This window comes from Flavobacterium sp. N2038 (genome assembly GCF_025947185.1).
In the GTDB taxonomy this organism is placed as follows: domain Bacteria; phylum Bacteroidota; class Bacteroidia; order Flavobacteriales; family Flavobacteriaceae; genus Flavobacterium.
The window spans coordinates 4,325,352-4,383,022 of the sequence record NZ_CP110001.1; the positions used below are offsets into that span (position 1 = coordinate 4,325,352).

A 57,671-nucleotide genomic window follows, 5' to 3' on the forward strand; every position below is an offset into this window, starting at 1 on the left:
TTATTATATTTAATTTACTTATAAATTACTTTTTCTTTTTTCCACCAGTTACCTGAGTTCCCATGTAATCTTGTACAGTTCTGAAACCGATATAACTTCTGGCAGAATCAGCATATTCGTGATCACGAGTACTTACTTGTAGGAAGTAAGCAACGTCTTTCCAAGATCCGCCACGAACAACTTTTCTTTGATTGTTTCCGTCAATAACGTTAGGGTTCATTGTAGAAACATACTCATATGCATTTGGATTATAAGCTGAATCTGTCCATTCTGAAACGTTTCCTGCCATATTGTATAATCCGTATCCATTCACTTCGTATGATTTAGCTTCAACAGTGTACAAAGCTTCATCAGCTGCATAATCTCCTCTACTTGGTTTAAAGTTTGCCATAAAACAACCTCTGTCACTCTTAGTATAAGGACCTCCCCAAGGATAAGTTGCAGATTCCAGACCACCTCTTGCAGCATACTCCCATTCTGCCTCTGTTGGCAATCTGAAAGCATTTACTAAGTCACGTCCTTTTTTCTTAGATTTAATAAAACTGTTTTTGTATAAAGTTCTCCAAGCACAAAATGCTTTAGCTTGTTTCCAAGTAACACCAACTACAGGATAATCCCCATAAGCTTTATGCCAGAAATAATCATTGTGCATTGGCTCATTATATGAATAAGCAAAATCTTTAATCCAAACTGTAGTATCAGGATAAACACTTACTTGCTCTGTCTTAACAAAATCTTTTCTTTTTCCAACTTTTGCCTTAGCAGCAGCCTGAATGTCCATCCAAGAATAACGGAATTTCAATTTATTTACATCAATCGTTCTTAAACCGTTGTATGATTCTTCGATTGGTAAATACATAGAGTCCATTACCTCAGTATAATATTCATCCGGATAAGCTTTAGTATCTTTTACAAGCTTAACTTTTTTATTTAATTTTCTACCAGCATATGGATCATCTTTAGTCCCTACACTATAATAGTTATCATACATATACTTATCATATGCCGTCATTTTATCCGGCTCTGAATCATTAAATGCATAATCAGCAATACTACCGCCTTTTTTTCCTTTAGAATCTGCAGTCGCTTTTTGCCCTGTCTCATCAGCCAAAATTGCTAAACGAACTCTCATTGTAGAATCTTTTACCCACTCTACAAACTGACGATACTCACTATTCGTGATTTCAGTTTCATCCATGTAAAAGGAACGAACTGTTACGGTTTTTGTAGGAGCGTCCTCTACATTAGCTAAATCAGCATCCGATTTACCCATAATAAAAGATCCTCCTGGAACCAAGGTCATTCCATATGGCTTTTCAGGATGCCATTTCCCTCCTGTAACACCAACTAACTCACCTTTGTCACCTGATTTACCACAGCCAATTACCAGTGTTAACATTGCTGTAAATGCAATAAACTTCTTCATATAAATTTGGGATTATCTATTCATTGTTTAAGTCCGTAAACGTATTTATTATTTATCTAAAAAACAATACTACTTGCGAATTTTATTTTACCGTTCAAAAATAATGTTAAATAAAATAAAAAAAAAATATTTCATCGATAAACTAACTAAAAAAATCGACGTAAAGCGTTAATTTTTTTCATATATAGCTTATTTCTTACTAAAATTGTTAACTTAAATTTATTAAACTTTAAAAAATTAAGATTTTAATTAAAAAAATGCCTTATAAAGCATTTTTTCGCTGTGCTTTCCACCATCTTTCTGGCAATTCCTGATTGCATGCGCTCAAATATTCATCGTAAGAACACGGTAATAACGTATTTCTTTTCAATTTATTGTGACCACTTGATTCAAACGGAATTTCAATCCACCAACGATCTGTTTTATCACTTTTATAAAAAATAAGCTCCTCATCTTCTATCAAAACAATATACTTTAAGTAATTAATTCTACTGCCAAAAGGGTATTCTTTTGAACGATAATGATATCCTTCTATAAAATACCATATAATCTGAGCCATAATTACCGCCTCCGGCATAGTACTATTGTGATTAAAAACCCCAAAAGATGATACCTTATCACTGATACCGGCATATCTTGCCAAAGAACAAATCTCTTTTCCATTAAACCCATTCGGCTCAAAAGAAATCATATTCCCTGAAGCCGAAGACTTTACAGAATTTAAATCAATAGAGACTAAATCAGCATCTCTAAAAACCGGCTCTGCCAAAGCTATTTTATTTGAAATTTCTCCTAAACGATAAGCATCGAAGAATAATTTTTCAATCAAGTCAATCTCTTCCTGTGAGTTATAATAGGTTTGATACCCAATATTACAATAGTTAAACAGATTGTTTGGCTCATCTATGATAATATTTGTCAGATAAGAATTTGCAGAAATAGTTTCGTTTTCTTTACCAAAATCAAAGCGATTATCAACAGAAACCATGTTTACCATTTGCTCTAAATCATCATAAGCACGATATAAAGCATAGGTCAAATCCTGGGAACCTCCCACGACTATAGGAATGACTTTATTCTTAATTAAAGAAGAAACCACTTTCTTTACCGCAAAATATGTATCTTCTACAGAGTCACCCGCTAAAATGTCTCCCAAATCTGCAATTGAGGCATCCCAATTACCAGGAAACATTCCATAAAGCTTCTTACGAACAGCCGTAAGATTAACTTCATTTACCATATTGATGTTTCGTCTATCTTCTAAAACACCAATAATGGCAATATTTATTTTACTTATATCCGGAAATTGATCCTGAGTGTGTAAAACTATTTTACTACCCAATTCTTGTGAAGACAATGAACTGATAAATTTTACAATCCCTTCGTTAACTGGTTCTAGAAAATCAAATTCCATTTATAGTGCTTAAATTATTTCTTTTTAGCTGCTGGTTTTTTAGCCGGAGCTTTTTTTGCTGTTGTTGCTTTCTTTGCAGGCGCCTTTTTCGCAGGTGTTTTTTTCGCAATCATTTCCTGAACTTCTGCCAATGTTAGCTTTGTCGCATCAACATCTTTACTCAATTCAATCTTGATTTTGCCTTTGGTGATCACTGAGCGTCCCCAACGGGCTTTTTCTACCAAAATACCCTCGTCTTCCCAATTATGAAGAACTTTATCAATGTTTTTTTGCAATTTATCTTCAATTAACTCCTCAACATCAGCTTGCGATAAATTATCAAAATTGTATTTTTTGCTCACATTCACAAAAAGACCATTCCATTTAATAAAAGGACCAAAACGTCCTACACCTTTTTGAACAGGTTCTCCTTTATAAACAGCTATTGGCGCATCAGCAAGTGCTTTTTCGTCAATCAATTCCTGAGCTCTTTCTTTTGAAACTCCCAAAGGATCTTCTCCTCGGGGTAAAGAGATAAATACACTTCCGTGGCGCACATAAGGTCCATAACGACCGTTACTCACTTCCACTTCTTCCCCTTTATATTCCCCTAAATTTTTAGGCAACAAAAATAAGTTCAAAGCTTCTTCCAGTGTAATATTTCCAATATTCTGATCTGCCATTAAACTGGCAAACTTTTTATCTTCATCATCTGCTTCTCCAATTTGAGCCATTGGTCCAAATTTTCCTAAACGAACAGAAACTTGTCTTCCATCAGCATCTTTTCCTAAAATTCTTTCACCACTTTCGCGTTCAGCGTTTGCCTCAACTTCTTTTACATTTGGGTGAAATTTATCATAGAATTCCTGCATCATTTTTGCCCAGTCGATATTTCCTTCGGCAATTTCATCGAAATCCTGTTCTACCTTTGCAGTAAAATTGTAATCTAAAATGTTTCCAAAATTCTTAACTAAGAAATCCGTAACAATTGTTCCGATATCTGTTGGAACTAATTTTCCTTTATCAGAACCTGTGTTTTCTTTCAATACTTTCTCTCCTACTTTACTATTTTGCAAAGTAAGCTGAGTATAATTACGTTCCTGACCTTCCAGAGTTCCTTTCTCAACATAATTTCTATTGATGATTGTTGAAATAGTCGGAGCATAAGTTGACGGACGTCCAATTCCAAGCTCCTCTAGTTTTTTAACTAAAGACGCCTCAGTGTAACGTGCCGGTGGTCTTGAATATCGTTCTGTGGCTGTAATATAGTTATTTGCCAGTTTTTCATTTACTTTTAATGCCGGAAGCATTCCTTCTTGTTCCTCCTCGTCATCATCATGCCCTTCTAAGTAAACTTTCAAGAAACCTTCAAAAAGTAAAACTTCTCCGGAAGCTGTAAAAATTTCACTGTGATTATCTGCTTCAATCTTTACGTTTGTTCTTTCTAACTGCGCATCACTCATTTGCGAAGCCAAAGTTCTTTTCCAGATCAAATCGTACAAACGAGCCTGATCACGATCGATATTTACAGTATGACGTGACATATCTGTCGGACGAATTGCCTCGTGTGCTTCTTGCGCTCCTTTACTTTTAGTTGCAAAAGTTCTCGGTTTAGAAAATTCTTTTCCGTAAGATTTTATAATTTCAGCTTCGGCAGCGTCCATTGCATCTTTTGAAAGATTTACCGAGTCAGTTCTCATATAAGTAATAAGTCCCGCCTCGTACAAACGCTGTGCTAATTGCATTGTGATTCCAACTGGCAAGTATAATTTTCTTGCAGCCTCTTGTTGAAGTGTCGAAGTTGTAAAAGGTGCTGTTGGAGATTTTTTGGTAGGTTTGGTTTCTAAATCGGCTACCTTATATTTAGAACCGATGTTTTTATTTAAAAAATCTTCGGCTTCTTTTTTAGTGTTGAAGTTTTTCGGCAGTTTTGCTTTGAATACTTTTCCGGCTTCGTTTACAAATTCAGCAACAATTGAATACGTTGCTACTGCATTAAAGTTTTGAATCTCACGTTCTCTTTCAACAATCAAACGTACAGATACAGATTGGACACGACCAGCAGAAAGTCCGCCTTTGATTTTTCTCCATAACACCGGAGATAATTCGTACCCCACTAAACGGTCTAAAACTCTACGTGCCTGTTGTGCATTTACTAAATTATAATCTATTTCTCTTGGATTATCAATTGCTTTAAGAATCGCAGATTTAGTAATTTCATGAAAAACAATACGTTTAGTCTTTTTTGTATCCAGCTTTAATTCTTCCGCCAAGTGCCAGGAAATAGCCTCTCCCTCGCGGTCCTCATCGCTTGCTAACCAAACCATTTCGGCATTCTTAGATAGTGTTTTCAGTTTACTTACCAAAGCTTTTTTATCCGGAGAAACTTCATATTTAGGTTTAAAACCATTCTCTACATCTACTCCTATTTCCTTTGATGGTAAGTCGGCTATGTGACCATAACTTGACTCCACCTGAAAATCGTTTCCAAGAAATTTCTCGATCGTTTTCGCCTTTGCAGGTGACTCCACTATTACTAAATTCTTTGCCATTGCTCTATTTTTCTGCAACAAAAGTATTTATTTTTTTTAAATATTAACCTTATGAATGAATTTTTGAGTTATTTTAATATTATGTTTCTCAAAATTGCAGATTTATCTGTATTCTCACCTATTATATATATAGGTGTAATTTTTAAACTATTAAGACCGAGAAATTGCTTTTTACTTCCAATTTTAGATTTCAGATTTTAAAATCCAAATTAGGAGTTTAAATCCTACACCTTCTATATTTTTAAGAGAAACCTTCCTTGTTTTGCAATGCAAAATCCATAATTTAGAAATCAAAAATTCTTTTCTGCCATCTTGTCATATTAAGCGCAATTACCCTATCTTTGCACTTTGAAATTTTACAATGGAAAAGATTATTGAAGAAAGCAAACAGGGCGAAAGTCTTGTTTTAGAAAATAAACCAGAGAATACTAAAAAACTTTTTATAGAAAGTTACGGCTGTGCGATGAATTTTTCGGACAGCGAAGTCGTGGCTTCCATTTTGTCTGATGGTGGGTATAATACCACTTCAATTTTAGAAGAAGCTGATTTGGTTTTGGTGAACACCTGTTCTATTCGAGACAAAGCAGAACAAACAATTCGCAAACGTCTTGAAAAATACAACGCAGTAAAACGAACTAATCCGAAAATGAAAGTGGGCGTTTTGGGCTGTATGGCAGAACGTTTGAAAAGCCAGTTTTTGGAAGAAGAAAAAATAGTCGACCTTGTTGTTGGCCCTGATGCTTATAAAGATCTTCCGAATTTATTAGCAGAAGTTGAAGAAGGACGTGACGCAATCAATGTAATTTTATCAAAAGAAGAAACGTACGGAGATATTTCACCGGTTCGTTTGATGAGTAACGGAATCACAGCTTTGGTTTCGATTACTCGTGGCTGTGATAATATGTGCACCTTCTGCGTTGTTCCTTTTACACGCGGACGTGAACGCAGTCGTGAGCCACAAAGTATTATGACTGAAATTCAGGATCTTTGGAATAAAGGTTTTAAAGAAATTACACTTTTAGGTCAAAACGTTGATAGTTACCTTTGGTACGGAGGCGGATTGAAAAAGGATTTTGTAAATGCTTCTGAAATGCAAAAAGCAACTGCAGTTGATTTTGATCAATTACTTGAAATGGTTGCGGTTGGTTTTCCTAAAATGCGTATTCGATTTTCGACTTCTAACCCGCAGGATATGCACGAAAGTATTTTGCATGTTATTGCGAAATATCCAAATATCTGTAAACACATTCACTTGCCGGTTCAGTCTGGAAGCAATAGAATTTTAAAAGAAATGAATCGTCTGCACAGCCGCGAAGAATATATGGCTTTGATTGACAAAATCAGAGCGATTGTTCCAGATGCTTCAATTTCGCAAGATATGATTGCTGGTTTCCCAACTGAAACCGAAGAAGATCACCAAGATACAATGAGTTTAATGGAATATGTAAAATATAATTTCGGTTATATGTATTCGTATTCTGAACGCCCTGGAACTTTGGCTGGAAGAAAAATGGAAGATGATGTTGAAGAAGAAACTAAAGCACGAAGATTACAGGAAATTGTTGATTTACAGCAAAAACACGCTTGGTTTAGAAGTGAGGAATTTGTTGGAAAAACAGTTGAAGTCTTAGTAGAAAAAGTTTCTAAAAAATCCAAAGACGAATTCTCTGGAAGAAACTCTCAAAGTATTACGGTTGTTTTCCCGAAAGAAAATTATAAAATTGGAGATTTCGTAAACGTAAAAATCACAAGCTGTACAAGTGGAACATTAAAAGGTGAAGCTTTAGGGCTTAGTAGCATGAATTAATTTTTTTTGCCACAGATTAAAAGGATTGAAATGATTTTTTGCATTATTTTTCTTACTTTTAGGATTGTGATAAAAACAAATATTTATGCAACATTATAGAGAAGACGAAACATATAAGATTATTGGAATTTGTATGGAAGTACACCGAAATCTTGGGCCAGGTTTATTAGAAGTAGTCTATAAAGACGCTTTAGAATTAGAATTTAAAAACAATAATATTCCTTTCAAAAGAGAAAAAGAGTATTCAATTGAGTATAAAGGAACTATTTTACCTCATAAATTTTATGCCGATTTCATTATTAATGAAGATATTGTTTTAGAGGTAAAAGCAATAAAAGAATTTTCAAGTGAACATATTGCTCAGATTTTAAATTATATTAAATTATCGAATTCAGAGGTAGGATTACTTATTAATTTTCAAACAAAATCTCTACAATACAAAAGATATATTTTATAATTTAGGGAATCTGTGTTAATCACTTTAATCTGTGGCAAAAAAGTATAAGCCAAAAGTTTAAACGTTAAGGTCAAAGCATAAAACCTGAAACAAATAAAAACTTGAAACAAAATCTATATGGAAACAGTTCAAGCAATAAAACAGCGATTTGAGATTATTGGAAATGATCCGAAATTAAATCGCGCTATCGAAAAAGCCATTCAGGTTGCTCCAACTGATATTTCGGTTATGGTAACAGGAGAAAGTGGTGTTGGTAAAGAAAACATTCCTAGAATCATACACTCGCTTTCGCACAGAAAGCACGGAAAATATATTGCTGTAAACTGTGGAGCAATTCCGGAAGGAACTATTGACAGTGAACTTTTTGGACACGAAAAAGGTGCTTTTACAGGCGCAACAAGTACACGTGAAGGTTATTTTGAAGTAGCTGATGGCGGAACAATTTTCCTTGATGAAGTTGGTGAATTACCATTAACAACTCAGGTTAGACTACTTCGTGTTTTAGAAAACGGAGAATTTATTAAAGTAGGATCTTCGCAGGTTCAGAAAACCAATGTGAGAATTGTTGCAGCAACCAACGTGAACTTGTTTAATGCAATCGAAAAAGGAAAATTCCGTGAAGATTTGTATTATCGTTTAACCACGGTAGAAATTACATTACCACCTTTACGTGAGCGAAATGAGGACATTCATTTACTATTCAGAAAATTTGTTGCCGATTTTGCTCATAAATATAAAATGCCGCCTTTAAGACTAGATGACGATGCTGTTCAGCTTTTACAGAAATTCAGATGGAGTGGAAATATTCGTCAGCTTCGAAATGTTGCCGAGCAGATTTCTGTTTTAGAAACCAATCGCGATATTAGTCTGGCAACTTTACAATCTTACTTACCTGCTGAAGGAAGCAATCTGCCTTCTGTTATTAACGACACTAAAAAAGAAAGCGATTTTAGTACCGAAAGAGACATACTATATAAGGTGCTTTTTGATATGAAAAGCGATTTGAATGATTTGAAAAAACTGACTTTAGAACTCATGAAAAATGGTTCTTCAAAAGTGCAGGATATTAATCCAAATTTAATTCAGAAAATATACGGTTCTCAGGAAAATGACAGCGAAATTGATTTTGAAGAAGAACCAAGAACAGCTGTAATGACACCGACAACACGTGAAGAGAACTACCAGATGCAGGACGACAATTATTTGTTTGCCGAAACAATCGAGGAAGAAGAAATTTTACGTTTGGAACAAAAGGAAATCGAAATGATCAAAAAATCATTAGAAAAAAACAAAGGAAAACGTAAAGCTGCTGCAGATGAACTAGGGATCTCTGAAAGAACTTTATATCGAAAAATCAAGCAATTCGATTTATAAAAATAAAAAAATCCCAATATTTGAATTCCAAATTCCAATTTGGAGAAACATAAATTGCAAAAAAAATCCCAAATTGCTCCGCCAGTTCACTAGCGCTCCCGTCCAAATTAGTATATTTGAAAAAAAATAAATTCAAAGTCACAAAGATTGGAATTTGGAATTTTTAAAATTGAAATTTACTACTATAGATTTTATGAAAAAAATATATTCTTTACTTGCATTAATGTCTCTTTTCCTTTTAAGTAGTTGTGGTTATTACAACTTTACTGGAAGAACCGGGCAAATTGAAGCAAAAACTTTTCAGGTTAATTTCTTCCAGAATAATGCAGATTTAGTTGAACCTGGAATTGACAGAACTTTTACATTAGCGTTACAGGATTTAATTCAAAATCAGACCAATTTAAATTTAGTCAGCAACAGTGGAGACTTAGTTTACGAAGGTGAAATTGTAGATTACAGAATTACACCAATGACCGCTACTGCAGATCAACAGGCGGCTCAAAACCGCTTAACAATTAGAGTAGCTGTAAGATTCTCAAATAGAAAAAAAGAAACTGATAATTTTGAGAAAACTTTTGAGTTTTATAATGACTTTAAGGGAACTGATTTGCCAACAGGATCTGTTTTAAACTCTGCAATTCAAACTATCTTTGAGCGAATCACTCAGGATATTTTTAATGAATCATTAGCTAAATGGTAAAAGTGTTTATTTGTTAAATCGATTAAGTGTTTACTCGATTTTTACAGCAATTAAACAGTTAAACAAATAAACGATTAAACAAAAAATAATGAATGTAACGGATTATACATACCTAATAAACAACCCTGATACTGTAACAGAAAAACAGGCAGAAGCATTAGGTAGTGTTTTGAATGAATTTCCATATTTTCAGAGTGCACGCGCATTACGACTAAAAGGACTTTACAATCAAAACAGCTTTAAGTATAATTATGCCTTAAAAGTTACAGCTGCACATACAACAGATCGTTCTATTTTATTTGATTTTATTAGCTCAGAATCTTTTACCCCAATACAAGGTGAATATTATGAGCGTAAACTCAGAGAACTTTTAAACATTACGGTATTTGACAGTGAAATTGTCCTCGCTGAAGAAAAGAAAAAACCTGTTGAAGTTAGAATTGATCCAATTGAAAAGTCAATTTTAGATTCTATAAAAGAAGCAACAACTGTTACTTTTGAAGAGCCGGTTAAAATTGAAGAGAAATCAATTGAGTTCGTTGAAAAATCAACTTTAGATAGTATTCAGGAAACATCGACAATAACTGTCGAAGAAACGGTAAAAGCGCAAGAAAAAATAATTGAATCTATAATTGAAGAACCAGCTGCAGAAATCCTCGTTAAAGAAGAGACACTTATTATTAAGGAACCAAGCCGTACTTTCCTGGAAGACAGATTAGACGACGAAATTCCTAGTATTCGAATAGACCCAATTGAAGAATCAGTATTCAATGCAATTAAGGAGGCAGGAAATGTAGTTTTTGAAGAAGCTAAAGCTCCTGAAGAATCAACAGAAATTAAAGTTCCTGAAACCATAACTGTAGCTAAGGAAGTTGAAACTCCTGAAGAAATAAAAGAAATTGAAATTCAGGAAACAAAAACTTTTGAAGTACCTGGCGAAACTGAAATTCAGAAAACCATTTTAATTTCTGAAGAAACTGAGGCTGTCGAAAACCCTAAAGAAATTGAAATTTACGAAACAGTAAAAATAGCTGAAGAAAATTTAGAGATTGGAAAGCCTTTAGATTTTTCTGTATTCGAAAAACATTCTTTCCAGGAATGGCTGCAATTATCCAGAAATGAGCCTATTGACCGCACTGTTGAAGCTCCAATAGAAGAAGATTTTACAGAAAACCCAATTGAAAAAGCAGAAAAAACAATTGGAGTTGTTGAAAAAGTCGAAAAAGTTGAAGAAGAAAAAAAGAAAAAAGCTGAAATAATTGATCGTTTTATAGAAACAAATCCAAAAATTTCTCCAATAAAACAAACAGCAATTACAGCGGCAATTCAGCTTGACATCAATAAAGACGACAGTTCTTATTTAATGACAGAGACTTTAGCTCGAGTATATTTAGAGCAAAAAAAATATACAAAAGCAATTCAGGCATATGAAATATTAATTTTGAAATATCCAGAAAAAATTACTTTCTTTGCAGACCGCATATCGGATATAAAGATTTTACAACAAAATAACAATAACAATAATTAAGTAATGAGCACATTTTCAATTTTTTTAGTTTTAATCACAATAGTTTGTTTTCTATTGATCGTAGTTATTATGGTACAAAACCCTAAAGGAGGAGGATTATCTTCTACTATCAGCGGAACTCAAATGTTGGGTGGTGTACAAAAAACGACTGACTTTCTAGATAAAAGTACTTGGACACTAGCAACTATTTTAATTGTTTTAATTTTACTTTCAAGCTTAAGCTTCACAGGATCATTAAACGATACAGGATCTAAAATTATAGAAAAGACAGAAGCTCCTGCTGCAACTACACCAGCAGCACCAGCGCAAGGAACTCCTGCTCCGGCAACACCTGCAGCAAAATAATAATTTTGATATAAATTAAAATGCCAGCCTGTCAAAGCTGGCATTTTTTTTAAGAAATAATGTCAGTTTTAATAGCATGGCATAATTTCTGAAAGTTTACAGAACATTAAAAAACGTTAACAAATAATACTATAAAATCATGGCTTTAAACATAAAACCGCTTTCAGACCGCGTACTTATTGAACCAGTTGCAGCTGAAACTAAAACTGCTTCAGGAATCTTTATTCCGGACACTGCCAAAGAAAAACCACAAAAAGGAACTGTAGTTGCAGTAGGTAACGGATCAAAAGATCATACAATGACTGTAAAAGTGGGCGATACTGTTCTTTACGGAAAATATGCAGGTACAGAATTAAAATTAGAAGGAACTGATTATTTGATTATGCGTGAGGACGATATTCTTGCGATAATTTAATTGCTGTAAGCTTTAAGCCGTAAGCTATAGGCTCCAACAAAAGCTTAAAGCCTATTGCCTAAAGCATAAAGCCAAAAAAGAATGAGAGATTTTAAAAAATACGATATTTGGCAGCTAAGTCATTCTTTTACTTTAGAAATCTATAAATTGACTTCCTTATTTCCAAAAGAAGAACTTTATGGATTAACAAGTCAAACAAGAAGGGCTTCTTCATCAATCCCTACTAATATTAGTGAGGGATGTGGAAGAAATAGTGACAAAGAATTTAATCAATTTCTCAATATAGCTTTAGGTTCTGTCAATGAAACAGAATATCTTTTGATTTTAGCTAAAGATTTGCAATATCTTAATACTGAAATTGCCGAAAATCATATAGAAAAAATCAACAGTATAAAAAGCAAAATTTATAAATTAAAAAAGTTGCTTACGCAGCAATAAGCTTTAAGCCATAAGCAATAAGTTTTTCCAAAACAGCTTAAAAAGCTATTGCTCAAAGTAGCAAAAAACATTAATTCAGCAGTAAAAGAGCCTAAAGCCTACTGCTTAAAGCAAATAAAAAATATTAACTCAGCAGTAGAAAGGCTTAAAGCCTACTGCCTAAAGCAAAATAAAAAATGGCAAAAGATATAAAATTTGATATTGAAGCACGTGACGGATTAAAACGTGGTGTTGATGCATTAGCAAATGCTGTAAAAGTAACTCTTGGACCAAAAGGTCGTAACGTAATTATCGGAAAATCATTTGGTGGACCTACTGTTACTAAAGATGGTGTTTCTGTTGCAAAAGAAATCGAATTAAAAGACCCATTAGAAAATATGGGAGCACAAATGGTTAAAGAAGTTGCTTCTAAAACCAATGATTTAGCTGGTGACGGAACTACAACTGCTACAGTTTTAGCTCAGGCTATCGTAAAAGAAGGTTTGAAAAACGTTGCTGCAGGTGCAAACCCAATGGATTTAAAACGCGGAATTGACAAAGCTGTTGAAACTATCGTTGCTGACTTAGCAAAACAAGCTAAAGTTGTTGGAAGCGATTCTGACAAAATCAAACAAATTGCTTCTATCTCTGCAAACAATGACGAAGTTATTGGTGAATTAATCGCTACAGCTTTCGCTAAAGTTGGAAAAGAAGGTGTTATTACTGTTGAAGAAGCAAAAGGAACTGATACTTTTGTTGACGTTGTTGAAGGAATGCAATTTGACAGAGGATATCTTTCTCCATATTTCGTAACAAATCCAGAGAAAATGGAAGTTGAACTAGACTCTCCATACATCCTATTATACGACAAAAAAGTTTCTTCATTAAAAGAATTACTTCCAGTTTTAGAGCCGGTTGCTCAATCAGGAAAACCATTATTAATTATTGCTGAAGATGTTGACGGAGAAGCTCTTTCTACATTAGTAGTAAACAAATTAAGAGGTGCTCTTAAAATTGCTGCTGTAAAAGCTCCAGGTTTTGGTGACAGAAGAAAAGCAATGTTAGAAGATATCGCGATCTTAACTGGTGGAACTGTAATTTCTGAAGAAAGAGGATATACTCTAGAAAATACAACTATCGAAATGTTAGGAAATGCAAAAAGAGTAACTATCGATAAAGACAATACAACTATCGTAAGTGGCGCTGGAGAAGCTGACATTATCAAAAACAGAGTAAACCAAATTAAAGGTCAGATGGAAACTACTACATCTGATTATGATAAAGAAAAATTGCAAGAGCGTTTGGCTAAATTAGCTGGTGGTGTTGCTGTTCTTTATGTTGGTGCTGCTTCTGAAGTTGAAATGAAAGAGAAAAAAGACAGAGTTGATGATGCTTTACACGCAACTCGTGCAGCAGTTGAAGAAGGAATCGTTGCCGGAGGTGGTGTGGCGCTATTAAGAGCTAAACTTGCTTTAGCAGACTTAAAAGCTGACAATGCTGACGAGGCTACAGGAATCCAAATCGTTTCTCGTGCTGTTGAATCTCCATTAAGAACTATCGTTGAAAATGCTGGTCTTGAAGGTTCTGTTGTTGTGGCTAAAGTTTCTGAAGGTTCAGGTGATTTTGGATACAACGCAAAAACTGACGAATATGTAGATATGCTTGCTGCAGGAATTATCGATCCTAAAAAAGTAACTCGTGTAGCTCTTGAAAACGCTGCATCTGTTTCTGGAATGATCTTAACTACAGAATGTGCATTAATTGATATTAAAGAAGAAAACGCTGGCGGAATGCCAATGGGTGGCGGAATGCCAGGAATGATGTAATTCATTCTCTTCTTAAAACTTAAACGCCAGATGAATATCTGGCGTTTTTTTTTGCCACAGATTTCACTGATTAAAAGGATTTTCTTTTGCCACTAATTACACAAATTTCCACGAATTATTTTGCTGTTAAAAAGTTGCCACAGATTAAAAAGATTTTCACTGATTTTAATCTTTATAATCCTTTAATCTGTGGCTAAAAATATTCGCAAAGAAAAAAAAGAATTCGTGGAAATTCGTGTAATTACTTCGTCAGTTCGCTATCGCTCGTGTCGTGGCAAACTTTTTTATTTAACATTCTCTTTTTCTTTAAAAAATCTGTTATTTCTACCTTTGCGGTTCTATTTAAAATTGCACAATGAGAAAATTCAGAACTCACCTTTTATCTTTTACATTCTTACTTCTTACTACTTTTTTACAAGCCCAAAATAGCAAAGACAATTATGTAGTTTTAGTTTCTATGGATGGCTTTCGCTGGGATTATGGCAAACAATTCAATCTTCCAAATTTAAAGCAAATTGAAAAAGAAGGCGTTCATGCCAAATCAATGAAACCATCTTATCCGAGTAAAACCTTTCCAAATCATTATTCTATCGTAACGGGACTTTATCCGGATCATCACGGGATTATCAATAACGTTTTTTATGACGCAGCTTTAAATGAATCTTTCTCATTATCAAGCAATGCAAAAAACGATTCGCGCTTTTATGGCGGGAATCCAATTTGGAATTTAGCCGAACAGCAAGGTGTAAAAACCGCTTCTTTCTTTTGGCCAGGTTCTGATATTGACAAAAGAAATCCAAGTTATTTCAAAAATTACGATGGCAAAATTCCCTACGGCGCTAGAATCGATACGGTTATGAAATGGCTAACGCTTCCAGAAAAACAGCGCCCGCATTTAGTCACTTTATATTTTGATGAACCAGATCATACTGGTCATAATTTTGGCCCACTTTCTCCTGAAAATAAAAAAATGGTCATCAAAATGGATTCTATAATGGGTGAAATATCTCGAAAATTAGATCAATTACCTATCGGAAAACAAATCAATTTAATCATCGTTTCAGATCACGGAATGGCTAATATCAGTAATGATAAAAAAGTAGCCGTTTTAGATTATTTAAACCCGGAATGGCTGGGTTACAAAGATGTAATTAACCCCATTATGAGTTTACAGGCAAAACCCGGCTATCAGGATTCAATTGCTAATGCTCTAAAAAAAGTACCGCACATTAAATTCTGGAAATCAACTGAGGTTCCTGAAAGATTACATTACGGAACAAATCCGCGTGTGCATGATTTTGTTATTGAAGCCGATAAAGGATGGAGTTTGGTAAGCAAAGAAAGCACTCATATAAAAGGTGGAACACACGGTTATGACAACAATGAAAAAGATATGCACGCGATCTTTTATGCAAAAGGTCCCGCATTTAAAATCAATAAAAAAGTAAAAACATTCCAGAATGTTTCCGTTTATCCTTTAATTGCTCATATCCTAGGTTTACAAATTGGTAAAATTGACGGAAAACTGAGCGATGTAAAATCGATGTTGGCTAATTAAGAAATTAGAAAATGTGCCAATTTGATAATTAGATAATTTTTGAATTGAAACAATTCAACACAAACAATAAACCCGACAGGTTTTAAAAACCTGTCGGGTCTGTCGAAGCAAATTAATTTCAATTCTAATTATCAAATTGGCACATTTCCACATTATCAAATTAACTAACCACCTTATAAGTCGGATCTTCAATAACATTAACATTTATAACCGCATCAGCATTTTTTAGCAATTGTCTGCAATCGGCACTTAAATGTTGCAGCTCAACTTTTTTGTTTAACTGATTGTATTTTTTAGTCAGATTATTTAAAGCTTCAATCGCTGACATATCAGAAACACGGCTTTCTTTAAAATCTATTATAATATGATCAGGATCATTCTGAATATCAAATTTTTCTAAAAAAGTGGCGGTTGAACCAAAGAATAACGGCCCATAAATTTCGTAATGCTTTATTCCGTTTTCATCTATAAAATTTCTTGCACGAATCCTTTTAGCACTTTCCCAGGCAAAAACCAGAGCTGAAATAATTACACCAATTAAAACCGCCAAAGCCAGATTATGCAATACAATTGTAATTACAGCTACCAGAATCCCCACAAAAATATCATGTCTTGGCATTTTATTAATAATCCTGAAACTTGCCCATTCAAAAGTTGTAATGGCCACCATCATCATAACTCCAACTAAGGCAGCCATTGGCAGTTTTCCAATTACAGGAGCTCCAAAAAGAATAATCAATAAAATAGTCAGCGCAGCGATAATTCCCGAAAGTCTGGCTCGTGATCCAGCTCCTAGATTCACCAATGTTTGTGCAATCATCGGACAGCCACCCATTCCGTAAAAAAAGCCGTTTAAGATATTTGAACTTCCTTGTGCGATACATTCTCTATTGCTGTTCCCTCTTGTTCCAGTAATTTCATCAACCAGATTCAGTGTAAGCAAACCTTCAGTCAGACCAACAGCTGCAACAATGACCGAATAAGGGAATATTACTTTTAAAGTCTCAAAAGAAAATGGAATATTCGGAATATGAAAAGGAGGAAATCCTCCTTGTACAGACGCAATATCTTCAACTGTTTTGGTTTCAATATTAAACACAATTACCAATGCAAAAACAATCATAATGGCTACTAAAGAAGCTGGAACTGCTTTTGTAATTTTTGGAAAAAGCAAAACAATTGCTACGGTCAACGCTACAAGCCCCAACATGATATACAAAGGCGTTCCCTGAAGCCACAAAACCTGTCCATTTACAATAGTTTTAAACTGCTCCAATTGCGACATGAAAATGACAACAGCCAGTCCGTTTACAAAACCAAACATTACAGGATGAGGAACTAAACGTATAAACTTCCCGAGTTTAAAAAGTCCGATGCAGATTTGAACAATTCCGCCTAAAGCGACGGCTGCAAAAACATACTCTATACCATGCGATTTCATTAAAGCAATCAAAACAATTACAGTTGCTCCCGCTCCTCCCGAAATCATTCCTGGTCTTCCTCCAAAAATAGCCGTAACTAATCCGGCAATAAATGCAGCATACAAACCAACCAAAGGCGGAAATCCGGCCAAAATAGCAAACGACAAAGATTCCGGAATCATAGTCATTGCTACTGTTAAACCCGCTAAAATTTCATTTTTGTAATTGACTTTTTGAGTAAAATCAAATAGTTGGAACGTTTTTTTCATAGAGCACAAAATTAAAAAAATAATGTGCAAAATAAGAACAAACCTCCCTGCAACTGATAAGCACTAAAGAAGGATACAAGAGTTAAGTCCCTGAATTAACCTAACTGTTCTAAAAGTAAAATAAAAACCAAAAGTATAAAACTAATCATCTTATTTATTAATTATTAAACGAAATTGGCATGCAAAGTACTCACAAAAAAGGAAATACAACTACGTACTTACACCTGATTTTCAACAATCAACGAAAATGTAACTTAATCTAATCTCACACAGGTGTAGCCTAAACAATTTACGTAATCAATTATATTGTCACATTGCAGGTCAATACCTTCAACCCTTAATATTTTATCGCAATCTTCCAGATCAAAATTTATTTTATAATCCGGAAATTGAGTTTGTATAACGGCAATGATATAATTTTTATCTGATTCTTTCTGGACATTTGTTTTAAAAACTTCGACAACCATAACTATTCATTTAACTCTTTTTCTTAAAAAAGCTCGTGGCATTTAATTTTTTAAAATTAAGCAAAAACTTTCAGAACCAAAATTAAATCATCAGTAAATTCTTTCTATTTAAAATACTTAAACAACTTCATAGTTTGATAAAAGATGAATAATGGCACATTATATTTATCTCAAAAAATACTATAAAAGATTATCCTTTTTAGAAATTAAAAATCATTATTATAATTAGGTCTAAATATATATCAATTCGTTTTTTAATTAAAAAAAAACGTTTATTCAAATAACTTTTCTTACTTAAATAATTAAATTCGTACCGTAATGAAACCCCAAACATTATTTTTAAACGATGCGTATTTTTAATTTATTTAGAAGATCAGGGATAGTGTGTCCCAGATGTCTTGGAAAAGGATTTGTTGACTGGGAAGATATTAGTCGATTAAACAAACAATTAAAATGGGTTCCTGCACCTTGTGCTTATTGCAATGCTACCGGAAAAACAACCAAAGAAATGCTCTCAAAAGTTGCTGTAGACTGCACCTATCTTACGATCGATTTACCCGATCTGGAAGTCGAAAAAATAAAAAATGGCGATCCTGAAACCATAGCAAAGGGAAAGCAAAGGGAACTTTTTGTAGACAATCTTATTAAATATGCCGAAAACCTATATTTAACTCAAAATATGGATGCAGAAAATATTGCCAATTTATACTTAAACACACAAGAAGAAAAAGCTCATTTTTCTGTAAATAAAGATGAATTAATAAAATACATTCAGGGAATAATCGAATTAAAAAAAACGAAACTCAATTAAAAAAAGAAGATTTTCAAAATCAACTCTTTTGCAATTCCTCAGTTGGCAGGCAAAAGCATTAGAACCTTTGTCTCTTTGAACCTCTTAAAAAAAAGCAAAAACAGGTATAAATACGTATCGCTGCCATTTTATTTAGTGGTAAAATTGCAATGAATAGTTTTTAATTAGAATATTGTTTCTGCAAGGAAACAGTATAAATTTTGTCACTTTTTTTTTGGAACAAAAAGTGGGATTTCAAATCGCTGGAACCGATTTCGAAATCTCACTTTTTATTTTTAAAATCGAACTCCACAGGCATAAATCTTCAAATGTTCTATTTGCATTTTTTTTGAGTTTACTACACTATATTTTTAGATCAAAATGGCAAAATAAACCTTTGCTCCTTTCTCCTTTTACCACTTTGCATCTCAAAAAAAAAGGTACTTTTGCATCCCGTAAATGCCACGATATTAAAGCCCAGAAATTGACATGATTCTAGAACATTATATTCCGTTTAATAAAGAATTTTTACTTGAGAAACAATTGGCAGCTTTTGCTAAGAATCCTGAAAAAGCAGCCGATTTTAAAAAACTTTTCGATATTATCGAACATTATTTTCATTACGAATCTTTTAATCTCAACCGAAACCTAAAGCAAAACTATGCTCTATTCGATCCGGATTTGAGCGAAAAAGAACGTAAACGATTTATAGGCAAAAGTAATTTCTCTATTTTTAAAGAAACTTTACTCACGGTTTTAGAACGTGGAAATTATTACAGAATTGATCAGGAGACTTTAACATCGGCATTTAAAGAATCTGATTTGATTGGTTTGAATCTCGCAATTGATTTTAATGCCTTCAAGGATTTTGAGGTTTATGCCCGGGGTCATCATAAAGCAAAGGAAAAGGTTAAAAAATATTTTTTCTGGAAAAGAGAAGTTGAAATCGAATATTATGATCGTGTACTTATTTACCTCAATTACAGCGATGCCGAATTTCTACATGAGAAGAAAGTCAAATTAGGTAAAATGCCAATCGATCCGGGTTCTATTGCATTGAAAATCTTTAAGCGTGTTCCTAAAAATGATCTCGAAACGATTTTCCCAAATGCGATTCCTAAAATGTCTATTAAAGACAAAATGCTGCTTTGGGTTCCGGGAATTTTTGGAGGGCTTTCATTATTGAGTGCCAAGGTAATTCCGGCTTTAATTAATATGTATCAGGCGTATCAAACCGGAGAAACTATAGATTTACTAAACAGTAAAACCTCCTTAAATCAAGGACTAATAGCTCTGGGGATTTTGTCTGCCTATTGCTTTCGTCAGTATAACAACTTTATAAATAAAAAGATCAGATATTCTAAAATGCTTTCAGACAGCTTGTATTTTAAGAATCTTGGTAATAATAGTGGTGCATTTTATTCGCTGTTGAACTCTTCTGAAGAAGAGGTTCTAAAAGAAACCATACTGGCTTATACTTTTTTATATCAAAGTGAAAAGCCATTAACAGCCAATGAACTTGATTCTCAAATCGAATCCTGGTTTAAAACCCAATTAAAAACCGATTTGGATTTTGATGTTAATGATGCTTTATTGAAACTAAAAAACATAGGCTTAGGAATAGAAACAAACGGAAAATGGAGCGTTCTTCCGTTAACCCGGGCACTTATTCAAATTGATCAATTATGGGACAGTATTTTTGAGTATAATCAGCAACATGAAAAATCTGTTTAGTTTCAGGTAGTCCCAATAGCTATCGGGAACAGATTTGATAGCTTTCTTTTGATTTGTATTCCTTTTGTGCAATCCTTATTTTTAGGGTTTAAAAAAAAGGATTGTACAAATGTACTCAGTCAAACCTAAAAGAAATTTTATTAGATTTACGTAACTAACCTTAAAACCAAAAAAATGAGAACATTAGACCAATGGTTCGCAGAATATGCCGTAAGTCATCAGAATCCAACAAATAAAGCGATACACTATATTTGTGTTCCGGCGATTTTCTTTTCGATTGTGGGCTTATTAATGAGCATTCCAAGTGGTATTATTTCTGATTCTCTAAAATTAAATGCGCCAATTATCGAAAACTGGGCTTTTGTTGTCCTGCTTTTAGTTCTTGTTTTTTATATTAGACTGTCACTTGCTATGGCGATTAAAATTGCTATTTTCTCTGCAATTTGTCTGATTGTAAATTATTATATCGGTCAGTTTGTTCCATTATGGATATTTTCTATTGGTGTTTTTATAATCGCATGGATCGGACAATTTTACGGTCATAATATCGAAGGTAAAAAACCTTCGTTCTTAAAAGATCTTCAGTTTTTATTAATTGGACCAGCCTGGGTAGTAGAGAATCTATTTTCCAGAAAATAAAACTACTTAAAATAATTCACTATCAATTAACCTTCAGATAGTTACATTATTTCATTAACTTTATCCTTCTACAAATGCAATGTTGAAAGGATGGATAAAAAAGAAATCAAAATTGAAAATTATGATATTTTCACCTACAGACGCATAAGACGTGCAATTGGGTATTTGGGTATAAGTCTGCCCATTCTTTTGGTTGGATTTTCTTTAATTTCTTTTTTTCAAACCCAGGTACAACCTTCTATAAGTGATTATTATTATACCAATTTAAGAGAAATCTTTACCGGAACTTTATGCGCTGTAGGGCTATTTCTGATTCGGTATAAAGGTCACGGAAATACTTCTGTCTGGAAAAACGACAATCTACTCACTAATATTGCCGGAATTATGGCTATTGGCGTTGCACTCGTTCCCACAAATCCGACAGACATTTCACAAAAAATTTACACTTTTATTCCATCAACACAAAATTGGCTGGGTTGGCTTCATTATGGCTTTGCCGGTATTTTCTTTTTGATTTTAGCTTTGCTTGCTATAAATGTTTTTACAATTGGTCAGGCAAACGAAACGGGAGCTCCAAAAAGCATTTTAAACGAAAATAATATATATAAAGTCTGTGGTTATTTAATTCTTGGAGCTTTAATTATGGTTCCTGTTTCCGGATATTTAAAACTTTTTTCCTTTTCAACCTTAGTTTTTGAAGCAATTGCTCTTTTTGCTTTTGGAATTGCATGGCTCATAAAGGGCCGGGCTTTAGGCGATCAGGGCAAAATAGGGCAAAAATTATATCAGGAAAATAATGCTGTAGATACTGAAAAAATATTAGAAGAATAAAAGTTTTTAAAAACGTTCTCATTTTACTTATTAATAACCGAAACTCAAAAATAGGAAGATCTAAAATCAATTTATCCTTTGATGTTTGCAATAAATTAATCTATTATGAATGTACAGAAAACAAACGCTTTAAACGTAGAAACCAAGTTTGCTGATTTACCAGGCAGAAAAATTGCTTATCGATCTATAGGCGAAGGAAATCCGATTATTTTAATTAACCGTTTTAGAGGAACAATCGATACCTGGGATCCGCTATTTTTGGATTTACTTGCCGAGAAATACAGAGTGATCACTTTTGATTATTCAGGAATTGGATATTCGACAGGAATGCTGCCAACAGCTATTAAAGAAGTAGCCAAAGACGTAAAGGATCTTGCTGATTTTCTAAAAATTAAAAAAGCTGTTTTCATGGGCTGGTCCTATGGCGGATTGGTGACGCAGGCCGCAACATTATTATTTCCAGAACTAGTTACTCAAACAGTTTTGTTAGGAACAGGGCCTCCGGGCAAAAGAGTGGTTCCGCTTGAACAAGCTTTTCTTGATCGGGCCTTAAAACCAATTAATGATTTTGATGATGAGATCGTACTTTTCTTCGAACCTTTGTCTGAGGCCAGCAAAAAAGCTGCTAAAGCCTCACATGACCGAATTGCCAAAAGAATTGATATTTCTAAAATTCCATCGACAATGGAAGTTTTTCAATTGTATTTTAAAGGTGGTGAAAATGCCGCAGAGGACAAAGATAATTTTAAAGAACAGCTTAAAAAAACCAAAACTCCTATTTTAGTAATTTCCGGAGATCACGATATTAGTTTTGCTGCCGAAAACTGGTATCCTTTAACACGACAATTGCCTACAACACAACTTATTGTTTTACCGCAAACAGGACATGCTCCTCATCATGAGCATATAAATCTAGTTGTACATTATATTGATACTTTTTTAGAAAACACCAATTAATATACTAAGAGTTTATTTTTAGAAAATCAGTGTCTCAATAACTTCTAAAATCCTCTTTAAGGATTTTAGAAGTTTAAAAAATAGAAAATTTAATTCCGCTTTAAAAACCTAAAAATAAATTAATTAATCCAAACAAAATAAATCTGAAAAACTTTTTTACTAGCTCTTCCCAACCTTTCTGTAAAATACAAACTCTATAGTTGTATAGCCCCTTTGCTAAAAAACTAAAATTTGTATTTTATGAAAAACATTTTTCTAATCTCGCTATTCTGTATTGGCCTTTTTACTCAGGCTCAAAGCCCAAAATTAAATGTAAAAGGCAAAGATTCGGCATTGGTACGTCTGAATCAGCTTAAAGTTTCAGTAAAAATTGTGGGCAATATTGCGTATACCACAACCGAAATGCACTTTTTTAACGGTACAAATCGACAAATGGAAGCCGAATTACTGTTTCCGCTTCCTGAAGGTGTTTCAGTTTCAAGATATGCAATTGATATTAACGGAAAAATGCGCGAAGCTGTTCCTGTAAATAAAAATAAAGGGAAACAGGTTTTTGAAGCTGTGGAACACAGACGAGTTGATCCGGGACTACTTGAAAAAGTAGAAGGAAATAATTTTAAAACCCGAATTTATCCTTTAATGCCCAATAAGGAACGTATTGTAATTATTGGCTACGAACAGGAGCTGAGCAGTTTTGATGCGACCCATTTATCGTATCAAATGTTAAGCAGCTATTCCGGAAAATTAGATTTATTTGATTTGAATGTCGCTGTTCTTGGCGCTATTGGCGAACCTTCTATTTCTACTACCGAAGGTGTTTTAACATTCGAAAACAGCAATCAATCGTATGTAACTTCCGTAAAGAAAGAAAATTATTTGCTAAATGATAAGTTACAGATTATTATTCCAATTCGCGCAGAGATACCTGGTGTTGTGGTACAAAGCAAAGATAATCAGCATTACTTTTATGCAAATACAATTTTGGATAATCCCAAAATACTTAAGAAAAATCCAAATTCAATTGGCTTAATCTGGGATGTATCTTTAAGTTGCAAAAACCGTAATCTTAAAAAAGAATTGCAATTGCTGGATACCTATTTTAGCACCTTAAAAAATGTTGAAGTCAACTTGTATTTTGCCGGTTATAATTTTGAAAAGAAAAACACTTATACCATTAAAAACGGAGATTGGACTGCTTTAAAACTGGCTTTAGAAACTGTTGTTTATGATGGTGGAACCCGTTTTTCTAAAATCAAACTTCCGGTTCATGATGAATATTTATTTTTCACTGATGGATTGTCTTCATTAAGCAGTAACATTTTTACAAATACAAAAAAACCTATCTATACAATAAGTTCCTCTATTTCATCTGATTATGCTTTTCTGAATTTTAATGCGATAAAAACTGGCGGAACTTTCATTAATTTGAATCAGCTTAAAGCGACTGAAGCTTCTGATAAATTGATGTACCAAAGCCTGAAGTTTTTAGGTATAAAAGAAAATTATATGGTAACCGATTTATATCCAATGGCAGGTACACCTGTTTCAGGAAGTTTTAGTGTTGCCGGAATTTCATTAAAAAACACGAATGATGTTGTATTGCTTTTTGGTTATGACGAAAAACCTGTTTTAGAAAAAACAATTCATATTCAGGCTTCCAATTCAACTTCAAATGAAGTTAACATTGAAAAACTTTGGGCACAAAAGAAAATTGCCAATCTTGAAATTCAATATAAAGACAATGAGGATGAAATTGAAAGACTGGGGAAAAAATATGGTATCGCAACGCAAAACACCTCATTAATTGTATTGGAAAGTCTGCACGATTATATTCAGTACGAAATTGTTCCGCCAGCTGAATTAAGAGAGGAATTTGACAAGGCAATGAAACAACAAATTGAAGCTGCAAAAGCTAAAAAATACAGCAATTGGGAAAATGTTGCGAGCTATTACGAACAGCTTTTAACCTGGTGGAATACAGATACAAAATATGCCGCTCCAAAACTAAAAAAAGTCAAAACAGACACAAACAACACACCGCCAATTACAGGCAGTATACGTGGTACTGTACATTTCGCTTCTGATGGACAACCAGTGCCCGGAGCCACTATTACTATCAAAGGTACTCGTCGCAGCACCACGGCCGATTTTGACGGAAGATTTGGAATTGATGCAGTTTCTGGCGAAAAATTGGTAATTTCTTTTATTGGAACGAAAACTCAGGAAATTACAATTGGAAGAGCTCGAAATTACAACATTACATTAATTGAAGAATCTGGCGCCCAATTAGAATCGGTAGTTGTTACTGCATACGGAGTAAGTCGCGATCAACGTGAAGAAGAAGACGAAAGTGATCAGCGAACAGTGAAAAGAAGCGTATCAGCATCTGTCACAATGGTAAGAGCAGAAAGCATAGCTGCTCCAGTGATGAATGCTCAAAAAGCTTTGGCTGGACAAGTTGCCGGAGTAGCCATTTCTGATGCTAATGTTTCTTCTGATGACAATGCTAAGAATAAAGATAAAAAAGATGATAATCTTGAACTGAATGATGCTAACGTCGGTTATTTTAGTGCCGATAAAACTAAAATCAACAAATGGAATCCGGATCGTGTTTATCTTAAAGCTTTGGCTAATGCGCCAAAAGATAAAAAGTATGCATTGTATCTGGAGTTAAGAAATGATCAGGTTAATAATCCAAGTTTTTATTTTGATGTTGCCAATCATTTCTATGATAATGGCGATAAAGAAAAAGCATTGCTTGTGTTAAGTAATATTGCCGATTTAGGATTAGAAAACCATCAGTTGTACAAATCATTAACTTATTTACTACGCCAATGGGAAGCTTATGAAGATGCTCTATTTGCAGCAAAACAAGTGGCAAAATGGAGAGAACAGGAACCACAGGCGCACAGAGATTTAGGTTTAACTCTGGAAGATAACAAACAATATCAGGCCGGTTTTGATGAATTGATTAAGGCATTGGAAGTAAATTATTATGGAGAAATGAGCGGACAATATTCTGGTGTTGAAGACATTATTTTGATGGATTTGAACAGAATGATGCAACAGCACAAAGAAATCAAAACTGACAAACTGGATAAAAAATATTTAAACAAAATGCCGGTTGATGTGAGAATCATCTTAAACTGGAATCAAATGGATACTGATATTGATCTGCATGTTATAGAACCTACAGATGAAGAATGCTATTACGGACATAGAGATACTCAGATTGGTGCACGTTTCTCTAAAGATTTTACTCAGGGTTATGGTCCTGAACAATATTTACTGAGAAACGCTGTAAAAGGCAACTACATTATTAAAACAAATTATTATGGCGAAAGTGCACTAACAGAAAACGGACCTACAACTGTTATGGTTGAAATCTACATCACTAAAAATGGTGTAACCGAAAGAAAACTGCAAACTATTCAGTTAGGAAAAATAAAAGAGAATCAGAATTTAGCAGAAATCGCGATTTAAAATACTCATCTTAATTCAAGGCAAAAAAGGTTTAATCAGCACATTATGACTGATTAAACCTTTTTGCATTTTCAATATAATCTGTCTTTAAGTTATTTTCTTAACACCATGAATTACTAAAATTTGTGATGCAAATGCAAAACTGCCTAATACTTCACAGAGCTTAAGTAAAAAAGTAATTTATCTTATGCTCCAGTTCATGGACTTCAAATAATGTAAACAACAAAAGAAAAACAAATAGCGTAACAAAAACTAAAAAAGCGCTCTTTTAAAATTTTGACCCAATAAAAATTTCATATTATTTCCTATATTCGTTAGTAGTAAAAATCACATATATTAAAAATAAGCTATAAGTTACACTCGTAAAACATTAAAAACATGGAAAATAAAAAACCTTTATTATTTGCTTTTTGGGTTATCGCAATCATTTTAGGCGTCACTTTGTTTAAACAGTTCGATTTTGAGAATCTAAAATTTGAGAAACCTGCACTGGCTATTATTTATATAATTGTTTTTTTGTTTTCAGTTTTTGTTTTAATTAAAAACTTTATTAAACGATCTGAGAAATAAAAAACTATTAATCTACTGCATAAAAATATATGGAATTAATTGGTGTCATTAAAGAATATAATCACGAATTAAGTGATAAGAGATTTCATGATTATAAAACTGGATTTAATTACCATGACAAAGAAAAAATTCTTAATTATCTGAAAAACGGAACTCCAATTGCTGTTACAATGCACATAGTACATTCATTAATAAAAGATGATAATTCTATAATTGGAGGAGTTAGTTACTTAACAGATGGATATTGGATCTGGCCTAGTTATCTTTATTTTTATGTTGATACTGTATCTATTGAATTACCGTTAGATTTTTTAAATTCTATTTCAAAAAACAAGGAAACAAAGCTCATAAGTGATGCTAAAATAGCTGAAGCAATTAATTTATTAAAATTAAGAAAACAGAAATAATAGTGACCTGGATGAAAATGACATTTTAAATAAATTTTATAGAGTCGATGTATCTAAAGAAAACCCTTTGTACTCAAAATTTTTATTTGAAACAGAAGTTAAAGATATTGTAGAAATTAACAATTTCGTTTTTAAGAGCAATAACTAAATTTATACTTGTAAAAAAGGAAAAATAGAGCCTCTTTGTTATTTACTTTTTTGGATTATAGTGATCAAAGAACCGGTTACTATAGATCATAACTTATTGCTTTTAAATCAAATTGTTTAAAATTGATTCTAACGGACTATGATTAAAAAATAGCTAAGGAGTTTTATATTAATATTCCATATTTGTTTTCCTCATCATCCAGAAAATCATATCTAATTCTTTGCGGCAGAAGTTGTTCTGTTATATTAATAGCCTCTTGCACAACAATAGGAATTCGAGTATTGGGAGTTATTTTTAAAACCCAGTCAATTGCCGTTTCTAAACTTATTCTATGTCCAATAGATACATAAAGCGGATTACTGTTCTCCTGAGTTCGTAATGCTTTGCCCACAATCTTATCATCAAACCATAGTTCTTCGCTATCTCCTCTAAAATCTCCTAAATTAGTTTTTTCATAATATGCAACAAGCCTTTTCTTTGGACATCCAATTGTTGGAATATCTAATTCAATTCCCAAATGAGTAGCTAATCCGGCATTTCTAGGGTGCTCAATACCATGCCCATCACAAAAAATTAATTGGGGTTTTATATTAAGTTTTTCAAATGCTTTTATGACTGAAGGGACTTCATTATACGCAAATAAATCAGGAACATGTAATGTAACATCTTCTGTTTCAGAAAATGCCTGGTCAACAATTTCCTGCGTTTCAACATCCATTATTACTACTGCTGAAACCATTTTTTGTTCGACGTCATTGTATGCCACACTAACACCCGCGATATATTTTATTGGATACTGAATTTGGTCCACCTTGATAATTTTTTCAGCAATTTCATTTTGAAAAACATATTTTTCCATAAAATCATCTTCAACTGTATATCCTAATGTTTCATTCATACTTTCCTGAACTACATAAGCATATACCGCTTTTCCTATTCGCGCTTCGTTTAATTCCCGAGTAAGATCAAAAGGGTTATTTGAATACGAATAAGAGTGTACAAATAAACCCATATTATAAAAAGTTTCCCTGTTATCAATATAAATCTGCAAAACGTCAGAATTGCGCATTATTATATTATTATAATCAAGATCTTCTCGAGTAAATTGATATCCTTCATAATGACGCCTTTTACCATTCTCAATTGGCTTATAGTCCATTATAAGTTCTAAGGTATCTAAATCATATGCTGTATGAAAATCAAAATCAGATTCTTGAGGATTTCTTTTGAAAATCTGAAAAGTATATCTGCTTTGATCGCATAAGTGTACAATAACCGTGAAAAAATTTTCACATTTTGTAAATTCTATTCCATGTGATCTTCGATCTACAAAAGTTTTTCTCCTATATTCTTTAGCGGTGATAGTTTCTCTGATTCCGGTGAAAGGCAGAGCATTATAATAAACTCCATACTGCAAAGCATGCAAATCGTCTATAAAAATTAGTTTACTTTTAGTTGGATAATAATTTATTGTGTTGTCCATTATTTAAATAAAGCTGATATCTTCTCTTGGCAGAAATACCTGTAAACCTATAATTATAATTTGAAATAATCTTATTTTTAAAATGATTTATTTACCAAATTCTGTTTTACTATTTATTCCAATAAAAAACAAAGGAATTCTAGCCACAAAAAAAGCCTGATAATCAATATTCTTAGGCTTTTTTTCTACAGTAACCTTAACAGTACAGAATTCGAACCATTTGCTAGAAGATTTAAAGATTTTGGGTGATGCGTAATTTTGCTATTTGAATTTAATATCATTATTAGTTAAAGTCAAGTTCCCGTAATTCATCAAAGTAGCAAGAGCAACGAAATTCATATTAATTTTAATACGAAAAGTATTCAACAAATAAAAGTCCGCTTGGTGGTTTATAAAATAAAAAAACTATTTTTGAAAACAAGTAAATACTGACATTTGTCAGACATAGCACCCCGTAAACGATAAAAACAAGTCAATAATGAAAAAGACAATCTTAACAACAGTACTACTTTTGACATTATGTCAAATCGGATTTGCTCAAACAAATTACACAGCAAAATTAGACAATTACTTCAATGCACTTGAAGAAAACGACAAGTTTATGGGAAGTGTAGCAATTTCACAAAATGGTGAGATCATTTACACAAAATCAATTGGATTTGCAGACGTTGAAAAAAACATTAAAGCAACCAAAAATTCAAAATACAGAATTGGTTCAATTTCTAAATCATTCACAGCAGTTTTGATTTTAAAAGCAACTGAAGAAAAAAAACTGGACTTAACCCAAACTATTTACAAATGGTTTCCAACAATAAAAAACGCAGATAAAATATCTATAAAACAGTTGCTTAGCCATAGAAGCGGGATACACAATTTCACAGATGACAATGAATATCTAACTTGGAACACACAGCCAAAAACAGAAAAAGAAATGCTTGAAATTATAGCAAAAGGAGGCAGCGATTTCGAGCCGGACAGCAAAGCAGAGTACAGCAATTCAAACTTTGTGCTTTTGACTTACATTCTAGAAACAACTTTTTCAAAATCGTATTCTGATTTATTGCAAAAATATATTGCAAAGCCTCTTGGTTTGACAAATACGTATGTTTTTGGAAAAATCAATACAAACAACAATGAATGCAAATCATACAACTTCACAGGAACCTGGAAGGCAGTGACCGAAACCGACTTTACAATTCCATTAGGTGCAGGGGCAATAATTTCCACGCCAAGTGATTTGACAAAATTCGCAGACGCCTTGTTTGGAGGAAAACTTTTAAAACCTGAAAGTCTTGAAATAATGAAATCCGTTAAAGATGGTTACGGAATTGGTCTGTTTCAAATGCCTTTCCATGACAAGATCGGCTATGGACACAGAGGCGGAATTGATGGCTTTAGTTCAGTTTATTCTCATTTCGCAGACGACAAAATTTCGTATGCTTTAATTACAAACGGAACAAAGTTAAATATGGATGATATTTCTATTACTGTTTTAAGTGCAATTTACGGCAAACCTTACGATATACCTGTCTTCACAACATACAACTTGACTTCGGAAGATTTTAATAAATATTTGGGCGTTTATGCTTCCAAAGAAATTCCATTAAAAATTACATTTACAAAAGATGGAAACGCTTTAATCGCACAAGGCACAGGACAGCCAGCATTCTCTCTTGAAGCAACAGAAAAAGACAAATTTAAGTTTGACCAAGCAGGAGCGAAATTTGAATTTAATCCGATAGACAAGACAATGATTTTATCTCAAGGCGGTGAACAAATTAAATTTACGAAAGAATAAAAAACAGCACCCAACAGCTACTACGGATTTAGGCAATAAGCTTAATGGAAAAATGGTTTTGTGTTTGGATGATTTGACAAGTCATAATAATGGGCTTAATTTAGTGCCAAACCCACTGTAGTACCAAGACGTTAATCGTGACTTTGAACTTAAAAAAGAGACGAATCTAAGAATGATTTTAACTAGATAATCGATGCAGAAAAAACAAAATCCTTGATGGGATTCGAACCAAAAGTACTTGCAAACATTGAGACTTTGTAAAATTAAAGAAATCACTAAGGATTTTCGAACCATAAAAAAAAAGCCTGCAAAATATACACTTTGCAGGCTTTCAATTTTTATAGTGACCCCGGAGGGGTTCGAACCCCCAACCCTCAGAGCCGAAATCTGATATTCTATCCAGTTGAACTACGAGGTCAGTTTATTTAAATTTCAATTTTTTAAATTCCAAATTCCAATGCTAAACCTGAAATTTGGAATTTATATTATTGTGATTTTATGATAATAGTTTTTTCACAATTGTAGAAATGGTTTTTCCTTCAGCAGTTCCTCCTAATTGAGCAGATGCTAATCCCATTACTTTACCCATTGATGCAATTCCGGAAGCACCTGTTTCTGCAATGATTTTTGCAATCACAGCTTCTACTTCTTCTTCGCTTAACTGCGCTGGTAAAAACTTCTCGATAACTGCAACCTGAGCCAATTCTGGTTCAGCTAAATCAGGACGATTTTGCTCTGTAAAGATTCTTGCGCTCTCCTTACGTGTTTTTACTAATCTTTGAAGTAATTTTATTTCTTCATCTTCAGATAAATCTTCTTTAGATCCTGAAGCTGTTGAAGCTAATAATAATTCCGATTTAATTGCTCTTAAAGATTCTAACGCTACAGTATCTTTTGCTTTCATGGCAGTTTTAATCTCTTCCATGATTTGTGTTTGTAAACTCATCTTTTATTTTTTATTTGAATAAGCTATGCTTATCTATTGCTATATTAATTTGGAATTTGTTCTTGACTAATTTATTCTGATCGAAGCCGAATAGACTCAAACCAACAATAAGATTCACTTTAAAAACCTATTAAAGAAGTCAAATTTCTAAATTCTGTGCGAAGATAAAAAAAATAACCCGAAAATTAAATCCAATTTTCGGGTTACCCTAATATTATGATTGCAAAATTAATCTACGTTGTCGTGCAAAAATGAATTATTTGAGCGCAATTGTAAATCGTTATTACTATCTGTTCCTACCGAAATTCTCGAATTGTTGTTATTTGACTGAGAATTAGACAAATCTATTCCTAGTCTTTTGTAAGCTGGCTCTTTTTCCAACTCGTCAATTCTTGAAACATTATTATGGAATTTATAATTAAATTCTTTTAGTTTTTTTCTTCTTTCTTCAGCTCTTAAACGCAATGTTTCTTCAATTGTCAATTCCATCGGAGAAACTTCAGAAGTTGTTGTAAAATCTGCCTGACTTGCAAAATCAGCTCTTGATTTCAAAGTAATATTTAATTCCTCAGGAACAACATCCTCGATTACTTTTTCAACCGGTTTTGAAGCCATTAAATCATTCTCTACTTCCATATATTCTTCTAACGAATATTTGATAATTCCGTTATCAGAAAGTTCTGTTACCGGTACAAATGAAACCGGATCATTTACTTTAATATTACGTGTTTCGTTTGATAATTCAAACAAAATTTTCTTTTCCTGCTCAGCAACCGGTTCTTTTTTAACTTCAGGCTCTGATCTGAAAAGAGGCAAATCAAATGAAAAAGTTGTTTGTTCTTCTCTTTCAAAAGTTCTTTGTTGAACTGGCTCCACTTTCTGATACGTTTGCACTTCAGGAGTTGAAATTTTAAAATCAATATCTGTTATTGGCGAAACAATTTCAAAAGTAACATCAAGGTTTTTAATGAACTCAGACATTACCACTAATTCTTCCTGATTGATTGTTGGTGTTGTTACTGGAGCAACTGGAGTTTGCGCTACGGGAGCAACCGTATCTTCCATTAAATCAAAAACAACTTTTTCTTCAGATTTTGCAGTAGGTGTTTCAGCATTTAAATCAAAAGAAGTAAGTGGTTTATTGGTTAAATTATGAACACTTCTTTGCTCATCTTCTAACGTATGAATGATTTTTTTAGGCTCAGTATTAACGATTTCGTTTTGTTGTTCAACATCAAAACCAGTTGCAATAATAGTTACAGCAATAGCCTCACCAAGAGTTTCGTCTTCACCAACTCCCATGATAATATTAGCATTGTAACCTGCTTCAGCCTGAATATGATCGTTGATTTCTCCGATTTCATCAAGTGTTATCTCGTTAGATCCAGAAACGATAAGCAACAATACGTTTTTGGCTCCTGTAATTTTATTGTCGTTTAACAATGGAGAATCCAATGCAGACACAATTGCATCTTTTGCTCTGTTTTCACCCTCTGACACCGCAGATCCCATTATAGCCGTTCCACTGTTTGCCAAAACTGTTTTAGCATCACGTAAATCGATATTTTGAGTATAGTGGTGTGTAATTACTTCAGCAATACCTCTTGAGGCTGTTGCCAAAACTTCGTCTGCTTTAGAAAATCCAGCTTTGAAACCAAGATTTCCATAAACTTCTCTTAATTTATTATTATTAATTACGATTAACGAGTCAACTTGTTTACGTAATTTTTCGATTCCTAAAAGTGCCTGCTCCTGACGTACTTTCCCTTCAAACTGAAACGGAATTGTCACGATACCCACTGTTAAGATTTCTCTTTCTTTTGCTAATTGTGCGATTACGGGAGCAGCACCTGTACCGGTTCCTCCACCCATACCAGCAGTAATGAATACCATTTTAGTACCGCGATCCAACATTTTTTCAATATCGGCAATACTTTCAATAGCAGACTGCTGTCCTACATCAGGATTTGCTCCTGCTCCAAGACCTTCTGTTAAATTCATACCTAACTGAATCTTATTAGGCACTGAACTGTTCTGTAGTGCTTGCGAATCGGTATTACAAACGATAAAATCTACGCCTTTAATACCTTGTTTAAACATATGGTTGATAGCATTACTACCACCTCCACCTACACCTATTACTTTGATAACATTTGACTGGTTTTTTGGTAAATCAAATGAAATACTTCCAAATTCTGAGTTGCTCATCATCTTTTTGGTTTTTTGAAATTCTTATTTAGTACATTTTTTACTCTTGACTTGGGGCCAATAGTAATTCCTTTTCTCTTATTATTTTATTCTGCGTTGTCTAAAAAATCTTTGATTTTATCGACATAACGATCGAAGAATGATCTTCTTATTTTTGTTTCTGTAGACTCCGCTTGTACCTTATTAACTCTGGTTTCTCTGGTCTCTTCGATAGTTTCTACTCTTTCAACGTAGTTTTCTTCTACTTCGTATCGTTGTTGTTGAACCGGTGGCGGTACATTTCTGTAAACCACTTTTGGCTGCTCATTAACAATTTCCATTCTAACGGCACTTTGTGTACTGTTTTCGATACTGTTCATCACTAATCCTACTGCTGTTGCATATAATGGACTGGAGATTTCTTCACTTGAGTTCCCGGCTAAATGCTCGTTTGGATATCCAATTCTGGTATCCATACCAGTGATATATTCCACTAATTGCTTAATATGCTTAAGCTGTGCTCCACCACCCGTAAGAACGATACCTGCAATTAATTTTTTGCGTGGATCTTCATGTCCGTAAGCTTTGATTTCTGCAAAAACCTGTTCTACAATTTCCACTACACGAGCGTGAATAATTTTAGACAAGTTTTTAAGCGAAATCTCTTTTGGCTCTCTGCCTCTTAAACCAGGAATAGAGACAATTTCGTTGTCTTTATTTTCTCCTGGCCAGGCCGATCCGAATTTTATTTTTAAAAGCTCAGCTTGTTTTTCGATAATCGAACATCCTTCTTTAATATCGTCTGTAATTACATTTCCTCCAAAAGGAATTACAGCTGTATGACGAATTATTCCATCTTTAAAAATAGCTAAATCTGTTGTTCCGCCTCCGATATCGATTAACGCAACACCAGCTTCTTTTTCTTCCTGACTTAAAACTGCATCTGCAGAAGCTAATGGCTCTAATGTCAATCCAGACAATTCGATTCCTGAACTCTGAATACATCTTCCAACATTTCTGATCGATGATGCTTGCCCAACTACAACGTGAAAACTAGACTCTAATCTTCCGCCGTACATTCCGATTGGTTCTTTAATCTCAGACTGCCCGTCGATTTTAAATTCTTGTGGCAGAACGTGAATAATTTCTTCCCCCGGCAACATCGCCAGTTTATTTACCTGATCGATTAAAAGCTGAATATCTTTTTCGCCAATTACTTCTTCCGGATTATTACGGCTGATGTAATCTGTATGCTGAATACTTCTGATGTGTTGTCCTGCAATACCAACAACTACATCTTTTATTTTGTAACCTGAATTATTTTCTGCTTCGATTATCGCTTGCTGAATCGATTGAATAGTTTGCGTGATGTTGTTAACAACTCCTCTCGCAACACCCAAACTTTTGGATTTACCAATACCCAAAATTTCAAGCTTACCATACTCGTTCTTCTTGCCTATCATGGCAACTATTTTGGTTGTTCCAATATCTAGACCTACTGCAATGTTATCTTTTTCCATTTTCTATTATTTTGTGCAAACTACTTGTTCCGTAAACCTAAGGTCAATCTTTTTGTATTTGTATAACGAACTATCTAAAACTGCTTTTTGAAAAAAGGCTTTATAGTTTCTAAATTTCTTATCAACATTCATCGTTCTGCCAAAATCTATGAAGTAATCATAGTTTCGATTAAACATTTTTAGGCTGCCATTAGGCATAATTTGAATTGCAATGATGTTTTTTCTCAAAAACGCATCGTCATAAATTGTGCGAAATAAAGCAGCTAAATCTTCGTTATTTTTTTCAATTATTGCCCCTGAAACAAGAGGAACTCGCGCTGTAAAATTGTCTGATAAAGGCATTTTATTGCCCTCATAGTCAATATAAAAAGATCGGTCACCATCATAAATTCTTGCTATTGGTGTCTTCTGTTTTACTACCGCTTTTAGAACACCGTCGATACTTACAAAAACATCTGACTTCTCAATCATGTCTTGCGTATCAAGGGTTTTTTCTATCTTATTCAAATCTACTTCATCTTTTCTAATACTGGAAGCGTCTCTTTTATTTTCTATCAACAATTTATTAACCGTTTCCGGCTTCACAAAAAGCGTATTTTCTCCTACAAAAACGACCATGGATTTTTTTAGTTTTCTGTCCCCATTTCGATGTTGTGCGAACGAATACAAAAAAAGTACAAGCCCTAAAATGAATAATAATCGAATATTTGTCCAATTAAATATTTTCATTCAGCATCTTTTTAATTGATGGTACCATTTCTCCAATATCACCAGCTCCTATTGTTACAATTATCGGCGCATCACTGGCTTTGATTTGCGCTAATAAATCATTTTTTGCAACAATTTTTTTGTTCGAATTTGTCATTTTACCCAACAGCCATTCCGATGTAATTCCTTCCATTGGCAACTCGCGTGCAGGGTAAATATCCATTAAAAACACTTCATCAAACTGAGATAAACTCGCTGCAAATCCGTCAGCAAAATCTTTTGTTCTGCTGAATAAATGTGGCTGAAAAATAGCTAAAACTTTTCGCCCCGGATACAATTCTCTAACAGCCTGATGAACAGCATTTATTTCTGTTGGATGATGTGCATAATCGTCTATATAAACTAACTTATCTGATTTAATCTGATAAGAAAAACGTCTTCTTATTCCTCTGAATGAAGCAATGGCTTTTGCAATTGACTCGGTCGGGGTGCCGAAAGTTTTTGCCATCGCAATAGCCATTAATCCATTCATTAAATTGTGTTTTCCTGGTAATCCAAAATGTAGATCTTTCATAATTTCTGACGGTGTCTGCACATCAAAAACATAGCTTCCATCTTCAATTCGAACATTACATGCCTTATATACTGCATCTTCGTTTATAGCACACTGAACCCCATCTAAAGGCAATTCTTTGGTGATAAACAAGTTATTTTTATCTTCAACTTTTTCGGCAAATTCAACAAATGAAGCCTCAATTGCCTCACTTGTACCGTAGATATCCAAATGATCTGCATCCATAGAAGTTATACAGGCAATATTGGGATGAAGGTGCAAAAACGAACGATCAAATTCATCAGCTTCAACAACTGTAACCGTTTTTCCGGTTCCAATTAAATTTGAATTATAGTTCTCAACAATTCCACCCACAAAAGCAGTAACATCAGCACCACTTTCATACAAAATATGCCCAAGAATACTTGATGTTGTAGTTTTTCCGTGTGTTCCGGCCACTGCAAAACTAAAAGTGTCTTTGGTAATAATCCCTAAAACCTCGGCACGCTTTTTAATTTCGTAATTTCTTTCAATAAAATAGTTCCACTCTGAATGTAATTTTGGCACAGCCGGAGTAAAAATTACCAGCGTATTTTCTACGTGATAATTACTTGGAATCAAACTAATATTGTCCTCAAAATGAATATCAATACCGCTTTCAATTAATTCATTTGTAAGCATTGAAGGTGTTTTATCGTAACCTGAAACCTGTTTCCCTATATATTTAAAATAGCGAGCCAGGGCACTCATTCCGATGCCTCCAATACCAATAAAATAAACGTTTTGTATTTGATTTAAATTCATTTTTTTTCTGCTTTAAGCATTAAGCTTTAGGCTTTAAGCCTTCGACTTATATTTTATTATTTGATTCTTTTCTTCCTTAAGCAGTTGGTTTAAAGCTTACCGCCTATAGCCTACTGCTTACAGCTTAACGAATTAACTTTACAATCTCTGCAACAATATCCTTTGTTGCTTTTGGCATTGCCAGTTTCTTAATATTATCGCTCAATTGTTTTTGTTTTCCTTCATCTTTCAGCAGCGCTTCAAAAACAATGCTAAACTCGCTTTCCAGCTCAGATTCTTTCAACAAAATTGCTCCTTTTTCATCTACAATTGCCTGCGCATTTTTAGTCTGGTGATCCTCAGCCACATTAGGAGACGGAATAAAAATTACCGGTTTCCCAACAATACATAATTCCGAAACTGACGAAGCTCCTGCTCGTGAAATTATGACATCTGCAGCCGCATAAACAAAATCCATTCTTTCTATAAAATCAACCACTTTTACATTTGGCTGATTGTATTTTTTATACTCTTCAAAATATAATTTCCCGCACTGCCAGATTATCTGCACATCCTGTGAAAGGAAATTTTGCAATTCTTTTTCAATTAACTGATTGATTCTTCTGGCACCTAAACTTCCTCCTAAAATCAATAATGTTTTTTTATTTGGATCTAAATCATAAAAAGCAACAGCTTCATCACGCTTGCTGGCAATATCAATTAAATCCTGACGCACTGGATTTCCCGTTAAAACAATTTTGTCTTTAGGAAAAAAACGCTCTAAATTCTGATATGCAACACATATTGCATTTGCTTTTTTACTCAGCAATTTATTCGTAATTCCGGGAAAAGAATTCTGCTCCTGAATAACTGTTGGAATTCCCGCTGCTCCTGCTGCCTGCAACAATGGTCCGCTGGCAAAACCTCCGGTTCCAATTACCACGTTTGGTCTGAACTTTTTAACAATTCTTCTTGACTCTAATAAACTTGATGCCAACTTTAAAGGAAACATCAAATTTTGCAAAGTCAATTTTCTTTGTAAACCAGCAATCCAAAGTCCTTTTATTTCATAACCTGCCTGAGGCACTTTCTGCATTTCCATTTTATCCTTGGCTCCTACAAAAAGAAATTCCGCATCAGGAAATTGTAATTTTAATTCGTTTGCAATAGCAATTGCAGGATAAATATGTCCCCCTGTTCCTCCTCCGCTTAGTATGAATTTATACTTTGTCATATTTTGAATAGTTATTGTTAAACTATTTTATCCTTTAATTATTTATTTAAAACTGCATTCATTGGATTTCTTGAATTGTCTTCTATTGAATACATTTCTTCCTCTTCATATATTTTTTCATCAGCAGACAAATCTTCTTCTGCTAATTCTTTATCGATTAATCTCTGAAGTGCTTCTTTCCTTCTCTCTTTCTCTTCTTTTTCTTCTGCAATTTCTTCTTCTTTTTTGGTAACACTAATGATAATTCCAAGTCCTAAACAGGTCATCCAAATCGAACTTCCCCCACTACTTATCAATGGAAGTGTTTGCCCTGTTACAGGTAATAATTCAACCGCAACTGCCATATTGATCATCGCCTGAAATATCATCGGAAATCCGAGCCCGACGACGACTAATTTTCCAAATAATGTATTTGCTTTATGCGATGCTATAACAAATCGAAATAATAGCAACAGATACAAAACTAATATTGCTACACCTCCGACTAATCCATACTCTTCAACAATAATGGCATAAATAAAATCGGAAGAAGATTGTGGTAAAAAGTTTTTCTGAACACTTTTTCCAGGCCCCAAACCTCCAAATTTTCCCGATGCTATCGCAATTTTTGCTTTTTCGATCTGATAATCATCTTCATCAGGTTTATCTGTAGTGAAATTCATTATACGGCTTTCCCATGTTGATACCCTGCTAAAGAATCTTGAGTCCGGAAAAGCTTTTGCAACCAAAAGAAAAAACGCAAGCATAGCAATTCCCGATCCAATGATAAAACCAATATATTTTAATGGATATTTACCAATAAACGTCAACATCATAACCATTGAAAATATAAGCGCAGTAGTCGAGAAGTTTGCCGGTAAAATTAACGCCAATGTAATAAACACAGGAACCCAAAGCTGAACAAACGAAACCTGAAATGGTTCATTTTCTTCTTTGGTCTTAGATAAATAACGAGCTACAAAAATAAAAAGAACAATTGATGCTAAAGTTGAAGTCTGAAACGTAATTCCTATAAATGGCACCTGAATCCAACGACTTGCATTTGCTCCTGCAATAACAGTCCCTTTTAACAAGGTATAAAGCAACAAGAACCACACAATAGGCAGCGCTATTTTTGAAATTGCTCTAAAATAATGATATGGAACTCTGTGTACCCAATAAATAATAGCGAAACCAATACAAATATGCGCCAGATGTTTTACCAAATAACCCAATGTATTTCCGGTTCCGTGACCTATGTAGGCTAAATTACTACTCGCACTAAAAACAGGCATAAACGAAAACAGCGCTAATAAAGCCACAAATGACCATATTACTCTATCTCCTTTTAGTTTGTTTACTAACTCTTTCATGCGTGTAGTTTCAAGTTTTTCTTGTTTTAGGTTTCTAGTCCGATAACTATTGGGACTGAAACTCTAAACTATTTTTATAAATTATGTACTGCTTGCTTAAACTGCTTCCCTCTGTCTTCGTAGTTTTCGAATAAATCGAAACTTGCGCAAGCCGGAGACAACAAAACTGCATCACCTTTTTCTGTTAATCTTTGAGCAGTTTTTACTGCATCGTTCATATTATTTACTTCCACCATTATATCAACAACATTACCAAAAGCTTCAATAATTTTACGATTATCGATTCCCAAACAAATGATTGCTTTTACTTTTTCACGAACTAATGACATTAATTCATTGTAATCATTTCCTTTGTCAACACCTCCAACAATCCAAACCGTAGGAACAGTCATACTGTCTAAAGCAAAGAAAGTTGCATTTACATTTGTTGCTTTTGAATCATTGATATATTGAACATTTTGAATTTTTAATACTTTTTCTAAACGGTGTTCAACACCTTGAAAATTAGATAAACTTTCGCGAATTGTTGCATTTCTAATTTGCATCAACTTTGCTACAGAGCTTGCTGCCATTGCGTTTTTCATATTATGTTTTCCTTCTAACGCAATGTGTTCTGTTTCCATTGTAAACTCTTCTTGGTTGATCTTTATTTCCATTTTGTTGTTATTTATAGAAGCTCCCTCATCAAATTTTTTCGTCAATGAAAAAGGAATTAATTTTGCTTTTGTTTTGTTTTTCTTTAACCATTCTGCACTTGCCTCATCGTCAGCATCGTAAATGAGATAATCGCTTTCGGTTTGATTCATTGTAATTCGAAACTTTGAATTGATGTAATTCTCATACTTATATTCGTATCGATCTAAATGATCCGGACTGATATTCGTAATTATAGCAATATCGGGCCTGTAATCTATAATTCCATCCAGCTGAAAACTGCTTAATTCAAGAACGTATGCATCAAACTTATTCTCTGCTACCTGCCACGCAAAACTCTTTCCGATATTCCCGCCCAAACCAACATTTAATCCTGCAGATTTAAGCAAGTGGTACGTAAGCATCGTTGTTGTCGTTTTGCCATTACTTCCGGTAATTCCAATTGTGAGTGCTTCTGTAAAAGGTTTTGCAAATTCTATTTCTGAAATTACTTTAACCCCCTCTGCTACAAGCTTCTTTACTATTGGCGACTTTTCCGGAATTCCCGGGCTTTTCATTACCACATCAGCATTAAGAATTAAATCCTCTGTATGCTGTTCTTCTTCCCAAGGAATTTTATTAATGATAAGAACTTCTTTATAGCTTTCCTTTATCTTTCCAAAATCCGATACAAAAACTTCGTATCCCTTTTTCTTACCGAGAATAGCAGTACCTACACCACTCTCTCCTCCTCCTAAAACAACTAGCCTCATTTATCTAAGTTTTAAAGTAACGATTGATAATATGGCTAACATTATAGCAACAATCCAGAATCGGGTCACAATTTTACTTTCGTGATATCCTTTTTTCTGATAGTGATGATGAAGAGGCGACATGAGGAATATTCTTCGTCCTTCTCCGTATCGTTTTTTAGTGAATTTAAAATAACTTACTTGCAGTACCACTGAAAAATTCTCGACTAGAAAGATTCCACATAATAACGGAATCAATAATTCTTTTCGAACAGCAATTGCTAAAACTGCAATAATTCCTCCAATAGTTAAACTTCCTGTATCTCCCATAAATACAGATGCAGGATAAGAGTTATACCAAAGAAACCCAATTAAAGCCCCCACAAAAGCAGATATAAAGACCGTCATTTCACCTGAATTGGGTATATACATAATATTCAGGTAATTAGAGAAAATAATATTCCCCGAAACAAACGTAAATATTCCGAGTGCCAGAACTGACACCGCAGAAGTTCCGGCCGCAAGACCATCAATTCCGTCTGTTAAATTAGCCCCGTTAGAAACCGCTGTGATGATAAAAATTACAACCGGAATAAAAATTAACCAGGCCCATTTTTCATATCCCTCACCTGTCCACGCCAATATCTCAGCATAGTCAAACTCATTATTTTTTACAAAAGGAATTGTTGTAGCTGTTGACTTTTCTTCCGCCGCAACTGGTAAAACAACAGTTGTATTTATTCCTGCTTTAAAAATATCTGTTCTTCCAGTATCTGTTCTTACTGTTACTGCAGGATTAAAATACAAAACCGCACCAACAATAATCCCTAAACCAACCTGACCAATTACTTTAAAAATTCCTTTAAGACCTTCTTTATCTTTTTTGAATATTTTAATATAATCATCAATAAAACCAATTGTCCCCATCCAAAGAGTAGTTACAATAAGCAATACGATATAAATATTATGCAAACGGGCAAATAACAAAACCGGAACCAGGGTTGCAAAAATGATAATCAGTCCTCCCATTGTTGGAGTTCCAGCTTTTTCATTTTGTCCCTGAAGACCTAACTCACGAACGGTTTCTCCAACTTGCTGATTACGCAAAAAGTTGATAATTCGCTTTCCGTAAATCGTTGATAAAAGCAACGAAAGCATCAAAGCTAATGCCGATCTAAAAGTGATGTACTGAAAAACTCCTGTTCCCGGCACATCTAATGTTTTGTCTAAATATTCAAATAAATAGTACAGCATATTTTTCTGTTTTTTAAATTCTAATTTTGAAACTCCAAATTCCAATCATTCTGGTGGTATTTGAACTTAAAAAAGGTATTATTATTTATTTAGTTGATCTAAAATTTCTTTTACTGTTTCCATATCATCAAAATGATGACGAACACCATTTATCTCCTGATAAGTTTCATGACCTTTACCTGCAATTAGGATAATATCATTTGACTGTGCCAATTGACAAGCTGTTTTTATGGCCTGTTTTCTGTCAGTAATCCTTAAGATCTTTTTGTAATTCTGACCTTCAACTCCTTGTTCCATCTCGTCTAAAATCACCTCCGGATTTTCATTTCTTGGATTATCAGAAGTCAAAATTGCTTTATCACTAAGTTCTGAAGCAATCTTGGCCATAATAGGTCTTTTCGTTTTATCTCTGTTACCTCCGCAACCCACAACGGTAATCAATTGCTCGTTTTTGGTACGAATATCATTGATCGTTTTTATCACATTATCCAAAGCATCCGGCGTATGAGCATAATCAACAATTGCAGTAATCTTAGAATCTGTTACTATATACTGAAAACGACCCGAAACACTTTCTAAATCAGACAATAAGCGCAACGCTTCAAGACTATCCATACCCAATTCTATTGCCGTACCGTAAATGGCCAGTACATTGTAAGCATTAAATGTTCCGATTAGTTTTACCCAAACTTCATTGTCATTGACTTTCAATAATAAACCTGATAATTGACTTTCTAAAATCTGTGCTCTAAAATCAGCATACGATTTAAGGGCATAAGTAAATTTCCTTGCAACTGTATTTTGCAACATTACAGGTCCGTTTTTATCATCTATGTTGGTTAAAGCAAAAGCTGTTTTCGGCAATGAATCAAAGAATGATTTTTTTACATCTCTATATTCGGCAAAAGTTGGATGATAATCTAAATGATCATGAGAAAGATTCGTAAAAATTCCACCTACAAAATGCAACGCTTCTGTACGCTTTTGATGAATTCCATGTGAACTTACTTCCATAAAACAATGTGTAACACCTGCCTCGACCATTTCATTCAAATAATGATTAATCGTGATAGAATCAGGAGTTGTATGAGTTGCTTTATACTCTGTTTCATCAACCATAATTTTTACAGTTGACAATAAACCCACTTTAAATCCGGCTTTTTTAAACAATTGAAATAATAAAGAAGCGATTGTTGTTTTACCATTTGTTCCGGTAACACCAACAAGCTTTAATTTTTCAGAAGGATCTCCAAAATAATTTGCAGCCATGAAAGCCAATGCAGTATTGGTATCTTTTACCTGAATATAGGTGATTCCTTTTTCTGTATTTTCCGGCAAAGTGTCACATACGATTGCCACTGCACCTAACTGAATAGCCTTACTGATATAATCATGACCATCTGAAAGTGTTCCGCGAATAGCTACAAAAACATCATTCTCTTCGATTTTTCTTGAATCAAAATCAATTTTATGAATACCAATTTCTGTCGAACCTGTTACAGATTCAATCGCTACTTTGTATAATATGTCTTTTAGTATTTTCATGATAATTCTAATACTATAATTGCATTTTTACTAATATTTTGTCCCGGTTGAATAGATTGTTTTTTAACCTTTCCAACACCTATAACTTTTACTTTTAAATCCAGATTTTCTAATAAAGCTACTGCATCCATTCCCGGCATTCCTTTTAAATTAGGAACCTGACTTAATTTTTTGTTTGCTTCAACCGTATACTTGTCATAACTGCTTTCTTGTTTTGCAATTTTAGAATCCAGTTGTTTTATTTTATTTGTTGATGGCGCATCTGTAAATATTTTTTGAGCGATTCTTTTAAAAACCGGCCCTGCAACATCAGCTCCATAATAATTATTTTTAGCCGTATTTGGTTTATGAACCACTACAATACAGGAATATTTAGGATGATCAGCCGGAAAATACCCAACAAAAGAAGAAGCATAATACATTCCTTCTCTTCCTGCGTTACCATAATTCACCATAGCCGTTCCCGTTTTTCCTGCCATTGAAAAATCTTTTGAATACAACTTAGAACCCGTCCCTTTTTTTACCACATTTGCCAAAACTGCTTTTACTTTTTTGAGTGTTTCTGGCGAACAAACCTTTGGATTCATTACTTCTGTATCAAACTTTTTAATGTTTTTGTTCCATTCTTTAATTTCTGATACAAATTGCGGTTTTACCATTACCCCATTGTTTGCAACTGCGTTATACAAGGTTAAAGTTTGCATTGGTGTAACCGAAACGTTATATCCAAAAGCCATCCATGGAAGTGTTGTACCTGACCAATGTTTGTCTCCAGGCTGCGGAATATAAGGCCTTCCTTCTCCTTTAAAATGTAATCCTAATGGTTTATTTAAGCCTAATTCATTGATATGATTTACAAACTTAGAAGGGTTACTTTTGTAATTATCATAAACCGCCTGAACCATTACTGTATTTGACGAAAGTTCAAATCCGCGTGCCAGGGTAACTTTTCCATAACCGCCTCTGTGCGAATCCCGAACAGCTCTTCCATAATATCTGATTTCCCCTCCATGGCTATCGTAAACTGTACTTGTATCGGCAACTTTATCTTCTAAAATCGCCATTAAATCGACTAATTTAAAAGTCGATCCAGGTTCGTGAGATTCAGCAACCGCATAATTTGTTGTCTCGTAATAAGTACCATCTTCTGCTCTTCCTAAATTTGAAATCGCTTTTATATAACCTGTTTCTGTTTCCATTACTACCACACAACCGTGATCTGCTTCGTAATCTTCTAATTGTTTCAACAAAGCGTGGTGTGCGATATCCTGAATAAATACATCTATCGTAGAAATTACATCATAACCATCAACTGGATCTACTTCGTTTACATCACGAATTGGTTTCCATTGGCCTTTAGCAATTTTTTGCTTTAGAATTTTACCGTCTTTTCCGTTCAGATAACTTTTAAAAGCCCATTCAATTCCTTTTCCAACTTCTACTCCCGTTGCCGGATCAATTTTATCATAACCTATCGTTCTTTCAGCTATTTTACCTATAGGATGTTTTCTAACGGTTTCTTGTTCAATTATAATTCCGCCTTTAAAAGCACCTAATTTGAATAATGGAAAACCTTTAATTTTTACATATTCAGTATAACTCAACTTGCGAGCGATCAAATAATAACGATTTTTGTTGGCTCTGGCTTTTCTTAATTCCTGTTCGTAATAACCTGATGGTCTATCCAAAACTGTAGCCAATGAATCTGATAATGCTTTTACATACTTTTCAAAAGTTTCCGTTTTTGGCGCTTTTGCATCAAATCTAATTTCATAATTAGGAATCGATGTTGCCAGTAAACTTCCGTCAGCAGAATAAATATTTCCTTTGTTGGCCGGAATTACAAAGTTTCTTACCGTACGCTGTTTTGCCAGTTTTCTGTAATAATCTCCTTCAACCCATTGAATATTGGTCAATTTAACAACAATAGCAATTGCCATCAAAAAGATGAAAACTGCTACGAGGTAAATTCTGTAGGATATATGTTTATCGTCTACTGCCATATTCTTTTAAAGAAACTTTTTTCTTCTTCTTTTTTAACTTCTATTTTTACTGGAGGAACTGTAGATGGAAAAATCTGTTTTTCAAGCATTTTATCCGATATCGTTGATTCCATTTTTAATTTCATTAATTCTGAACGTCGATCTACAAACTCAGATCTTAATTCTTTTACTTCATTATTCAGCTTTGCAATTTCAAAAACCTTCTGTTCGTATCGCTGTGTATTTGCAATCATCAAAATGGCAAGCAAAATGATAAAAACAATGAATCTCCAGTTCTTTACTGCATCATCGTTGATTAGAAACCTGGCTTTTAATATACCGAATACTCCACTCTTCATTTTCTACCTATATATATTATACCTTTTCAGCTATTCTAAGTTTTGCACTTCTTGCTCTATTATTGATTTTGATTTCAGCTTCATCAGGGACAATCAATTTTCCAATAGTTTTAAATGGCACTGAAAAATTCCCATAAAAATCACGTTCCGGTTCTCCCTCAAACATTCCGTTTTTTATAAATCTTTTTACCAATCTGTCCTCTAAAGAATGATATGAGATCACCGAAAATCTACCACCCGGATTTAAAATTTCCAACGACTGCTCAATAAACTCTTTCAGAACATCCATTTCCTGATTTACCTCAATACGAATCGCCTGATAAATCTGAGCCAATATTTTATTTTTAACTCTCTCTGGTAAATACTTCGCCAAAACTTCTTTTAATTCGTCAGTCGTTTTGATTGGATAACCTTGTCTTGCCTCAACAATTGTTCTGGCAAGTGCCGGTGCGTTTTTCAACTCCCCATAATCAAAAAAAACACGACGTAAATCCTGTTCTTCATATTCGTTAACCACCCGATAAGCATTTAAATCATTTTTCTGACTCATCCGCATATCCAGTCCGGCATCAAATCTTGTGGAAAAACCTCTTTCCGGAACATCAAACTGATGTGATGAAACTCCCAGATCTGCCAAAATTCCATCAACACTTTTAACACCATGAAAACGAAGAAATCTTTTTATAAATCTAAAGTTCTCATTAATTAAGGTAAACCTCTCGTCTGGCAATGCATTTGCAAGTGCATCTTCGTCCTGATCAAATGCAAACAGCCTTCCGTTTGGCCCTAATCTTTTTAAAATCTCTTTTGAATGACCACCGCCTCCAAACGTAACATCTACATACACACCATCAGGTTTAATATTTAAACCATCTACTGTTGGATGAAGCAAAACCGGATTATGATATTCCATTGTCGTCGTCATTAATATTTCCCATTACTTCTTCGGCTAAATCTGCAAAATCCATATCTTCGCCGCTTATTGATTTTTCATATAAATCTTTATCCCAAATCTCCACAATATTAACCGCAGATGAAAAAACAACATCTTTAGAAATACCTGAAAAAGTTACCAGATCTTTTGGTACCAACAATCTTCCTAATGCATCAATCTCTACCACTTTAACTCCGGCAGTAAATCTGCGAATGAAATCATTGTTCTTTTTTACAAAACGATTCAACTTGTTAATCTTCTTCATCATCAAATTCCATTCTTCCATTGGATACAATTCCAAGCATTGCTGAAAAACAGAGCGCTTCAAAACAAAACCGTCCTGAAGAGAAGCTGACAGCTGCTTTTTTAGGGGCGCAGGCAACATTAGCCTCCCCTTAGCATCAACTTTACACTCATATGTTCCTACAATTGTATTCAAGAAAAATCACTTAACATGTTATACAGCAAAAATATAAAAAAAAATACCACATATTACCACTATATACCACTTTGTTAATAAGTTTAACCACTTTACTACCACTTTACTTAACAAATACACAATCAATACTTTACACATTAATCAGTCGAAAAATAAATTCCTTTAACAATTCTAAAAATTACATAGTCTTTCTCTTAAAAAAATAGCTATAATGCAAATATTTTAACATTTATAAAATTCGTCAAAATCACCCCTAAAAGCTGATTTTTAACCACTTATAAATTCTACTCAAATTATGTAGTTAAAAAATGACAGCAAAAATTCATTTTTGTTTATTAAACCCTATATTTGTCGAAATTGAAATTGGCATTAAACTAGATGGACAAACACTACAAAAAAGAAGGCAAATACAGCTATTATGAAGCTGGAGAAGGAACTCCTATCGTTATTTTACACGGTTTAATGGGAGGCCTTAGTAACTTTGATGGTGTAGCGCAATATTTCCCAACGAAAGGATATAAAGTTGTTATCCCGGATTTGCCAATATATACACAAAGCATTTTAAAAACGAATGTAAAAAGCTTTGCTAAATACGTAAAAGATTTCATCACCTTTAAAGGTTTTGACCAGGTTATTCTATTAGGAAATTCATTAGGAGGACATATCGCATTGTATCACACAAAGTTGTATCCCGAAAAAGTAGCAGGACTTGTAATAACAGGGAGCTCAGGACTTTATGAAAGTGCAATGGGCGACAGCTACCCAAGAAGAGGCGATTATGAATACATTAAAAAGAAAGCTGAAGATGTATTTTACGACCCTAAAATTGCAACTCCGGATCTTATTGATGAAGTATATGCAACTGCTAATGACCGCATAAAACTAATTAAAACTTTAACGATTGCCAAGAGTGCCATTCGTCATAACATGGCCAAAGATTTACCAAAAATGACAGTTGAAACCTGTATTATTTGGGGTAAAAACGATTCTGTAACGCCGCCAAATGTTGCCGAAGAATTTGATAAATTATTGCCTAATTCAACTTTATATTGGATAGACAAATGTGGACACGCTGCTATGATGGAACATCCTCAGGAGTTCAACGAAATTCTTGAAAAATGGCTTACCGAAAAAAAATTATAGCAATCTAACTTTCGATTTTTAAGGAGGTTTTAAAAACAAAAAGCATGAAAATTAATACCGCCGAATTTATTATCAGTAATTCTGATGCATCAAAATGCCCGGCCGAGTTTTTGCCGGAATACGCTTTTATAGGCAGATCAAATGTTGGGAAATCATCTTTGATTAATATGATTACCAATCATAAAAATTTAGCAAAAACATCTGGAAGGCCAGGAAAAACACAACTTATAAATCACTTTAAAATCAATAACAATTGGTTTTTGGTCGATTTACCGGGTTATGGATATGCTAAAGTTTCTAAGAAAACCAAATCGGTTTTCCAGCAATTCATTACAGATTATTTTGAAAACAGAGAACAACTGGTATGTGCTTTTGTTTTAATTGATATTCGCCATGAAGCTCAAAAAATTGACATTGAATTTATGTCTTATATGGGCGAAAGCGAAATACCATTTTGCATTATTTTTACCAAAGCAGATAAAATCAGTAAAGTAAAAATCGATTCACATATTGCAGCCTACAAGAAACAGATGTACGCAAACAACTGGGCCGAAATGCCACATTATTTTGTAACCTCATCTACAGAATCAATTGGAAAAGAAGAACTTCTATCCTACATAGACGAAGTAAATCAGGAAGTTTTTAAAAACAATTCAGGTTTTTAAACTTAAAATTCCAATAAAAAAAATCCCAAATTCCGAGCTTTACAATTGGAATTTGGGATTTTTTTTTATTGGAATTTTCATTGAAGCTGTCATTTTTAATTTATTTAGTCTTTAGCTTTAAAATTTCTCTTAATTACTCTTTTAGAATTTAGAACTTTCCACTCTTTATAAATCAAGACCTGATACAAAATATAAAAAAGGGAATTAAAAAACCAGAAATCAAGCACAAAGGGTTCTGTGAAAATTACTGAATCACTATTTCCGGATAAAAAAATGCTTGCGCTACTTGTTAAGTAAACAACTAGTCCGTTACAGAAATAAGAATAATTATGTTTGACATTTTTTAAATTGGATATAATAAAATACAATGCATAAAACAGTAACGGAATCGAAGTTATTGCAATCTCAATCAGATTAAACTTCCAATAAAGAGATGGCGTTTTATAATACTGGAAACCTAAAAAAAGAAGTATTAAAACAAACACTATTACCACAACTCGTTTTAGTATTATGTTCGAAAAGATTTTGTAGAAAAATATACTTAACGTAATAAACTGAAAAATAAAATAGTAATGCGAAAGGAAGAAATTGGCTCCAGGATATAAAAAACCAATAATATTGCAAAACAATTCTACACAAAACAAAAGAACCAAATAAGTAGTAAGTGTGCGATACAGCACATCTCTGTTTTTACAGGTAACACAAAACCGAATCGCATTTGCAAGTAAGAAAAACAATCCGATAAGACTTACTATAAAAGGAAACAGCATATTTGTTTGATTTATGACAATTTACAAAATAAAAACAAAAAATTCCAAACCCAATCTTCAAAATTGGAATTTGGAATTTTATTATTTAAAGTTTAACTACTTCGTTAGTTCCAGTTTTTCTGCAAAATAATCACAGAAATCTTTCATTGTGTCCGACATTTTTTCGTCGTCTGTAGCACGTTTAAAAGTATCAGCCATTGCAACTAAAGTCTGATGAAAGAAAATTTTCATTTCGTCCACCGGCATATCTTTTGTCCAAAGATCAATACGCATTGTTTCTTTAACTTTGCTATCCCAAATTGATAACATAATAGCCTTTGCTTCTTCAGCCTGAACACCGCCGTCTTGTGCGCTCCAGGTTAATTTTTCCGGAACACGGTTTTCATCTAATTCTATATTGAATTTAATTTCTGAGTTTATTGTATCTGACATTATTTCTTAGGTTTATATTTTGAATTTTCGAATATCTCTTTTGCATTAATTTTTAATAATTCAGGCAAAGTAACATTATTATTTTTCATGTAGGAACGAACAATTTGCCAACCAATCCAAGCCCCTACGCGTCCTGGAGAATCATTATCTATCTCTAAGTAAAATTTAGAAAAGGGAGCCGGCGCAATAAATCGGGTTGTAAGCTTAGGATCTGCACTATACAGCATTTCTTTTTCTAAAAAATAACGCCACATATAAGCTTCATTTTCTTCACACCATTTTATTTGTTCCGGTAGGTAACCAATTTTTTCAGCATCTGTATATTCAGGCAAAAGCAAATCCTTTGCATACAGTTGTTTTCCTTCAAAAATCATTTGAGAAACTAAATTCTTATCGGCATAGGCAGGAATATTTCTGTAAGCAAAACTCGAAACCACATCCGGCATAATTTGTTTCTCCTCAAAGTTTTGTTTTAAATAATTCGGGAATTCATAAAATTTGTGCTCTTTTCCCAAATACAATTCTAATGCAACAATAACCAGACTGTCGGCATAAATTGCTTTAGCATTATAGTCCATCTCACCAATTACCGTAATTACTTTTGGAGTTTTAGTTTTAGGAAAATAATATTTTACGTGTTGAAAAAGCGAATTAAATTGTTGACGAACTGGCTCAAAATCCGAATACTTTTTTTGCACTTCAGTATATACCTCACGCCAAATTGGCTCCTGCATTTTCTTTAACCAGACAGCGTCATCATTTCCTGCCGGAAAAAAGAAAGGATATTGCATTTTTATCTTAGCCAGATCTTGCGGTTTTGATTCAAAAAACACCTTATCAAAACGTTCTACTTTAATATCAACCGGAATTTCTTCTACTTCTTTTTCGACCTTACTTTTTTGATCACAGGACAAAAAAAACAGGCACAGAACCACCGCAAAGCAATATATTTTCATTTTATTTTAATTAGATTTGTGTTGCATAAATTTAAAAATTATACACTTAAAATTATTTGTGCAAATATACATCCCTGTATCTTAAAACTTGAACTATTATGGCTAAAAAAAGCACTATTCAGACAGAAAAAGTAAATAACCACATCGTTGAGTGGCTAAAAGATTATGCTAACAACGCAAAAGTAAATGGTTTTGTAATCGGAATTTCGGGCGGAGTCGACTCTGCGGTAACTTCAACATTATGCGCCCAGACTGGTTTACAGGTTTTGTGTGTAGAAATGCCAATTCACCAGGCCGAAACTCAGGTTTCAAGAGGAAGGGAACATATTGAGCAATTAAAAAAACGTTTCCCAAACGTTTCAAGTGTAGAAACTGATTTAACTGCCACTTTTGAAGCTTTTAAAAATGCTGTGCCTATAACAAAAGATGAAACAAAAGTTAATTTATCATTTGCTAATACACGTGCCCGTCTACGAATGACGTCATTATATTATTTAGCCGGAATTCACGGCTTATTAGTCGCAGGGACAGGCAATAAAGTAGAAGATTTTGGAGTAGGATTTTATACAAAATATGGTGATGGCGGTGTCGATTTGAGTCCAATTGCAGATTTAATGAAATCAGATGTATATGCTCTTGGGGAATATTTAACTATTCCGGCATCAATTTTAACAGCTGCTCCTACCGACGGTTTATTTGGTGATAACAGAACCGATGAAGACCAATTGGGAGCAAGTTATGACGAGCTGGAATGGGCAATGTTAGCAGCGGAGTCAGGAAAGACGGCAGGTGATTTTAGTGGACGAGAAAAATCTGTTTTTGAAATTTATAAAAGATTAAACACCAGCAACAAGCATAAAATGCAATCGATTCCAGTATGTTTGATACCAAAAACGTTAAAATAATTTTTTTTAACATTTGCGTATAATTAATTACAGAATTTATTTATTAATTTTACAGTTCCAAAAACATGATAACAATTCTAAAAAGGTAAAATTATGATTAAAGTATGTCTTGCAGACAATCATCCTGTGACTCACTTTGGCGTTAAGTCTTATTTTAAAGACCACGATCAAATTTCAATTGTTGCCAACGTAGGCAATTTTTCAATGGTTAGAGATATTCTTCAAACGAAGGAAATCGACATTCTAATCTTAGATTTAGAACTAGAAGGTCTTTCAAGTATCTTCGAAGTAAAATCAATTCTGAAAAATTTCCCAAAAACAAAGATTGTAATTTTTAGTGACCTCGCTGAACAAATGTATGCTCCAAATGCAATTAAAGCAGGAGTTTCCGGGTATGTACACAAAACAGAAAAACTTGAAACTTTAGGTCTTTCTATTATTAAAGTACACGAAGGAAAAATTATCATCAACGAAACAGTTCGCAAAAACATGGCCCTTATTGCTAAACAAAGCAAGAGCGAACGTTTGTACAGAAAACTTTCTAATCGCGAGATTGAAGTTTTACGTTACTTAAGTGATGGTAAAAAAAACAATGAAATCTCTAAAATCTTAAATCTGAACGAAAAAACGATCAGTACTTACAAATTAAGATTATTGACAAAGTTGAATGTTACTAATTTAGTTGATTTAGTAAACAAAGCAAAGACTTTAGAAATTATTTAAATGGTACATTGATATTTGCTTTTGCAAATCATCAACCCCATAAAAAAAGCTCTATATTTAAAATATAGAGCTTTTTGATTTTATAAATGATATGGCACTACAACCCGCCCCAGTTTTCTGGAAAAATTATTTAATAATTTAGAATAATCAATCACCATAGACAACAATTCTGAATTATCATCCTGAGGATCGGTCATCAATGACTCCTTCAAATCGTGAATGATTTTTGAAATCAAATACCATCTCATCGAAAATATAGTATCCGAAACATTTTGCTCTACAGTTTCGCTTTTATGCTTCGGAAAAATATTTTGTCCCTCCCAGTTGTGGATAACCAACTTTTCGTCTTCCATCAATATATTAGTCACTTCCTGTGCAAATTCAGGTTGCAGGTGCATTAAGTATCTATCTAAACTAAAAGTCTCATTTTGATTGTAAAAATCAATAAGTCCGGTAAAAATATCCTTAAACAATGTATTCGTAAGCTCCACCTCATCTTCCTGAAGACTCAGGTAAACTTTCTCGTATACTTTATATTTTCTTTTTTCTGTAACTTCCTTTACATTTCCTTCTTCATCAGCTTTTAAAAATACATCTTCAAAATCTTCCAATACATTTCCATAAAGCAATAATATTTCAATAATTTTTCTTTCAAAACCATATAAAATATCTACTTTTTCTGTCTGCTCAACAGGATATCCCATGTCTCCCGGATAACCATACCCTTCTGGCGGACCAGTCCGCGGATCTTCCGGATCTCCTCCTGAGAAATTAGTGTTTTTTGGAGCCTGATTCCTTACAACTTCAAAAGGTTTCTGTTCTTGTTTTTGTTTTTTATTAGCTTCAGCAATATCTTTTTGGATTAGCTGCGCCAAAGTACTCACCAAAACCTGCTCTGAAATATCCATTATTCGGGCACACTCCTGGATATAGACTTCGCGCTGAATACGATCTGGTATTTTAGAAATACTAGTAACCATATCACGAATCAGATCGGCTTTTTTTATCGGATCGTTTTTAGCTTCATTCATCAAAATCGAAGCCTTAAACTGTATGAAATCTTTACTATTGTTTTCTAAATAAGCAACTAAATCATCATGTGAATTTTTTCGGGCAAAACTATCCGGATCTTCTCCGTCAGGAAAAGAACAAACTCTTACATTCATACCTTCCTCAAGAATCAAATCGATTCCTCGAATAGACGCTCGCAAACCGGCAGCATCACCATCAAAAAGCACCGTAATATTTCGGGTCAGACGGTTAATCAGACGAATCTGATCAGGCGTTAAAGCAGTTCCGGACGAAGCCACAACATTCTCTATTCCGGCCTGACTAAACTGGATTACATCGGTATAACCTTCAACCAAATAACAGTTGTTTTGTTTCGCTATAGATTGTTTGGCATGATAAATTCCATAAAGCACTTTACTTTTATGGTAGATATCACTTTCCGGTGAATTTAGATATTTTGCCGCCTTTTTATCATTGGTCAAAATACGTCCTCCAAAACCTAAAACCCGGCCAGACATACTTTGAATCGGAAACATCACACGCCCTTTAAATCGGTCAAAAGGACGATCTTCTCTTGCAATGGTTAAACCTGTACTTTCCAGAAATTCTAATTTATATCCTTTTCCTAATGCTTCTTTAGTCAAAGCGTCCCAGGTTTCGGGAGAATATCCTAAATCGAATTTTTTAATCGTTTCATTGGTAAATCCTCTTTCTTTAAAATAAGAAAGTCCGATTGCTTTTCCTTCTTCAGAATTTATTAAAACATCCTGAAAATATTTAGCAGCAAATTCCGAAACCAAATACATACTTTCACGAACATCTGTCATCGCTTTTTCGGCATCGGTCTGTTCGGTTTCTTCGATTTCAATATTATATTTTCTGGCCAAATATCGAATGGCCTCCGGATAAGTAAACTGCGAGTGCTCCATCAGGAATTTTACAGAATTCCCTCCTTTTCCGGTACTGAAATCTTTCCAAATCCCTTTTGCAGGCGAAACCATGAAAGAAGGAGAACGCTCATCTGAGAACGGACTCAAACCTTTAAAGTTACTTCCGGCACGTTTTAAATTGACAAAATCGCCAATAACCTCCTCTACACGAGCAGTTTCAAAAACATTGTCAATTGTATTTTGTGAAATCAAAACTTAAATTTATTTTTAAAGTTGAAAGCCTGTAAAAGTACATAAATCCAGTCTGAAATTTGTTTATTAAACTAAAAAAGTGCCTCTCGAGAAGCACTTTTTCTACTAACTAAACTTAAACTACATTCTTAATTAAAATCAAATCGTATTCCCATAGAAATATTATTCTCTTCAATTAAATTGTCCTGAAATATAGGATTCAGATCGTATTTCAGATACAGACTAATTTCTTTGTAACCTACATAAGTACTTAATCCGTAAACAAAATTATTTACATTAAAATCTCCTTTTGTTTTTTGTGTTGTTTTGTAATCATTGTCTTCAAATTTTAAAATTTGCTTAGACTTAACATTAATTCCTGCATATCCTCCAAATCCCATACGAAAACCCTTATGTGTCCTGAAATACGATTTACCATCGTAATTTCCATCTTTCGAAAAATCAAATTCTAAATGTACCGGAGCGACTAAATAAACATTTCTAAAACGCGATTCCTTCAAATGAATAGGATTTGTTATTAAATCTGTCTGGTCGCCATTGACCACAAAACTGCGATTATCTGTCGGACGGAGATTATTGTACATTAACGAAAGTCCATATTTTGCATGCAGCAAATTGTTGTCTGATAATATTCTGGAATTAAATGTAAATCCCCATTCGTAAAAATGCGACCCTATAAAATCATAATTCGAATCCTGAAGTTTTCCATCAACCATTGTACTATTCAATCCCATTGCAAACACAAACTGAGAAGTAGTTCTTTTAGACTCTCTTTTTTGCTTGTCTTCCTGTCCCTCATAAACTTTCATGGCAGGAATTTTAATTTCGGTCTGATTAGGTCGGATAGAATCATTACTTCCGCCAATTAATACTATTGTCCCTCCACGGTCTTTTTTATAATTTATTTTCCCGTCTACCTTTTCCTGAACCAGTTCCTGTAATTTTTCTTGCTCTATAGCCACTCTGTTTTCAATATTACGGGCTCTTTTTTCAGCAAAATCTTTCTTTTTCTTCTCTGCTTCTTCTTTAGTGATTGTTCCTTCTACTAATTGACTATTGACTTCATCGACTTCTTTTTTTAATGCTGCTTTTTCTTCGGTCGTTATTTTTTCAATATTTACAGCTATAGATTTTGCTTTGTTCTCAAAAGTTTCCTGCCCTATCACCTTTGTGACAAATAAAAAAAACAAGAGAGTAAAATACACAATAAAATTTTTCATAATTACTTTTTTAGATTGATTGATTGATTGATTGATTGATGTTTTACATTATTTTTTAACATTTCTGTTTTCTACTGCCACTTTAACGGTATGATAACTGCGATTAATTTTTGTTATCATTTTCTCTCTAAATGAAAGCTCTAGTTCGCCGTCTACCTGATCCAGTAAATCATTTGCATTAATTTTTACTTTTGGTTTTGGTTTAACCGAATTTTCAGCTATCACCGTCTTTTCTGCCGAATCCAATAATTGATCTATGTTTTCTTTTTTAGGCGTTTCGGCAATTACAGTTTGATTATTGATTGATTGTTTTTCCTGATCGTTTTTGATGATGACTGAAGACTCCTCTATTTGATTTGATTCATTTGTACTGGTTTTATTAGATTTTTTTTCTACGCTTTTTAAAGTTTCTGTTGATGGCTCTTCTGAAACAGCAACTTCTGTTTTAACTGAATCTATTATATTTAAAGTTGGTTTTACAACAGAATCCTTTTCAACATTCTCTTCTACAACAACATTTTTAGGTATTTCCATTACACTTTCTTTTTGACTGAAGTAGAACGTTCCAAACAATAAAAACCCAACAATACTTGCTGCGATATACAACCATTTTTTACTTTTCTCAGGCTTCTTTTCTTCAGTAACGCTAAGCATTGCATCCAATCGATCCCAGGCTTTGTTGCTTGGTTCAATTTTACGTTCCTTTAGCTTTTCACGGAAATCCTTTT

General features: G+C 33.6%; 48 protein-coding genes and 1 tRNA gene (1 of these 49 only partly in view). 23 read left to right on the plus strand and 26 right to left on the minus strand.

The window, feature by feature from the left end; all coding sequences use genetic code 11:
* Window positions 1–25 precede the first annotated feature (25 nt).
* The 3 genes from gldK to topA all read right to left on the minus strand — a co-directional run bounded on the left by gldK (window position 26) and on the right by topA (window position 5,371).
* Window positions 26–1,426: a gliding motility lipoprotein GldK gene (gene gldK / locus OLM51_RS18880; RefSeq protein ID WP_264552127.1), complete on the minus strand. Its 1,401-nt coding sequence runs from the start codon at window positions 1,424–1,426 to the stop codon at window positions 26–28.
* A gap of 262 nt (window positions 1,427–1,688) precedes the next feature.
* Window positions 1,689–2,840, minus strand: a complete 1,152-nt coding sequence (locus OLM51_RS18885) for a formimidoylglutamase (protein WP_264552128.1) — start codon at window positions 2,838–2,840, stop codon at window positions 1,689–1,691.
* 14 nt (window positions 2,841–2,854) lie between these two features.
* A complete protein-coding gene (topA, locus tag OLM51_RS18890) occupies window positions 2,855–5,371 on the minus strand; it encodes a type I DNA topoisomerase (protein WP_264552129.1) in 2,517 nt (838 codons plus the stop codon).
* A gap of 361 nt (window positions 5,372–5,732) precedes the next feature.
* Between topA and miaB the strand changes: the two genes are divergently transcribed.
* From miaB to OLM51_RS18940, 10 genes are all read left to right on the plus strand, one after another.
* A complete protein-coding gene (miaB, locus tag OLM51_RS18895; protein ID WP_264552130.1) occupies window positions 5,733–7,178 on the plus strand; it encodes a tRNA (N6-isopentenyl adenosine(37)-C2)-methylthiotransferase MiaB in 1,446 nt (481 codons plus the stop codon).
* Between the two features lie 85 nt (window positions 7,179–7,263).
* On the plus strand, window positions 7,264–7,635 hold the full coding sequence (locus OLM51_RS18900) for a GxxExxY protein (RefSeq protein WP_264552131.1): 372 nt from the start codon (window positions 7,264–7,266) through the stop codon (window positions 7,633–7,635).
* A 117-nt stretch (window positions 7,636–7,752) separates the two neighbouring features.
* Window positions 7,753–9,009 (plus strand): sigma-54 interaction domain-containing protein, encoded by a 1,257-nt coding sequence (locus tag OLM51_RS18905; RefSeq protein ID WP_264552132.1) that lies wholly within the window; start codon window positions 7,753–7,755, stop codon window positions 9,007–9,009.
* A 193-nt stretch (window positions 9,010–9,202) separates the two neighbouring features.
* Entirely contained in the window at window positions 9,203–9,709 is a 507-nt protein-coding gene (locus OLM51_RS18910; RefSeq protein ID WP_264552133.1) for an LptE family protein, read from the plus strand.
* An 88-nt stretch (window positions 9,710–9,797) separates the two neighbouring features.
* Window positions 9,798–11,237: a tetratricopeptide repeat protein gene (locus OLM51_RS18915; protein WP_264552134.1), complete on the plus strand. Its 1,440-nt coding sequence runs from the start codon at window positions 9,798–9,800 to the stop codon at window positions 11,235–11,237.
* 3 nt (window positions 11,238–11,240) lie between these two features.
* Window positions 11,241–11,582: a preprotein translocase subunit SecG gene (gene secG / locus OLM51_RS18920; RefSeq protein WP_213254370.1), complete on the plus strand. Its 342-nt coding sequence runs from the start codon at window positions 11,241–11,243 to the stop codon at window positions 11,580–11,582.
* A 139-nt stretch (window positions 11,583–11,721) separates the two neighbouring features.
* Complete coding sequence (gene groES, locus OLM51_RS18925; RefSeq protein ID WP_012023920.1) at window positions 11,722–11,997, plus strand: co-chaperone GroES; 276 nt, start codon at window positions 11,722–11,724, stop codon at window positions 11,995–11,997.
* 81 nt (window positions 11,998–12,078) lie between these two features.
* Window positions 12,079–12,435, plus strand: a complete 357-nt coding sequence (locus OLM51_RS18930; protein WP_264552135.1) for a four helix bundle protein — start codon at window positions 12,079–12,081, stop codon at window positions 12,433–12,435.
* Between the two features lie 176 nt (window positions 12,436–12,611).
* Window positions 12,612–14,240 carry a chaperonin GroEL gene (groL, locus tag OLM51_RS18935; protein WP_264552136.1) on the plus strand — a complete coding sequence of 543 codons (1,629 nt, stop codon included), beginning with the start codon at window positions 12,612–12,614 and terminating at the stop codon, window positions 14,238–14,240.
* 355 nt (window positions 14,241–14,595) lie between these two features.
* On the plus strand, window positions 14,596–15,798 hold the full coding sequence (locus OLM51_RS18940; RefSeq protein WP_264552137.1) for an ectonucleotide pyrophosphatase/phosphodiesterase: 1,203 nt from the start codon (window positions 14,596–14,598) through the stop codon (window positions 15,796–15,798).
* A 160-nt stretch (window positions 15,799–15,958) separates the two neighbouring features.
* Here the strand turns inward: OLM51_RS18940 and OLM51_RS18945 are convergent, their stop codons facing one another.
* On the minus strand, window positions 15,959–17,488 hold the full coding sequence (locus tag OLM51_RS18945) for a SulP family inorganic anion transporter (protein ID WP_264552138.1): 1,530 nt from the start codon (window positions 17,486–17,488) through the stop codon (window positions 15,959–15,961).
* Between the two features lie 254 nt (window positions 17,489–17,742).
* Window positions 17,743–17,955: a hypothetical protein gene (locus OLM51_RS18950; protein WP_264552139.1), complete on the minus strand. Its 213-nt coding sequence runs from the start codon at window positions 17,953–17,955 to the stop codon at window positions 17,743–17,745.
* A gap of 346 nt (window positions 17,956–18,301) precedes the next feature.
* Here OLM51_RS18950 and OLM51_RS18955 point away from each other — a divergent pair, with 346 nt between their 5' ends.
* The 8 genes from OLM51_RS18955 to OLM51_RS18990 all read left to right on the plus strand — a co-directional run bounded on the left by OLM51_RS18955 (window position 18,302) and on the right by OLM51_RS18990 (window position 27,366).
* Window positions 18,302–18,766, plus strand: a complete 465-nt coding sequence (locus OLM51_RS18955) for a hypothetical protein (RefSeq protein WP_264552140.1) — start codon at window positions 18,302–18,304, stop codon at window positions 18,764–18,766.
* A gap of 468 nt (window positions 18,767–19,234) precedes the next feature.
* Entirely contained in the window at window positions 19,235–20,479 is a 1,245-nt protein-coding gene (locus OLM51_RS18960) for a TMEM143 family protein (RefSeq protein WP_264552141.1), read from the plus strand.
* Window positions 20,480–20,653: 174 nt separating this feature from the next.
* Entirely contained in the window at window positions 20,654–21,118 is a 465-nt protein-coding gene (locus OLM51_RS18965; protein WP_264552142.1) for a DUF962 domain-containing protein, read from the plus strand.
* 90 nt (window positions 21,119–21,208) lie between these two features.
* The gene (locus tag OLM51_RS18970) at window positions 21,209–21,949 is read left to right on the plus strand and encodes a hypothetical protein (protein WP_264552143.1); all 741 of its coding nucleotides are present in this window, start codon (window positions 21,209–21,211) and stop codon (window positions 21,947–21,949) included.
* A gap of 105 nt (window positions 21,950–22,054) precedes the next feature.
* Window positions 22,055–22,906, plus strand: coding sequence for an alpha/beta fold hydrolase (locus OLM51_RS18975; protein WP_264552144.1), 852 nt, complete (start codon window positions 22,055–22,057; stop codon window positions 22,904–22,906).
* 240 nt (window positions 22,907–23,146) lie between these two features.
* On the plus strand, window positions 23,147–26,389 hold the full coding sequence (locus OLM51_RS18980; protein ID WP_264552145.1) for a VIT domain-containing protein: 3,243 nt from the start codon (window positions 23,147–23,149) through the stop codon (window positions 26,387–26,389).
* 378 nt (window positions 26,390–26,767) lie between these two features.
* Window positions 26,768–26,959, plus strand: a complete 192-nt coding sequence (locus tag OLM51_RS18985; protein ID WP_264552146.1) for a hypothetical protein — start codon at window positions 26,768–26,770, stop codon at window positions 26,957–26,959.
* A 29-nt stretch (window positions 26,960–26,988) separates the two neighbouring features.
* Window positions 26,989–27,366, plus strand: coding sequence for a hypothetical protein (locus OLM51_RS18990; protein WP_264552147.1), 378 nt, complete (start codon window positions 26,989–26,991; stop codon window positions 27,364–27,366).
* A gap of 311 nt (window positions 27,367–27,677) precedes the next feature.
* Here OLM51_RS18990 and OLM51_RS18995 read toward each other — a convergent pair whose 3' ends face one another.
* Entirely contained in the window at window positions 27,678–28,997 is a 1,320-nt protein-coding gene (locus OLM51_RS18995; protein ID WP_264552148.1) for an endonuclease V, read from the minus strand.
* Window positions 28,998–29,475: 478 nt separating this feature from the next.
* Between OLM51_RS18995 and OLM51_RS19000 the strand changes: the two genes are divergently transcribed.
* Window positions 29,476–30,795, plus strand: coding sequence for a serine hydrolase domain-containing protein (locus OLM51_RS19000; RefSeq protein WP_264552149.1), 1,320 nt, complete (start codon window positions 29,476–29,478; stop codon window positions 30,793–30,795).
* 344 nt (window positions 30,796–31,139) lie between these two features.
* Here the strand turns inward: OLM51_RS19000 and OLM51_RS19005 are convergent.
* From OLM51_RS19005 to OLM51_RS19075, 15 genes are all read right to left on the minus strand, one after another.
* Window positions 31,140–31,213, minus strand: a tRNA-Arg gene (locus OLM51_RS19005).
* 78 nt (window positions 31,214–31,291) lie between these two features.
* Window positions 31,292–31,741: a GatB/YqeY domain-containing protein gene (locus tag OLM51_RS19010; RefSeq protein ID WP_264552150.1), complete on the minus strand. Its 450-nt coding sequence runs from the start codon at window positions 31,739–31,741 to the stop codon at window positions 31,292–31,294.
* A gap of 228 nt (window positions 31,742–31,969) precedes the next feature.
* Window positions 31,970–33,952 (minus strand): cell division protein FtsZ, encoded by a 1,983-nt coding sequence (gene ftsZ / locus OLM51_RS19015; protein ID WP_264552151.1) that lies wholly within the window; start codon window positions 33,950–33,952, stop codon window positions 31,970–31,972.
* A gap of 83 nt (window positions 33,953–34,035) precedes the next feature.
* Window positions 34,036–35,448, minus strand: coding sequence for a cell division protein FtsA (gene ftsA / locus OLM51_RS19020; protein ID WP_264552152.1), 1,413 nt, complete (start codon window positions 35,446–35,448; stop codon window positions 34,036–34,038).
* A gap of 6 nt (window positions 35,449–35,454) precedes the next feature.
* The gene (locus tag OLM51_RS19025) at window positions 35,455–36,177 is read right to left on the minus strand and encodes a cell division protein FtsQ/DivIB (RefSeq protein WP_264552153.1); all 723 of its coding nucleotides are present in this window, start codon (window positions 36,175–36,177) and stop codon (window positions 35,455–35,457) included.
* Complete coding sequence (murC, locus tag OLM51_RS19030) at window positions 36,164–37,513, minus strand: UDP-N-acetylmuramate--L-alanine ligase (RefSeq protein WP_264552154.1); 1,350 nt, start codon at window positions 37,511–37,513, stop codon at window positions 36,164–36,166. Before murC ends, OLM51_RS19025 begins: the two co-directional genes overlap by 14 nt.
* A gap of 124 nt (window positions 37,514–37,637) precedes the next feature.
* Window positions 37,638–38,726, minus strand: a complete 1,089-nt coding sequence (gene murG / locus OLM51_RS19035; protein ID WP_264552155.1) for an undecaprenyldiphospho-muramoylpentapeptide beta-N-acetylglucosaminyltransferase — start codon at window positions 38,724–38,726, stop codon at window positions 37,638–37,640.
* 38 nt (window positions 38,727–38,764) lie between these two features.
* Entirely contained in the window at window positions 38,765–40,078 is a 1,314-nt protein-coding gene (locus tag OLM51_RS19040; RefSeq protein ID WP_264552156.1) for an FtsW/RodA/SpoVE family cell cycle protein, read from the minus strand.
* Window positions 40,079–40,152: 74 nt separating this feature from the next.
* Entirely contained in the window at window positions 40,153–41,484 is a 1,332-nt protein-coding gene (gene murD / locus OLM51_RS19045; RefSeq protein WP_264552157.1) for a UDP-N-acetylmuramoyl-L-alanine--D-glutamate ligase, read from the minus strand.
* Window positions 41,485–42,717: a phospho-N-acetylmuramoyl-pentapeptide-transferase gene (gene mraY / locus OLM51_RS19050; protein ID WP_264552158.1), complete on the minus strand. Its 1,233-nt coding sequence runs from the start codon at window positions 42,715–42,717 to the stop codon at window positions 41,485–41,487.
* Between the two features lie 81 nt (window positions 42,718–42,798).
* The gene (locus OLM51_RS19055) at window positions 42,799–44,262 is read right to left on the minus strand and encodes a UDP-N-acetylmuramoyl-L-alanyl-D-glutamate--2,6-diaminopimelate ligase (protein ID WP_264552159.1); all 1,464 of its coding nucleotides are present in this window, start codon (window positions 44,260–44,262) and stop codon (window positions 42,799–42,801) included.
* Window positions 44,259–46,265 carry a penicillin-binding protein gene (locus OLM51_RS19060; RefSeq protein WP_264552160.1) on the minus strand — a complete coding sequence of 669 codons (2,007 nt, stop codon included), beginning with the start codon at window positions 46,263–46,265 and terminating at the stop codon, window positions 44,259–44,261. The genes OLM51_RS19055 and OLM51_RS19060 overlap by 4 nt, the downstream gene beginning before the upstream one ends.
* Complete coding sequence (locus OLM51_RS19065; protein ID WP_264552161.1) at window positions 46,256–46,603, minus strand: FtsL-like putative cell division protein; 348 nt, start codon at window positions 46,601–46,603, stop codon at window positions 46,256–46,258. Before OLM51_RS19065 ends, OLM51_RS19060 begins: the two co-directional genes overlap by 10 nt.
* A gap of 16 nt (window positions 46,604–46,619) precedes the next feature.
* Entirely contained in the window at window positions 46,620–47,528 is a 909-nt protein-coding gene (rsmH, locus tag OLM51_RS19070) for a 16S rRNA (cytosine(1402)-N(4))-methyltransferase RsmH (RefSeq protein WP_264552162.1), read from the minus strand.
* Window positions 47,503–47,976, minus strand: a complete 474-nt coding sequence (locus OLM51_RS19075; RefSeq protein ID WP_264552163.1) for a division/cell wall cluster transcriptional repressor MraZ — start codon at window positions 47,974–47,976, stop codon at window positions 47,503–47,505. Before OLM51_RS19075 ends, rsmH begins: the two co-directional genes overlap by 26 nt.
* 378 nt (window positions 47,977–48,354) lie before the next feature.
* Between OLM51_RS19075 and OLM51_RS19080 the strand changes: the two genes are divergently transcribed.
* Window positions 48,355–49,119 carry an alpha/beta fold hydrolase gene (locus OLM51_RS19080; protein ID WP_264552164.1) on the plus strand — a complete coding sequence of 255 codons (765 nt, stop codon included), beginning with the start codon at window positions 48,355–48,357 and terminating at the stop codon, window positions 49,117–49,119.
* A gap of 44 nt (window positions 49,120–49,163) precedes the next feature.
* On the plus strand, window positions 49,164–49,784 hold the full coding sequence (gene yihA / locus OLM51_RS19085; RefSeq protein WP_264552165.1) for a ribosome biogenesis GTP-binding protein YihA/YsxC: 621 nt from the start codon (window positions 49,164–49,166) through the stop codon (window positions 49,782–49,784).
* 866 nt (window positions 49,785–50,650) lie between these two features.
* On the opposite strand, the gene gldC is transcribed toward yihA, so the two are convergent.
* Together gldC and gldB are read right to left on the minus strand one after the other, a co-directional pair.
* Window positions 50,651–50,986 carry a gliding motility protein GldC gene (gldC, locus tag OLM51_RS19090; RefSeq protein WP_165769854.1) on the minus strand — a complete coding sequence of 112 codons (336 nt, stop codon included), beginning with the start codon at window positions 50,984–50,986 and terminating at the stop codon, window positions 50,651–50,653.
* Window positions 50,986–51,942, minus strand: coding sequence for a gliding motility lipoprotein GldB (gldB, locus tag OLM51_RS19095; protein ID WP_264552166.1), 957 nt, complete (start codon window positions 51,940–51,942; stop codon window positions 50,986–50,988). The genes gldC and gldB overlap by 1 nt, the downstream gene beginning before the upstream one ends.
* Before the next feature lie 98 nt (window positions 51,943–52,040).
* Between gldB and nadE the strand changes: the two genes are divergently transcribed.
* Both nadE and OLM51_RS19105 read left to right on the plus strand, forming a co-directional pair.
* On the plus strand, window positions 52,041–52,847 hold the full coding sequence (gene nadE / locus OLM51_RS19100) for an NAD(+) synthase (RefSeq protein ID WP_264552167.1): 807 nt from the start codon (window positions 52,041–52,043) through the stop codon (window positions 52,845–52,847).
* A 93-nt stretch (window positions 52,848–52,940) separates the two neighbouring features.
* Window positions 52,941–53,570, plus strand: coding sequence for a response regulator transcription factor (locus OLM51_RS19105; protein WP_026730588.1), 630 nt, complete (start codon window positions 52,941–52,943; stop codon window positions 53,568–53,570).
* An 80-nt stretch (window positions 53,571–53,650) separates the two neighbouring features.
* Here the strand turns inward: OLM51_RS19105 and dnaG are convergent, their stop codons facing one another.
* The 3 genes from dnaG to OLM51_RS19120 form a co-directional block, all read right to left on the minus strand.
* On the minus strand, window positions 53,651–55,723 hold the full coding sequence (gene dnaG / locus OLM51_RS19110; RefSeq protein ID WP_264552168.1) for a DNA primase: 2,073 nt from the start codon (window positions 55,721–55,723) through the stop codon (window positions 53,651–53,653).
* Between the two features lie 128 nt (window positions 55,724–55,851).
* Window positions 55,852–56,943, minus strand: a complete 1,092-nt coding sequence (locus tag OLM51_RS19115; RefSeq protein WP_264552169.1) for a hypothetical protein — start codon at window positions 56,941–56,943, stop codon at window positions 55,852–55,854.
* Window positions 56,944–56,991: 48 nt separating this feature from the next.
* Window positions 56,992–57,671: the 3' portion of a hypothetical protein gene (locus OLM51_RS19120; protein WP_264552170.1), read on the minus strand. It continues 19 nt past the right edge of the window; the window shows 680 of its 699 coding nt (coding positions 20–699); its start codon lies beyond the right edge, outside the window — the gene reads right to left on this strand; it ends in the stop codon at window positions 56,992–56,994.

What these genes read in the sequence shown, in the direction of transcription:
- OLM51_RS18940 (WP_264552137.1), top strand. Translation starts at nt 14,596, where the DNA reads ATGAGAAAATTCAGAACTCACCTTTTATCTTTTACATTCTTACTTCTT.
- OLM51_RS18965 (WP_264552142.1), top strand. Translation starts at nt 20,654, where the DNA reads ATGAGAACATTAGACCAATGGTTCGCAGAATATGCCGTAAGTCATCAG.
- OLM51_RS18915 (WP_264552134.1), top strand. Translation starts at nt 9,798, where the DNA reads ATGAATGTAACGGATTATACATACCTAATAAACAACCCTGATACTGTA.
- OLM51_RS18950 (WP_264552139.1), bottom strand. Translation starts at nt 17,955, where the DNA reads ATGGTTGTCGAAGTTTTTAAAACAAATGTCCAGAAAGAATCAGATAAA.
- OLM51_RS18955 (WP_264552140.1), top strand. Translation starts at nt 18,302, where the DNA reads ATGCGTATTTTTAATTTATTTAGAAGATCAGGGATAGTGTGTCCCAGA.
- OLM51_RS19105 (WP_026730588.1), top strand. Translation starts at nt 52,941, where the DNA reads ATGATTAAAGTATGTCTTGCAGACAATCATCCTGTGACTCACTTTGGC.
- OLM51_RS19080 (WP_264552164.1), top strand. Translation starts at nt 48,355, where the DNA reads ATGGACAAACACTACAAAAAAGAAGGCAAATACAGCTATTATGAAGCT.
- OLM51_RS18995 (WP_264552148.1), bottom strand. Translation starts at nt 28,997, where the DNA reads ATGGACAACACAATAAATTATTATCCAACTAAAAGTAAACTAATTTTT.
- gldB (WP_264552166.1), bottom strand. Translation starts at nt 51,942, where the DNA reads ATGAAAATATATTGCTTTGCGGTGGTTCTGTGCCTGTTTTTTTTGTCC.
- OLM51_RS18930 (WP_264552135.1), top strand. Translation starts at nt 12,079, where the DNA reads ATGAGAGATTTTAAAAAATACGATATTTGGCAGCTAAGTCATTCTTTT.
- OLM51_RS18980 (WP_264552145.1), top strand. Translation starts at nt 23,147, where the DNA reads ATGAAAAACATTTTTCTAATCTCGCTATTCTGTATTGGCCTTTTTACT.
- miaB (WP_264552130.1), top strand. Translation starts at nt 5,733, where the DNA reads ATGGAAAAGATTATTGAAGAAAGCAAACAGGGCGAAAGTCTTGTTTTA.
- ftsZ (WP_264552151.1), bottom strand. Translation starts at nt 33,952, where the DNA reads ATGATGAGCAACTCAGAATTTGGAAGTATTTCATTTGATTTACCAAAA.
- murC (WP_264552154.1), bottom strand. Translation starts at nt 37,513, where the DNA reads ATGAATTTAAATCAAATACAAAACGTTTATTTTATTGGTATTGGAGGC.
- gldC (WP_165769854.1), bottom strand. Translation starts at nt 50,986, where the DNA reads ATGTCAGATACAATAAACTCAGAAATTAAATTCAATATAGAATTAGAT.
- topA (WP_264552129.1), bottom strand. Translation starts at nt 5,371, where the DNA reads ATGGCAAAGAATTTAGTAATAGTGGAGTCACCTGCAAAGGCGAAAACG.
- OLM51_RS18945 (WP_264552138.1), bottom strand. Translation starts at nt 17,488, where the DNA reads ATGAAAAAAACGTTCCAACTATTTGATTTTACTCAAAAAGTCAATTAC.
- OLM51_RS18900 (WP_264552131.1), top strand. Translation starts at nt 7,264, where the DNA reads ATGCAACATTATAGAGAAGACGAAACATATAAGATTATTGGAATTTGT.
- murG (WP_264552155.1), bottom strand. Translation starts at nt 38,726, where the DNA reads ATGACAAAGTATAAATTCATACTAAGCGGAGGAGGAACAGGGGGACAT.
- OLM51_RS18985 (WP_264552146.1), top strand. Translation starts at nt 26,768, where the DNA reads ATGGAAAATAAAAAACCTTTATTATTTGCTTTTTGGGTTATCGCAATC.
- OLM51_RS18975 (WP_264552144.1), top strand. Translation starts at nt 22,055, where the DNA reads ATGAATGTACAGAAAACAAACGCTTTAAACGTAGAAACCAAGTTTGCT.
- OLM51_RS18910 (WP_264552133.1), top strand. Translation starts at nt 9,203, where the DNA reads ATGAAAAAAATATATTCTTTACTTGCATTAATGTCTCTTTTCCTTTTA.
- secG (WP_213254370.1), top strand. Translation starts at nt 11,241, where the DNA reads ATGAGCACATTTTCAATTTTTTTAGTTTTAATCACAATAGTTTGTTTT.
- rsmH (WP_264552162.1), bottom strand. Translation starts at nt 47,528, where the DNA reads ATGACGACGACAATGGAATATCATAATCCGGTTTTGCTTCATCCAACA.
- OLM51_RS19010 (WP_264552150.1), bottom strand. Translation starts at nt 31,741, where the DNA reads ATGAGTTTACAAACACAAATCATGGAAGAGATTAAAACTGCCATGAAA.
- groES (WP_012023920.1), top strand. Translation starts at nt 11,722, where the DNA reads ATGGCTTTAAACATAAAACCGCTTTCAGACCGCGTACTTATTGAACCA.
- groL (WP_264552136.1), top strand. Translation starts at nt 12,612, where the DNA reads ATGGCAAAAGATATAAAATTTGATATTGAAGCACGTGACGGATTAAAA.
- OLM51_RS18970 (WP_264552143.1), top strand. Translation starts at nt 21,209, where the DNA reads ATGGATAAAAAAGAAATCAAAATTGAAAATTATGATATTTTCACCTAC.
- yihA (WP_264552165.1), top strand. Translation starts at nt 49,164, where the DNA reads ATGAAAATTAATACCGCCGAATTTATTATCAGTAATTCTGATGCATCA.
- gldK (WP_264552127.1), bottom strand. Translation starts at nt 1,426, where the DNA reads ATGAAGAAGTTTATTGCATTTACAGCAATGTTAACACTGGTAATTGGC.
- OLM51_RS18960 (WP_264552141.1), top strand. Translation starts at nt 19,235, where the DNA reads ATGATTCTAGAACATTATATTCCGTTTAATAAAGAATTTTTACTTGAG.
- OLM51_RS19040 (WP_264552156.1), bottom strand. Translation starts at nt 40,078, where the DNA reads ATGAAAGAGTTAGTAAACAAACTAAAAGGAGATAGAGTAATATGGTCA.
- ftsA (WP_264552152.1), bottom strand. Translation starts at nt 35,448, where the DNA reads ATGGAAAAAGATAACATTGCAGTAGGTCTAGATATTGGAACAACCAAA.
- OLM51_RS19065 (WP_264552161.1), bottom strand. Translation starts at nt 46,603, where the DNA reads ATGAAGAGTGGAGTATTCGGTATATTAAAAGCCAGGTTTCTAATCAAC.
- mraY (WP_264552158.1), bottom strand. Translation starts at nt 42,717, where the DNA reads ATGCTGTACTATTTATTTGAATATTTAGACAAAACATTAGATGTGCCG.
- nadE (WP_264552167.1), top strand. Translation starts at nt 52,041, where the DNA reads ATGGCTAAAAAAAGCACTATTCAGACAGAAAAAGTAAATAACCACATC.
- OLM51_RS19025 (WP_264552153.1), bottom strand. Translation starts at nt 36,177, where the DNA reads ATGAAAATATTTAATTGGACAAATATTCGATTATTATTCATTTTAGGG.
- OLM51_RS19055 (WP_264552159.1), bottom strand. Translation starts at nt 44,262, where the DNA reads ATGAAAATACTAAAAGACATATTATACAAAGTAGCGATTGAATCTGTA.
- OLM51_RS18885 (WP_264552128.1), bottom strand. Translation starts at nt 2,840, where the DNA reads ATGGAATTTGATTTTCTAGAACCAGTTAACGAAGGGATTGTAAAATTT.
- OLM51_RS18905 (WP_264552132.1), top strand. Translation starts at nt 7,753, where the DNA reads ATGGAAACAGTTCAAGCAATAAAACAGCGATTTGAGATTATTGGAAAT.
- murD (WP_264552157.1), bottom strand. Translation starts at nt 41,484, where the DNA reads ATGAGGCTAGTTGTTTTAGGAGGAGGAGAGAGTGGTGTAGGTACTGCT.
- OLM51_RS18990 (WP_264552147.1), top strand. Translation starts at nt 26,989, where the DNA reads ATGGAATTAATTGGTGTCATTAAAGAATATAATCACGAATTAAGTGAT.
- OLM51_RS19115 (WP_264552169.1), bottom strand. Translation starts at nt 56,943, where the DNA reads ATGAAAAATTTTATTGTGTATTTTACTCTCTTGTTTTTTTTATTTGTC.
- OLM51_RS19060 (WP_264552160.1), bottom strand. Translation starts at nt 46,265, where the DNA reads ATGGCAGTAGACGATAAACATATATCCTACAGAATTTACCTCGTAGCA.
- OLM51_RS19000 (WP_264552149.1), top strand. Translation starts at nt 29,476, where the DNA reads ATGAAAAAGACAATCTTAACAACAGTACTACTTTTGACATTATGTCAA.